Raw genomic sequence first — 57,671 nt, 5'->3', positions numbered from 1 at the left:
ATTTCACAACCATGATCTTCATCAATCATGCTTTGTAATTCTTCTTTACCTACTGTTGAAAGTGCATTTAACATTTTGTCTTTTGAACAATCACAAGTAAAGAATAAATCTTGATGATCTGTAATTTCTACATCTTCAAATAACATCTTTAATATTTCTTCTGGTGTTTTTCCTTCATTAATAAGTGAAGATACTGCTGGGAAATCTTTCATTCTTTCTTCAATATAAGTAATATCTTCTTCAGTTGCTTCTGGAAGTAATTGAATAATAAATCCTCCTGAAGCAAGAATTTCATTTGTTTCTTCCACTAAAACACCGACAGATACAACCGATGGCGTTTGTTCACTTGCCATAAAGTAATAGGAAAAATCATCACCAATTTCACCTGTTTGAAGTGGGACTGTACCACAGAACGGTTCTTTTAAGCCCATATCTCTAATAACTTGTAAGCTTCCTTGTGTCCCTACTGCAACGCCAACAGCTAAATGACCTGTATCATTATATGTATAATGAACATGTGGATCTCCGACAAATCCTTTAATATGACCATCCCCACAAGTAACTGCCATCATGGTACCAATAGGTCCTCCACCATTAATTGTGACTGTCATTTTTTCATTATTTTTATTCATAGCAGCCATCATCAAAGTTGCTGACATCATTCTTCCAAGTGCCGCCGAAGCCGTAGGCCATAAGTCATGATCTTTTCTTGCTTCTTCTAATAAATTTGTTGTTTGACAAGCAAAAACACGGCAATTTTTACTGTTTACTAATCCTCTTACTAAATAATCTTTCATCTTTCTTTTCTATAAAAAGAACACGGAAGAAAATATAGGAATAATCATACTTAACGCGATTAAAATGATTACAATTCTCTTTGTACGTGTACTCATATTTACCCCTTTCTAAATGAAAAAAAGCGAAAACCGCTTTATTTCATTTCATCTAATAAATCATCTTGATCATCAATAGATGGTTTTTCTACTGTTGGTTCTACTACTTCTTGAACAGGTTCTTGATTTAATGAACCATCATGATGTTCTAACATTTTACCTGTATTATATAAAGATTCAATATCTTCACCTGATAATGTTTCATGTTCAAGTAAAGCTTCTGCAATACAGATTAATTTTTCTTTATGTTGTTCAACAATATTTGTTGCTTCTTGATAACATTCATCAATGATCTTACGCACTTGAACATCAATTTCATAAGCAATTTGTCCAGAGTGTGTATTACTTCTTTGTGTATAATCTCTACCTAAGAAAACTTGTCCATTTTCAGAATCATATTGAATTGGTCCAAGTTCAGACATACCTAATTCAGTAACCATCATACGTGCAATACGTGTTGCTTGTTCGATATCATTATGAGCACCTGAACTTACATCTCCAAAGAATACTTCTTCGGCAACACGTCCACCCATATATCCTGAAATTGTCGCTTTTAATTGACTCTTTGTTTGGAAATACGTTTCTTCTTTAGGTGTCATTAAGTTATAACCACCAGCTTGTCCACGAGGAACAATTGTGACTTTTTGTACTTTATTGGCATCTTCTAATGTTAAACCAATTAAAGCATGTCCTGCTTCATGGTAAGCAACTAAACGTCTTTCTTTTTCAGTATACTTACGAGATTTTTTCGCAGGTCCACCCATAACACGGTCAACAGCTTCATCAATATCAGCCATTGTGATTAAATCATGACCTTGTCTTACTGCAAGTAATGCAGCTTCGTTTAATACATTTGATAATTCTGCCCCAGAGAATCCAGGTGTACGTTGTGCGATATTATCAAAGTTAACATCAGGTGTAAAACGCTTGTTACGTGCGTGTACTTTTAAGATTTGACTACGTGCACGTTTACCTGGATTTGCGACTTGAATTTGACGGTCAAAACGTCCTGGTCTTAATAATGCTGGGTCTAAGACGTCGGCACGGTTTGTTGCAGCTAAAACGATAATTCCTTCATTTCCAGAGAAACCATCCATTTCTACTAATAATTGGTTAAGGGTTTGTTCACGTTCATCATGTCCTCCACCCATACCAGTACCTCTTTGACGACCAACCGCATCGATTTCGTCAATGAAGATAATACATGGTGCTGTTTGTTTTGCTTTTTTGAACATGTCTCTGACACGTCCAGCCCCAACACCAACAAACATTTCTACGAATTCAGAACCTGAAATTGAATAGAAAGGTACATTCGCTTCACCGGCAACAGCTCTTGCAAGTAATGTTTTCCCAGTACCTGGTGGTCCTACTAATAAGACACCACGAGGAATTTTAGCTCCCATATCCGCAAATTTCTTTGGTGTTTTTAAGAAATCAACAAGTTCTTTGACTTCTTCTTTTTCTTCATCCATTCCTGCAACATCACTAAAATGTGTTTTTGAATTTTTTTCTAATTTAGCTCTTGAATTACCAAATTCAAAGGCTTTGTTGTTTCCTCCTGCAGTATTTGACATCATTCTAAATAAGAAGAACATACCTGCAATAAGAAGAACATAAGGTAAAATTCCTAAAATGATATTTAAGAATTGATTTCTTTGTGCTTCATTAACAACTGTAATTTGTGTTCCATTTTCATCTAATAAACTCACTAAAGAATCTAATTCTGTTTCTGTTCTAGGAATAACAACAGAGAATTTTGTTGTTTCTTCTTTTCCCTTTACTGTTTGTGTATATGTCCCATTAACATCAATAACTAAAGATTGTGGAACAATTTCTACTTCTTTTACTTTTTCATCTTGAACTATCTTTATAAACTTATCATAACGAATTTCTGAGGATTCACTTTGATTAAAGAAAGGAATAGCCACAGATAATGCCGCTAAAACGATAAGCCATGGAAGGATAGACTTCAACAATCCTTTTTTGTTACCCATAAAATCTCCTTACTATTTTTTATAACAATCTTCTTTTAAAATACCTATATAAGGTAATTGACGATAACGTTCATTAAAATCTAAACCATATCCTACAACGAAAGCATTAGGAATCTTAAATCCCGAATAATCTGCTTTCATATCAAAAACACGACCTTCTTCTTTATCTAATAAAGTAACGATCTTCACACTTTTCGCATGTCTTTTTTCTAACATTTCTTTAACGTTATAAAGTGTTTTTCCTGTATCTAAAATATCTTCAACAATTAAAACATTTTTTCCACGGATATCTTCTTTAATATCTTGTCTTACAACAAGTGTTTTAGATTCGACACCACTATAACTGCTTACAGACATAAAGTCGAATTTAACATCACTTTTTAGATGTTTGGCAAGTTCTGCCATAAAAGGAACAGATCCTTTTAATAAACCAACTAATAAAATTTCTTGACCCGCATAATCTCTATCAATTTCTTGAGCGAGTTCATCACATTTTGCTTTAATTTCTTCTTCTGTATATAATATTTCTTTTATATCTTTGTGCATACTTTACACCTCACTTACATGTGTCATATTTTATCACAAAAACATTTGGTTTTGTATATAAATACTTGATATTTTTAGCGATATGAGGGATCAAAATGATTTCTCCTTGGCTATTTTCTACAATTGGCCAAACTTTTCGATCCTCTTTAGGTATTTTTTGATCAATAAAGAGTCTTGAAACCTTTTTGGTACCTCCAGATGTTATGATTTTATCTCCGTTTTGAAAGCTTCTAATGGTAATTGGAAAATCTTCTTTTTGAAGATAAACGCCATCATGAATATGTCCTGTATCGCTTAGAAGAAAGTATTTTTGTTGATCTTTATAAAATGATTTATATTTTATAGAATACGTATCGTCAGATTCTTTTTTTCTAACGGCTATATTATTATATACTTTTGTGAACACAAAATTAACGGGTAGTGTTATTTCAATGTTTGGTTTTGTTGATTGGGTTTGTTTTTTGATTTCTTGAATCAATGATTGTGAAATATAAGGAGGATAGATTTCTTTTTTCAGCATCTCATAAAGAACATCTTCTAAATCATCTTGTTTGATTTGATTTAAATTTAAGAAATGTTGTTGCTTATAAACTTCCATCATTTGTTTTAAATATTCTTGTTTTTTCAAATAGCTTTCATTATGCTTCTTAGCATAAGCAAGTAACTCTTTTTCATCGTAATTTTTTAAATCAATATGACGAATATAATTTCGTAGATAACTTGTATCATAATTGGTATAATCTTCATGATATTCAACTTGATTTTCTTGACAATAACGATAAAGTTCTTCCTTTTTGACTTTTAATAAAGGACGTAATATCGTCATTTCCTGTACATAAGAAACTTCTTGTATACCAAGATATCCTTTGGTTTTATTTTGTTTTATTTGCATGATTATATTTTCTAAATAATCATTTAAATGATGTCCTAAAATAACCTCATTTATACCTTCTTGAATCCCTATTTCATGATAAAAAGCATATCTTTTTTCACGTGCAATTTTTTCAAAATTTCCTTGATATTCATCAATACAACCTTGTTTTACATAAAAAGGTATTTGATGTTTTTGGCAATAAGAAAAAACCAGTTTTTCATCAAGATCACTATCATTTCTTAAATGATAGTTATAATGAACAACTCTTACTTGATATCCTTTTTTGACTAACATATCTAATAATGCCATGGAATCAACACCACCAGAAACACCCACCAAATAACGCTTCTTTTTATCTAACAAACTTTCATTCAACATACCATCACCCATGCCATTATAACACATTAATCTCGACAAATAACTTTAACTACAATAATTGTCATATCATCTAAATCCTTTTTAGAAAAAGCCTTTTGATAAAGAAATGATGCCATTTCATGAATATTCATTTCTTCCAAATCTTCTTTATAAGTTTCTAAAATACTTAAAAAATGTTCTCCTACGCCATCACTTACAATAACAAATAAATCATTTTCTTGTATTTTCATATCATAAGAAAGCATTTTTAAACGCGAAGACATACCAATTGGAAGTGAATGTGATTTTAAAGTATCAATTCTCTGATTTCTTATTAAATAACTTTCGTACGCACCATATTTAATGACTTTTAAACGAGAACTCATTAAATTAAAATCAAATAAATCTAATGTTGTATACATATCTCCTTGATTTTTAATCTTTAATAATGCATTAACTGTATTAATTGTATCTTTTAAAGAAATTCCATTTTTTACCAATTGACTTAATACATCCAATGTGAGTTTACTTTCTTTATAAGCTACATATCCTTGTCCCATCCCATCAGACAACGCCACATAATGATGTTCATCATAACCAAAGGATAAAAAACTATCCCCACAGTTTTGACTTTCTAGGGCATATTGTTTCTTAGATATTTGTAAAGCATATTTAAGTTCATGTTTTAAAAGTAAAGAAACATAACCTAAGTGATGATATTGTTTCTTTAAAGATACAATATCAAGTGTTGTATTTAAATAAGTTTCTAAGATAGGAATGAGTTCTTCTTCTATCGTTTTTTGATCGATATCTTCTAAGCCTATTTCCAATAAATAGTTTTGATAATCTTTTTTTATTTTCTTTAGATAATAAACTTCAAAACGATAAGCTCTTAAATGTTCAAGCAATCTTTTTTCATCATTTTCATCCTCTAGTCTTTCCGAAAAGTTTTGAAAAACATGTCCCATAATAGAAAACTCTTGTAAAAGATCTTTCTTTAAATGAAATTGTGCATGATCAAGTTTCATCATCTTATAATAACCTTTTTGATGATTATTCAAACTTCTTAAATATTCATCTGGTTTTAAACAATGTTGATAAACATAATCAAAATCTAAAGCATCTAAATCTCTTTGAATTCCTTTAGAAATCAATTTACCTAACCGACTCATCCCTTCTTGTTTATAAAAACAATAATTCTTTGAGGAACAGTTATAACAAACATCTTCATATACATATCCTACATATTCTGATAAATGGGTTGTTTGTGATTCTTCTTTAAAGACTTGTGTTAATTGATTGAATAAAGAAGAAAAAGCTTCTGCTTTACTTTTTAGTTGTTCCTGATATGTTTTTTCTTTATAGTTTTTATCAATTGATAAAGCTTGTGTTTTTAATTGTGGAGAAAGTATAAATAAAAAGACAGGTACTAAGATAACAAATGCATAGTAATAATAATCATAGGTAATAAAGAATGGTAATATAATATGACATAGCATAAAAAATGATATAAAAAGATATTTATTTTTTGGTTGGATCATAAAGAAACAACCCATAGGAAGAATAAGAGATAATACTTCATCTTTGAGTGTTGGTGATATAAAAACAAAGATGATGGAAAGATATAAGATAATAGGCATGACTTTCTCTATTGATAAATAGTAAATAGAAAGCAATAAAAAATAACGAATAAATATCATGGTATAAGTTGTATTATATGGTATAAAGGCGATAAAGAGTGTACAGATTATAAGAATAAGTGATTGTAGTCTTTGGATTGTGATTACATTTTTATTTTGGTGAATAAGTAAAGGAATGATATTTTGATCTATGATTCCATTAAAAAATGTAAGTAATGTTAGAAAACTTATTTGAATAAGATTGTAATGATTTGCATAAAGAAACGGTAATAAAATCAAACTGATAACGATTGGTAAATATTTGGTTTTTAAAAGATGCGTAACATTAAGAAGTAAAAAAGTTAAAGTAACTGTTATAAAAACAGTTACTGTAAAGAAATCTTGTTGAAGAATGCTTAAGAAACTTATAATTGATAAATAGCCTATAAAATAAAAGGTTCCACTTCCAAAGGCAACAATGAATAAAGGAAGGGTAAAAGGCAATGATGTTCCTTGTATTTTTGAATAATAAAAAATCATAGTTGTCATCAACAAGGTCAATGGTAAAATATAATGCATACGTTTTTGTTTGTTTTGTATAACTAAATCCATTTTATTTCCACCTCATAGACATTATATAGACTTCTTTTTAAATATTTTGTCACTAAAAAAAGACATCTTAAAATTGATGACTATTTGTTTTATACATATTCTTTTTTAATTGCACTTTAATTTAAAAGAGCACTTCATAAAGCGCTCTTTTGTTGATTGGGACTCCTCATGAAAGCCAAATATCACATTATTTTCCTAGCCCGTGCCAGGCTTGGGGGCCAATCACCTTCCCTTGGTTTGCCTATCTCAGACACATTGCTGAGGCAAGGCAATAGAATCACCTAATTACAGCTACCTACCACACCCTAGAACTAATAAGCTAGTTCAACTCTATTTTTGGATATTTTATCCATTAATATTACCATTTTGAAAGAATACTCTTTCCTCACTATTACGTTAACATTAATGATATTCGTTTTCAATGTGAATAACTTATATTCTCTCTTTTATTTTACGCACATTTTTTATTTATTTAACATTTTTCGATATAAGACATCTTGATAAAACCATGATTTATGTATTCTATCAAAACCATGTCTTGTAAGTAGTTTAATTGAGCGATCATTATCTTCATAGACATGACATAAACAAATCTTAAAATGATATTCTTCATACATATATTGAAGAATTGCTTCTAAGGCTTCACTGGCATATCCTTTAGACCAATAAAGACTATCTAAAGTATACCCAAGGGTAAAAGTTGTATGTCCATCTATTTCTATAAAAAGATCACCAATAAGATAATTCTCATCTTTTAAATAGATTCCTAATTGATAATTACCTCTTTTTCCATGAAAAGGATGCTTTATACAATAAGTAATACGTTGTTTTGCTTTTTCTATTGGATATTCATCCCATGATTGATACTCAGCTACTTCTTCTTTATCACGATATTCGCTAAAGCGTGCTATATCTTGTAAAGATATAGCTTGTATCTTTATTCTATCTGCTTCTATCATCATTTTAAATTATAATAGATAAACAACATTCTATCTTTTCCATTAATATCTTTTATGATTTCAAAAGGATAATCTCCAAAGAATTCTTTGATTGCAGTTTCCATAAGCTCTCTTTGATCAAATCCCATTTCAAAAGCTAATAAAGCTTTATCATTTAATAAAGGTTTTACTTCTTTAAAAATCTTACGATAGAAATAAAGACCATCATTTCCTCCAAATAAAGCAACATGAGGTTCATTATCTTTTACCATTGCTTCAATATCTTGATCATTAGGAATATAAGGCGGATTAGAAACAAAGATATCTACTTTTTCATGTGTGTCTAATAAAGGTTGTAACATATCTCCATTTCTAAATTCTACATTTGCGCCTAATGTTTTCGCATTATCTTGAGCGACAACTAAAGCTTCTTTAGAGATATCTGTCGCAATGACTTTTAAACGTGGTTCTTCTAAGGCAAGAGTAATCGCAATAGCCCCACTTCCTGTACCGACATCACATAAATGAATGTCTTTATAATCATTAAAGTAATCATCTATACGATATAAAATATTTTCTACTAATTCTTCTGTTTCATAACGAGGAATGAGGACATCTTCATTCACTTTAAAATCTCTACCAAAGAAACTCTCGCAACCTTTAATATATTGAATAGGTTTTCCTTGATAATATTCTTCCATTCCTACTAGAAAAGCTTTTTCTAATTCAGGTTCTACTTCTTCATTCATCATTAAATAAAGTTCATGAGGTTCTTTCTTCGCAAGATGATAAAATAAGACTTTGGCAACATTGACATCTTTATGTTCATCATCTAATTTACTTTCGGCTTCCCTAATTAATTCTCTAACTGTTTTCATTATTTTTGTCCTTCTAATTTAAGACGTTGATCTTCATTGATTAAAGCAGTAATAATATCATCTAATTTACCTTCAATAATACGATCTAATTGTTGAATTGTAAGTCCAATACGATGATCTGTTACACGGTTTTGTGGATAATTATAAGTTCTGATTTTTTCAGCACGATCTCCAGTACCAACCTTCGATTTTCTTTCACTATCAATGGCTTCTGTTTGTTGAGATTGGAAGTAGTCATAAACACGCGCTACTAAAGCTTTCATTGCTTTATCACGGTTATCATGTTGAGAACGCCCATCTTGGCTTGTTGCCACAATTCCTGTAGGTAAGTGAGTGATACGAACAGCTGAATCTGTTTTGTTGATATGTTGTCCTCCCGCACCACTTGCACGATAAGTATCAATTCTTAAATCACTTTTATTGATTTGTACATCAACTTCTTCCATTTCTGGCATAACTAAAACTGTCGCAGTTGAAGTATGCACACGTCCTTGCGTTTCAGTCTTAGGCACACGTTGAACACGGTGTGATCCAGATTCATATTTTAATTTACCATAAACACCATCGCCAATAACGTTGAATGAAATAAGTGAGAAGCCTCCAGCTTCTGATTCTTCAGCTTCCATAACTTCTACTTTCCATCCTTGGCTTTCTGCATATTTTACATACATTCTATATAAGTCACCTGCAAAGATATTTCCTTCATCTCCACCAGCAGCTCCACGGATTTCCATAATAACGTTTTTATTATCATTTGGATCTTTTGGAATTAATTCTAATTCTAATTTTTTGATGATTTCAGGCATTCTTTCTTCTAATTCATCTAATTCCATTTTTGCCATTTCTTTAATTTCAGGATCATTTTCCTTCATTAATTCTTTAGCACCATCAATGCCGTCTTTTACTTCTTTATATTCTTGAAACAAATCATAAGCTGCTTGTAAAGAAGCTTGTTCTTTTGTAACATCTGTCATTTTTTTAATGTCAGTTCCAATATCTGGATCCATTAACATATGACCTAATTCTTCATATCTATTTTCCATAGATACTAATCTATCTAACATACTTTCATTCATAGCTTCTACCTCCGTTAAATTTTTATACTCATAGCACAATAATAATACATGAAACAAATGATTTAAACAAGGAAAAATGGGCATTAATGCCCATTTGGAACTTGATCTAATAATTCTTTTTCTTTAACTAAATCTGCATATAATAAGTCACCCTGTAAAATGATCAAGAAAATAAGAGCACCCCAAATAGCACGATCTTTAAAATAAGCACATAAAACAGTTGAGAAAATAGCTCCTCCAATAAAACATAAAATCATACATAAATGTCTTAAAGAACGATTTAAATATTTCCTTTCATGTCTTTTTCTTAACCAACGTACAAAGAAACTTCCTGTTTGTCTAATATGATTTGTAACAAAAGTTGTTGCCATTCCTACCTTTTCTGCTTGTCTAAAAGTATTAAACTGCATTGCACAAATAAAGTTGATAGTTACTTGGAAGACCTGATCTGGAACACTGTTAGGAAGTAGTCCTAAAATAATAACAGTAATAATTTCAACGCCAATTAAAATAGTATCCCATCTTAGCTTTTTATACTTCTTTATTTTTAAAGCTAAATATTCTGAAACCATGGTTCCAATAAAATAAGAACTAATAGGAATCAATAAATAGGCCGCTCTTGACCAATCCATATTTCCCAAAGCCATCCCAAATAAAACAATATTCGCTGTTTGGGCATTACAAAAAACACCACCTTTAACAGAAAAAGTATAAGCGCCAAAGAACCCACCTACGGTAATCAACAACAAGAAACAACGCCAACGCTCACATTCTAGAAAGCCTTCTTCTTTTTGTTCAAGTTCTTCTTCAACTTCTTCTAATTCATTTTCTAATTGTTCAACATTCTGTTCAACTTCGTCATAATTTTCCATATTTCTCACCGCGAATATTATAGTCCTACGATAAATTGTTATCAAGATAGAATTTCTTATTTATCGCCAATATATTTCGTAATAATTCTATTTTTCAAAACTTTAATTTCATACATCCCATTATCATATGTATTTCCTTTTTTATTAAAGGACTGAATTGCTTTTTCATAATGATAATAATGTGTTTTATTACTGTCCCATGAAATATTTGATTTTGTTTTTACTACTTTTTCATAATTTAAATTATCTCTTGTGTCATGTTCGGTTTTAATAATGACATATTTTAAAATTTCATCTTTATATTGTGGCTTTTTAATAAAAACATTCAATTGTGGATAATCACTGGTTGTATAGTCTACTTTCTTTTCATAATTTGTGATTTTTGTCTTAACAGTCCAGCTTTCAAAAAACGACTCATTATTTTGCATATTATTAGCTGGAAAAATCAATCCACAAAGAGCTATCGCTACAAATGCGGCAATAGCACTATTATATTTACTGTCCACAAAACGTGATAAAAACACACCAACGATACATACAAGTATCATATAAACAATAAATTTCAAATTAAAATGAAATACAGAATAACATAAATAAACGATTCCACTTATTAAAGTTATAACACTAAAAATAATTGTTAGATTATCTTTTAGTTTATTTATTTTCTTTAATCTATTTAAATCTTTATCCACCTTTAAAGCATAAAGAATAGAAAAATTTAAAATGGTAATAAAGAGTAATATGACTGCTAAAAAGATAAAAACGATCCCAAATCCAAAAGAACTTAAGCCCTCATAATAAAAAGCTGGTTCCCCAATCTCAATAAAGTCTTTAATAAATAATTTACCTAACCAAAATAAGAAAATCGCTAATATTGGGTAAATTAAATATCTTTTCTTTTTAAATTGATTAATTTTATTATTTTTATCAAAGACAAATTCAGTATTTAAATCAGGTGCTTCAACATTTTCATTTTCTAATACTTTAAACCCTTCAAATGAATTATCAACCTCATGATACCCTATTTCTTCCAATAAATCGTCATACTCATTAGATGCAGGTGTGTAATCTATTTGATACTTATAAGTATGTTCATCTTTTATAAAACGATAATAATAACCCACAAAATCTAAACGCCAACCATTTTTTGACATCTCATTAAAATAATCTTGTAATTCTTCATCTAAATACAAACTATTTCTTAAGACATATTTGTATTTCATAAGCTTATCCTCCTATTTGATCTAATAATGAAATTTGTTTAAGCATCCTTTCTTTTTCTTTTTGTAATTTCTTTTTCCCTAAATTTGTAATTTGATAAATCTTTTTATTATTTTCAACTTTAACAAGTTGGATATAACATTCTTTTTCAAATTTTGGTAATAAAGTATATAAAGTTCCAGCTCCTACAGTGATTTCCCCATTTGTTATTTTGGTAATTTCATTCATGATTTCATAACCATGCATCGGTTGATGTAAAACAAGTAATACATAATACATTTGTGGGGTTAATACTTCCATTTCTCTTTTTGGCATTTGTTTCATCTCCTATATCGTTTAACGATATATAGCAATAAAAAAAAACACATACCGAAGTATGTGCCTTTTCTTTGTTTATATTAAGGGGAGGTTTTCTTTTACACCCTTATAATAATATGTTAATGTTAATTTATTGTGAACTTTTTAGTCTTTTTTTAATTTTTATTGGTTTGTTGACCACTTCATGACAATGACGACATCTTGGTTCATAATGATCCACTGCTCCTACTAAAACAACAGGATCATCGAAAGATGCTGGTTTACCATCAACAAGTCTTTGTGTACGTGTTGCTGGTGAACCACATTTTGCACAAACAGCTGTAAGCTTTGTAACAAATTCTCCTCGTGTAAGAAGTTCTGGCATCACACCAAATGCTTCTCCTCTAAAGTCTTTATCAAGTCCTGCAACCATGACACGAACACCTTTATCTGCAAGATATTCACACACATCCACAATTTTTGAATCAAAGAATTGAACTTCATCGATGGCAACAACTTGTACATCATCTGTGACTTTATCTAAGATTTCTTCAGGATCATCAATTGCATAACAAGGAACTTTTCTTCCTGAATGAGAAGCAATTTCTATTTCTGAATAGCGATCATCTATTTTTGGTTTGAAAACAAGTATTTTTTGTTTAGCATAGGATAAAACATTAATACGACGAATTAATTCTTCTGTTTTACCCGCAAACATACATCCACATATAACTTCTATATATCCTTCACGATATTGGTGATACATTTTATTCTCTCCTAACCTCTTACATCTCTTACCCCTTGGCCACCACCATCTGGACCAATAGGCGCTAAATCACTAAAACGGCTGAAATTCTTTTCAAAGGCAAGATTGACTTCTCCTGTTGCCCCATTTCTGTGTTTAGCGATAATAATTTCTGTTAAACCATTATCTTCTTCCTCTTTACCTTCACTAGCTTTATAGTAGCCTTCACGATAAATAAAAGTAACGATATCGGCATCTTGTTCGATAGCTCCTGATTCACGTAAGTCGGACATCATCGGGCGTTTATTAGGTCTTTGTTCAACAGAACGTGATAATTGTGATAAAGCAATAACAGGAACGTCTAATTCTCTGGCTAGCATTTTTAATTGTCTTGAAATATCTGAAACTTCTTGTTGTCTTGATTCACGATTATTGGAACTTCCAGTAATTAATTGAAGATAATCAATAACAATCAAACGTAAACCATGTTCTTGTTTTAATTTTCTACACTTTGCGACAATTTCATTGATTTTTACACCAGGTGTATCATCTATGTATAAATTACATTTACTGACTCTTTCAGCCGCTGCATAATATTTATTCGCATTTGTACGTAAAATTTCACCTGTTCGCATAGTAGAACCTTCAATTCCTCCCATGGAACAGATAATTCTTTGTACTAACTGACTAGCAGGCATTTCTAATGAAAAGATAGCAACTGGTTCTTCGGCTTGATAAGCCACATTATGAGCAATATTTAAAGCAAAGGCAGTTTTTCCCATGGCAGGACGAGCCGCTAAAATAATTAAATCACCCTTTTGTAAACCAGAGGTAATCTTATCAAGATCTCTAAATTTCGTACGTATACCCGAAATATTTCCATCAATACTTTGTAGCTTATTTAAACGATCTGTTACTTCACGAATAACATGTTTAACATCTACGAATTCACCTGCATTACGATCTCGCGTAATGGCAAGCATGGTTTTTTCACTATCATCGATAAAACCATCAATATCTTCAATATCACCATAAGCCCCTTCCGCAATACGCGTTGTTTCATTAATGATTTTTCTTAAGATTGCTTTATTATGAATAATTTTTAAATAATATTCACTATGTGCTAAAGTAGGCACCGAATCACTTAAAACACGTAAGTACTCAACACCACCTACTTTATCCAATTGATTATGATCTAAAAGATAAGATGTGACGGTTGTCACATCAACAGGAATCATTTGTCTTGAAAGCTCACTCATCGCTGTAAATAAAAACTTATGCGATTCTTCATAAAAATCACTTTCCACACACTTATTTAAGATATCTTGGCAAACATCTTTAGAAATAAGCATAGCTCCTAAAAGTGAACGTTCTGCTTCTAAATCATGTGGGAAAACTCTAGGCATCTCTATCCCTCCTATTTTTCAGATAAGTGAACTCTAATTGTTGCAATAACTCCCTTATATAGTTCCACTTTTAAATTTGAATAACCTAACGCTCCAATTGGATGAGCATTGATGAATTTTCTTTTATCTACTCTAATATCATATTTTTCTCTTAATTGTTCAACAATATGTTTTGTTGAAACACTCCCAAATGTTTTTCCATCTTTACCAGATTTTAAAACAAATTCTAAAGTAATACCTTCAATTTTTTCTTTTAATGCTTCGGCATTCTTTTTATTTTCAATATCTTGTAATCTTGCTTCTTCTTTTTGTTGTTCTAAGATTTTTTTAGATGCAGGTGTTTCTTTTACTGCAAGTTTATTTTTAATTAAGAAGTTTTGTCCATATCCATCAGATACTGTCACAACATCTCCTTTTTTACCTACTTTTCTAACATCTTCTAATAAAACTACTTTCATCCTTTTTACCCTCTTTCATCCAAATATTGATCAATCGCTTCTTCAAGCTTATTGATTGTTTCTTTTATACTCTTTTCTTCAACTTGACAAGCGGCCATTGAAAAATGACCTCCGCCCCCTAATTTTTCCATAATAAGTTGAACATTAATACCCGTTTTTGATCTTGCTGAAATCGCAATCTTATCTTTATCAATACGTCCTACAACGAATACCGCCTTAATTTCTGAAATATTTAATAACTCATTTCCAACTTTTGCAAGAAGTGGTCGTGTATGAATATCTTCTTCATTTCCATAAGCAATAAGTGCATCATTACCAAAACGATAAGCATTGGCAGATATATTCATCTTTTCTAAAGTTGTCTTATAATCATCTTGTAAGATTTCATAAGCTTTAGAAACATTTGCTTGCATTTCTTTTAACTTAGAAGCCACTTGGAATGTTCTTGAACCCACATGGGTTCTAAAATAGTTTGTATCAATTAACATTCCCGCATACATGACAGTTGCTTCCATTGGTAAAACTTCTATTTCTACTCTTTGATATTCAAAAAGTTCAACAATAAGTTCTACTGTCGATGAAGCAGCTGGTTCTAGATATGTTAAAATCGGTGAATCCATAAAATCTTCCCCTCGACGATGGTGATCGATAACCACGACTTTATCTGCTTTGTCAATAACTTCTTCACTAATCGCAAGAGTTGGTTTATGATTATCCACACAAATCAAAAGTGTTTCTTCATTTATTAAATCCATTGCTTTCATTGGTGGAATAATAGATCCTTTATACATATCTTCTTTCATCAACTTACGTGCAATATTTCCTGTTTTTTCTTCCAAGGAGCTTTCATCTAAAATAACATAAGCTTTTTTTTCAAAAGCATCCACAAACTTTTTAATGGCAAGTGATGCTCCAAATGAATCTAAATCAGATTGTTTATGTCCCATTACAAGCACATTTTCACTTTGTTTAATTAAACTCGCAAGTGTTTGCGAAATAACACGTGCTCTTACACGATTCGCTTTTTCACTATTTTCACTATTACCACCAAAATAACGAATTTCTTCATCTAATGTTTTAACTGCAACTTGGTCTCCACCTCTTGAATAAGATAAAGAAATGGCACTAAAAGCAAGTTCATCGAGTTCTCTTAAAACCTTTGAGCCTCTACCAATCCCTATAGATAAAGACATTACGGCACCAATTTCTTCCATTTTCGTTTTAAATTCATCTAAAATACTAAAATGAACTTCAACTTGTTTACGATAAATTCTTTCATTGAAAATAGCTAAATAACCATCTTCTTTATATCTTTTTAAAATAATTCCATTATCTTTTGCCCAATCAAAAATCATTTGTCTTGATGTTGTTTCAATCATAACTGATTTTTGTTCATCGGCATACTCAATTGAATCATCATAATTATCAATTGTAAGATAAGCTACGCAAAGTTGTTGATCTGTATATTCTTTTTGAATTGTCGTAAGATCTGTGACATCTTTCAAATAAAGTAAACGTGTTGCTTTTGAATTATAAACTTCATATCTTCTTGAATTGATATCAATTGTACGTACGTCATCATCTTCAAATAATGTAGCAAGCAAGGGTTGCCATTCGAGTAATTTCTTGCCTACAACACGTAAACCAAGTTCATAAAGTAAATCACTGACCCATTCAATATTTCTATTTTCATCATATTTAATAAGCCCAATACCACCAAAAATCAAAGCATTTTTAGCTTCAGCGTGTAAAGCATCTTGAACACTATAATTACTTTCAACAATGGTTTGATGAATATAGTATATTGCTATACTACATAAAATATTCTTTATAAATATATAAACCATTAATGCAAAAGCAATGGTACTTGGAAAAAACATATAGACTAATAAAGAGATTACAACTTCAACGATCAATAAAACAATGACCATATTTCTAAATTGCATCAACTTTTTGATCATACAACAACCTCCTCTTTATTACTTTATATTATACACGAATCAAATATTATTTCATCCTGTTATTTTTATTCATTCTTAAAATAAAGATATTTGTATATACTTTAATAATATAAACTTCTGAAAAAGATAATACGAGCCATAAAATAATAAACGTACTATTCATTAAAAAATCACTCTTTAAAAAAGGTAAAACACTCACAATACTTTGATAAATTTCTTTTGTATCTTGAAATGTATTAAGTCCGAGTAACGAACCTAATAAAAATAAAATAATAAAATTTTTAAAAGCACTGTATCCTCTTAAAACCCACTTTGTTTGTTTAACATCATGTCTTTGACAATAAATATATAAAATACCCAAAGGTAATGTAAAAAACGAGTACAAAGTAAAAAAGAGTTCTCCCGTCATAAATAAAACGACCGTACTTGTAAGCCATACTAAAAACGCCATCTTTTCATTAAAACGAAATGTATAATAGGCAAGTGCTACCGTCATCAAATATATAAACAAGATATCAAACATTGTTCCTGTATAGACATTGATAACCGATAAAACACCAAAGACAGCAGCCATCAAAGCTCCTGTAACCATTTGTTTTGTCTTTTCTCTATTCATTTTATCACCTTGTTTATCATACAACTTTATTTCATTTATGTCACTTATATAGATAAAAAGAGATTCCTAGGAATCTCTAATCTTCAAATAAGCAAGAACCATTTGTTTCAATAACATGTTTATACCAATCAAATGATTTTTTCTTATATCTTTTATAAGTACCATTACCTAAATCATCAGCATCGACATAAATAAATCCATAACGTTTAGACATTTGTTTCGTACTTTCAGAAACTAAGTCAATACATCCCCAAGATGTATAACCCATTAAATCAACTCCATCTTCATAGATTGCATTATACATTTCTCTAAAATGAGCATCAAAATAATCAATACGATATTGATCATCAACTGTACCATTAACAAGTTCATCTTTTGCCCCCAAACCATTTTCAACAATAAATAATGGTTTTCTATAACGATCATAAAGATCAACTAAAGAAACTCTTAAACCAATAGGATCAATTTGCCATCCCCAATCAGAGCTTGGAATATATGGATTTTTAATCGCAATATTTGTATTAGCTGCTGTTTTCTTTAATCCCGCATCATCTTTAGCCACACAACTTGATGAATAATAACTGAATGATACGAAATCTACTGGATATTTTTTCATGATTTCTAAATCATGTTCTTCCATTTTAATATTTAAACCTTCATTTTTAAATTTAGTTAATAAATAAGCTGGATATTCTCCAAAGACTTGTGTATCGCTATAACAATACGTACTTCTCATATCTTGTTGTGCTTGTAAAACATCTTCTGGTTTACATGTATATGGATAATACGTTAACTTAGTAAGCATACATCCGACTTTACAATCAGGATTTTTTTCATGAGCAATCTTTGTTGCAAGAGCACTCGCCACAAATTGATGATGCATTGCTTGGAAAATAACTTCAGTAAAGTTCTTTCCTTCAAAACGGTCTCTTACTAGTCCTCCTGTTGTATAAGGATGTCTAATCATGGAATCCACTTCATTGAAAGTCAACCAATATTTAACTTTATCTTTATAACGATCAGTAATGACATCAACATATTTAATGAACATATCAATAACTTCTCTGTCATACCATCCATCATAATTTAAAACAAGATTGATTGGTGGTTCATAATGGGACATTGTAACTAATGGTTCAATACCATATTTATGACATTCATCAAAAACATCATCATAGAATTTTAAACCTTCTTCATTTGGTTCTTTGTCATCCCCATTTGGAAAAATTCGTGACCATGCAATTGAAAGTCTAAATACTTTAAATCCCATTTCTGCGAATAATTTGATATCTTCTTTATAATGATGATAACCATCTGAACCATGTCTTTTCGGATAAAGACTTGTATCATCACTTTTCATAGCTTTTAAAATTTCTTCTGTTGAAATTTCATTTTGTTTAGCATAATCTTGAACATCTACATCTAAATGATGGCGAGCACAATCGGAAACAGAAACTCCTTTTCCTCCTTCATTCCATCCACCTTCATATTGGTTAGCGGCAACAGCGCCTCCCCATAAAAATCCCTTTGGAAACTTTTTCATCTTTATATCCTCCGCTTTTCTCTAACATCATCTTAACACCTTATATAAAAAAAGCATGATTATTTCATTTAATGAAAATAATCATACTTACTCATTAATCATGTATTTTTTTAGCTAAACACATTTCCACAAATTCAACATCAAAATGTTTAGCTCTTGATCCTGAATAACCCATATTTAATGATGAGATTTGTTTCATTTCTTCTTCATTTAATTCAAAATCAAAGATATCTATATTTTCTTTAATTCTTTCTACATGTGTTGATTTTGGAACAACAACAACACCTCTTTGTACATTCCATCTAAGTAAGCCTTGTCCTACTGATTTATTATATTTAGCTGCAATTCCTTTTAACATCTCATCTTCAAATGGCTTATATCTTCCTCCACCTAGTGGTGCCCATGCTTCAGGAATAACATCATAATATTTCATTGTTTCTATTGCTTTTTCTTGTGTATAGTATGGATGAAGTTCTACTTGATTGACCATTGGTTTGATTTCTACTGTATTTACAAAATTGACAAGAACATGTGCATAGAAGTTAGAAACACCGATTGCTTTTAATTTTCCTTCTTTATACGCATCTTCCATAGCTCTCCATGCACTAAAGTAATCACCCATCGCTTGATGTAAAAGATATAAATCCAAATAACCTAAACCGCTTTTTTCAATCGATGCATCAATTGCTTTCTTTGCAGTTTCATAGTTTTTCATATCTTGTACCCACATCTTAGAAGTAATAAATAAATCTTTTCTAGTACAAACACCTTCTTCAATAGCACGTTTAACACCTGCACCAACCGCATCTTCATTGGTATAAGAAGCTGCTGTATCAATTAAACGATATCCTGCTTTAATTGCTTGATATACTGATTCTTCACATTCTTTTTTATCTGGTACTCTAAAGACACCAAAACCTACTATAGGCATTTTTAACCCATTATTTAATGTTTGATATTCCATTGTATTTCCCTCTTTTCTTACTTTTATTTTGAGATAAAAGTAAGAAAATGTACAATATTGATTTTGCATTCTACTATGTTTTTTTCGCATAGAAAAAACTTGGTTTTACCCAAGTTTTAACTTTCTTCAATGACACCCATTAATTCTAATAAACGATTTAAATCTTGAGTATCTGTATATTTAATAGTAATTGATTTATCATCCACTTTAATACGTGTACGATATTTTTTTCTAAGTAAACCTTCTACATATTGATATTCTTTAGGTTTTTCTACTTTTGGTTTATTTTTTCTTGCTTCTTGTAGTTCAAAACCTTTTACAATATTTTCAACATCTCTTACTGAAAGTTTTTCATCAATGACTCTTTTCGCAATTCTTAATGCCTTTTCTTTGTCTAAAGTAATAAGTGCACGCGCATGTCCCATTGATAAGGAACCATCTAAAACATATTCTTGAATTTTTTCTGGTAAGTTTAAAAGTCTTAATGTATTCGTAATATGTGTTCTCGATTTACCTATTCTATTAGCGAGTTCATTTTGTGTTAAATGAAGCTTTTCCATCATTGTGTAATAAGCTTGTGCTTCTTCAATTGCATTTAAATCTTCTCTTTGAATATTTTCAAGCAAGGCAATTTCCATCATTTGTTGATCAGTAAAATCAACAATGATTGCTGGGACTTCATCAAGTTCCGCAATTTTTGCCGCACGACATCTTCTTTCACCAGCAACAATTTCATAACCTTGAACTGATTTCTTTAAGATAACTGGTTGGAAAATACCATGTTCTTTAATTGATAAAGCCAGTTCATTTAAAGCTTGTTCATCAAATACTTTTCTTGGTTGATAAGGGTTTGGACGAATTTCATCAAGATGGATTTTTTCTTGACTACTTTCAGGTGTATTGTTTTCAATATCATCAATAAGTGAAGAAATATCTCCACCAAAGATAGCATCTAATCCCTTATTTAACTTTTTCTTTTTCTCAGCCATTTCTACTTAACACTTCCTTTGCCAGTTCTTTATAGGCTTGTGCTCCTACGGAAGAACTATCATAATCAAAAATACAAATTCCTGCACTTGGTGCTTCTGATAATTTAATATTTCTTGGAATTACTGTTTTATACACTTTTTCTTTGAAGTATTTTCTAACTTCTTGAGAAACTTCTAAACCTAAGTTTGTTCTTTGATCTAACATTGTAAGTAATAAACCTTCAATAGAAAGTTTTTTATTAAAATGATTTTGAGTTAATTTGATTGTATTTAATAATTGTGTTAACCCTTCAAGTGCATAATATTCACATTGTACTGGAATAAGTACCGTATCACATGAAGTTAAAGCATTGGTATTTAATAAACCAAGTGCTGGTGGACAATCAATAAATACATAATCATAATAATCTTTTACTTTATCTAACGCTTGTTTTAGTCGAACTTCTCTTCCTTGTTTTACATGCGCTAATTCTAAATCGATTCCTGCAAGATCAATTTCCCCCGGCGCAACATCTAAATTTTCAATATAAGAATGTTGAATTACTTTTTCTAAACCTACTTCTCCTGTTAAAACATGATAAGTTGATAATTCGATATAATCTCTATTGATTCCTATTCCTTGTGTTGCATTGGCTTGAGGATCCATATCTATTAATAAGATTTTGTACTTCATCTTCGCAAGTGCAGCAGCTAAATTAACGCTTGTTGTTGTTTTACCTACACCACCTTTTTGGTTGGTAATTGCGATAACCTTTGTCATCTTTACACCCCTTTACACCCAATTTTTTGTCCTAATAAAACTCTCGTTTCTACATTTTCACGAGAATTGTTTATAATATCATCATCTACTTTGACAGTATCTTTCTTAAAAATCAAGACAACTGTTGATCCACCAAATTCAAAATAACCTTTTTCTTTTCCTTTAGAAGCAATTTGATGATTATAATTGACAATCTTACCAACCATCATTGCCCCCACTTCCATTTGAATCATTTTTCCAAAGTTCTTTGAATCAATCACAGTATACTCTCTACTATTCATTTTATAAATAGGGTAGTAATCATTTGCAATCGGATTTACCGTATGAAAAATTCCTTTAATTTTTTTATGTCCTACAATTTGACCATCATCTACATAACTGTAACGATGATAATCATCAACCGCCAAACGAAAAACCAAACATACTCCACCATCATATTCGTTTGCAAGCTGTTGATCTTGTAATAAATCTTTTAATTGATATTTGGTATCTTTGATTTCTAAAATTGTTTCTTCATTTATTGGATAATAAGTAAGCTTACTATCCGCTGGTGCCATTAAAATAGAATCACTTTTATCAAATGGTCTTTTTCCTTCTTTAATTCTTCTTGTAAAGAAATCATTGTAGCTTTTATATTTCTTTTCTTCATATTGTCTCATATCAATGGAATTATTTTTAATAAAAGAAGAAATGCTTGTTTTTGATAAAGGAGATGACATATAAAATCCACCTAAATGTGTAATAAATGGTGAAACTAAGATTTTTAAAGCACATCTACCAATAGATGTGCTATAGAGTTTTTTTAATAATTGATTTTGTCCTTCTAATTCTCTAACAACTTGTCCTTGACGATCTTTAATCATGAAAAACACACAATTTGCACAAGTTCAACGACAACTAAAATGCCGAGTGCAATAAGTCCTTTCCCTTTTAATTTTGGAACTTTAAAATCAACGATAAATAAAATTCCCGTAATTAACATCAAAGTACCATATAAATAATCCAACCCAAAAATAACATACCTTAAAGCAAATGCAAAAGGTAAAATAAAGGCAGAAGTTGTGACTGGTAACCCTTGATAATATTTTCTTTTCTCTGTTGTTTGTTGCTGTCTAGTTTCTTCAGTTACATTAAAATAAGCTAAACGGATAACAGCTGCAAGTACATAAAGTATTTCAATTGCAAGCCATCCAACTGAAGATAGTCCTAAATTATATCCTAGTATCGCAGGGAAAACACCAAAAGAAATTAAATCACATAAAGAATCGATTTGAATCCCAAATTTCTTTTCTTCTTCTGTACGATTTTTTTTACTTCTAGCAACCATTCCATCAAATGTATCACAAACACCACACATCATTAAACAGATAAATGACCATTGGTATGCACCTATCACCGATAGATGGATTCCTACCATCGCAAACACTAAAGATAAGTATGTAAGAATGACAGTATAACTATAAAATCCTATCATATTCTACTCCCTCTATAATTAACGAACCTATTATAGCATAATTTTAGCTAATAATGTAGTTTATTTCGTTTATATCGTATTATTCATGTTTTTGAAATTCTCGATTCACATTTAAATCTTTATATAAAACCACTTCATGTCTTTTTAAACTTTCTGGTACATCAATAATTCTTTGATTTGAAGAACCTCTAAATTTCAAACTTAAATCTTTTAATTCTTCAACAAACTTTCCATCAACAAGAACATCGATATAAGATAAAAGCTCATCGGTTACTTCACATCTTGCTCTACTTTCTTGTAAAAGTTCTCGGTCAAAAAGATAGCCTGTATAACACCAAATATCTTTTTGAGGATATGTTTCTTTGACTCTTCTAACAAAAGAAACAAGCGCTCTTTGATTACTTGGTTCCATTGGTTCTCCTCCTAAAAGAGATAATCCTGTAATATGTTCTGGTTTTAAATAATCAATAATTAAATCTTCTACTTCCTTCGTAAATTCTTTTCCATATTTAAAATCCCATGTCATTTGATTAAAACAATTCTTACAATGATGTGTACATCCTGAAACAAACAAAGACACGCGGACTCCTAATCCATTGGCAATATCAAAATTCTTAATCTCTGCATAATTCATATCTTTTCCTCTTTTCTTAAGAATCTTATCATATTTCTTTCATTATAAAAAGGAAACTAACTGATTCCTCGACTTTGTACTAAATCATGAATGTTTCCTTTATAAAGACATTCTAATTCTTCAAACAATAAATAATCTGAAGGTTTCATTAAACTTGGCATTTTAGGTAATTCAAGAATTTGGCTATGTGCTAAAATTTCACTGACAAATTCTGAACAAAAATAATAATGATGACGTCGATAAGCTAATTCAAAATGACATAAAACAAGACCCATCAAATTATATTTATAATCTCCTTCATCTTCTAATATTTTTTTCAAAAGAGCTTTAGCTTTATTATATTTATCTTCTGTTACTTTTATACGATATAAAGCACACGGAATAGAACTATTTTTAAGATAAAAACCACTAATCAAAGATTCATTTTTAATTCCTGCTGGTAAAGGCGTATAAGTATACTTACGAGCACAGCTATACATAGGTTGTAAACTTTCTTCAAAAGAAATCGAAATATGCGTGTAGTCATCCTGTGTCATATAATAGATAGCTTTTGAAACAAATGAATTTGATTTAGTGAGTAATAGATAAATTGTTTTCATAGTCTCTCCTTTATTAAACCAACTTTCATTATGGCACAAATACTCTAAATTATCGACAAATTTATATAAATTTATTATTCTATCATTTTTTTATTTATCTTTTCTTGTAATGTTTCTAATGGACAAATGATAATTATAATTGAACTATCAATAGAATACATATAAAAAGACCATCTCTGGTCTTTTTATAGCTTCATTATTTTTTCCATAATCCATGAAGATTACAGTAAGCATACACTTCTTCTACTTCTTCACCTTCTAAGATTTTAAAATCAACACTTGGTTTTTCTCCTGGTTTTAGATATTTTCTTTGAATACCTTTATCTGTTTTTAAAGAAACCCATTCAATCCAATGTTCTGCTGTCATTGGATGTTCAACTTCTCCAATAAATACATGAACGGTATCACCTTCCACTGTATAAACAGGAATATGTTTTTCAAATGCAGCATCTTCAATCCCTACTTGAAGCTCTTTCATAACTTCGCCACAACATACCACAGGGACTCCTTTATCTTCTACTTTTTCAATCACATTTCCACAGTGTTTACAAATATAAAATTTTTGATTCATAGCCTTTTCCTCTCTTCTATAAGTAGTAATTATTCCTATTTATAATATAAACTATTTTTCTCTATTAAGCAAACAATATGCATCTAATAACAATCCCAATTATAGCGAACATGACTAAAATCTTTATTTTTTAAATCTTCTTTTGAAATAAAGAAATTACCGACACCTGAATCTCCCCATAAGATATGATCTTGTGAATCAAGTTGAAATAACAATACTTCATTATTATCTTCTTGACGAGGATCATATTGTGTGAAGAAAGGATAGCCTCCTATTTGACAAGGAATCAAGGTAAATAAATCATTTAATTCATCCATTACCTCATCATCTTGCATGACTTCTTTTAAGTTTTCATCTAAATAAGTATCAACAACTTCATCAAAGTGAATATCATTCATTGTGATAACTTGTTTATCTAAATGATCCTTTAATAAAAAAGTTGTATCTTTTTCTAACGGAAGTTCTGTATCTTCGCTATATTGAAACTTATAAACACATGATTCATCTACTAATTTTGGTACTTCTTCTAAATAACGTAAACACCACCCTGATTGACTATATTCATTATCAAAGTCTAATCCATAAACGCCATCATCTCCACTAATAAAGATTTGAAGCAATCCTTTTTCTGGAAAATCTTTTATATGAGGTATTTGTTCAAAATTTATTTGTGCTAATAAATATAAAGGTGCTCCCGTTTTTTGATTTACTGGAAGATTTTGATCTCTAGGCACATAATAAGCACCACCTACTTTACTATCAAAGATATGTGTTTCTTTTTCTTCTAATTCAAAGCGTATATAGTCTACTTCACTTACTTTTTTTAATCTTTGATAGATTCTTTTGGCAGGTTTTTCTTCTTTATATTCTTCTTGTTTATTATTTTCTTTTTTTAATAGTTTGTCTAAAAATCCCACAACAATCCCTCCTTTATACTATTGTATCAATTAATTAATATTTAAAAAGAAAAAACTTATTTTCTAGTGAATATATATGTCGAAGGAGATTCAACATATATACTATATAAAAATAATATTAGGAGGACTTTTATGAAATGTCCTCTATTCAAAAAAATTTCTTTATTATTCGATAAAAGAAAACAAAATCTTTTCGTTGATGATTTAACATATCAAAGAATACGATCTCAAGTCTTTAAATTATCCTAAGAAATATTAAAATGGATATACTTTTTATATTGACTTAGATAATGATTTATATGAAGTTTATATTAAAAATCATGAACCTATCATCCATAATAAAATCAGTAATTATGAAAAATGGTTAGATAGATTGGGGAATGAATTAGGAGGCAAAAAAACATAAAAAACAAATGAAACTCAACGAAAAATAATTCATTTATTGAATGATCTTGGCATTGATCGTATCTGCATGGCTGGAATTATGGGAACATTAGAGCAAGAAAACTTAAACGAAAATACTTTTTTAAATTTCATTGAAAATAAAGTTTCTCTTACTATCGAAGATTGTGCAGACCAAATATGGTATATGCGAGGATGTTAAAAACAAATACGAAAAAAGCTCATAAACACTATGTTTTCTAGCATTTATGAGCTTTATTTTTTATAAGTAATTATACTCTTTAAAATTATTCACCAACGTATGGTAATAATCCCATTTGTCTAGCGCGTTTGATAGCTACTGCTAATTGTCTTTGATATTTAGCAGAAGTTCCAGTTACACGTCTAGGAATGATTTTACCGTTAGCTGAAACAAATCTTTTTAATAAATCAACATCTTTGTAATCGATGTAAGTAATTTTGTTTTTTGTAAAATAACAAACTTTTCTTCTACCCATTCTTTGTCTTTTAAAAGCCATGTTCTTATACTCCTTTTCTAAAATTGAATATCGTCTTCCATGATATTATATGAATTATCAAAATCACTTTCTAATTCAACTGTTTGCATATCTTGGAAATTATTTGTTTGTGGTTGAGCTGGTTGAGAATATTGATCCATTGGTTTTTGATTCATCATACCTTGATTCATCGAACTTTGGTTTCTTTCTCTTTGTGCTCTTGTTTCTAAAAATTGAACAGAATCACAAACAACTTCAGTAACATAAACACGTTGACCTTGTGCATTGTCATAAGTTCTTGAGCGAAGTCTACCTTCAACCCCTACTAAAGAACCTTTTGAACAATATTGTGCAACGTTTTCAGCAACTTTGTTCCAAACCACACATGAAATGTAGTCTGCTTGTTGTCCATCTGCAGAGTTATAGTTACGATTTAACGCTAACGTAAAACTTGTTACTGCAGCCCCGCTTCCAGTTCTTCTAAGTTCTGGATCACGAGTCATTCTACCAACCATAACAACTCTATTAATCATCGTTAAACGCCTCCTAATTATTTACGAAGAGTTAAGTGACGTAATACTGATGCGTTGATTCTTGATAAACGTTCGAATTCTGCGATTTCAGCTGGTGCACAAGTTGCATCTACTACAACATAGTAACCTTTTGTGTAATCTTTAATTTCATAAGCGAAATCACGTAATCCCCATTCATTGACATTATCAACTGAACCACCGTTAACAGTTAAGATTGATTTGAAGTTTTCAATTAAAGTATTTCTAGCTTCTTCTTCAACATCAGGTTTTACAATAAACATAATTTCATATTTATTCATCTCTTTTACCTCCTATGGTCTTTTGGCTTACTTCTTGGTAAGCAGGCAGTAAAATAATTTACTTGCTCGTCTATTATAGACTATTGTTTCTATTTATGCAATAAAAATCAAACATTTTTGTATGATTTATCCCCTTTATAAGCCTCTTTTTTACATATTCTATAAAGAGGTGATTATTGTGGATTATATTCTGTTTATCATATGGCTTATTTTTATGATTTTAGCTCATTATCTTTTTAAAAATGAAATCAATTATCTAAAAAGAAAACTCACTCTTTTATTTAAGTATTCCCCTTATTTCAAAGATTCCATCAAGAAAATGATTAAAACCTTTTTATATACTTCTTTTACTTTAATTGTTGGAAATACTTTTGAACATCTTGATTTATGGGTTGATTTCTTTTTTGTATCTATTTGGTTTATCTTTGATGAAAAAGAAAATATAACAATTGAAAATAAAAAAGAAACAATACCTTCTCTAATTGGTATTGTCCTTGGTATCTTAATCCAATACTTTATATGACCTTACTTTCACATTTTGAATATCTTTATTCTTAACATCCAATTTCCCTTCATAATAAATATAAATACGATTTCCCTTTTTTAATCCTTTATTAGAATCTATGACTCCCGCAATCGAAATTAAATATTGTTGATGTTCATTATTTTCAATAAGCAATGTTTCATCACCTACATTTTTAATCGTTCCTACCATTGTTTCATATTGACTTAAATCAATTTCTTGATCATCACAAAAATGAAAATAACAAAATATTCCTAAACCAACAACAAGTATACCTATTACGAATCTTAAAATATGTTTTTTTCTTCTAATATGTTTTCCTGTCATTTTAAATCTTCCTGAGTAGTAATCTTTAAATTACCATAATCTCCTAACACTACTTTAATTTCTTTATCAATATATCTTTCAAAAAGCTGACTGTCATCTGTTGCTACAAAACCTTCATCTTTTGCTTTTTGATAAGCTATTTTAATATCTTCACTTTTAAAGACTTGTGGTGTTTGTGCTTGCATTAAAGTTTCTCTTTTTAATGTTTTGACCACAATTCCATCTTTTACCTCTTTGATCGTATCTTTACAAGGAACCATCAATAATCCTGCTGAATAGTCTTTTAGACATTCTACTAAATCATCAATACTTTCTTTGTTTACATAAGGTCTTGCCCCATCATGAATAAAAACATAATCTTCTTTAACCTTTTGTAATCCTTCATATACACTATCTTGTCTTTCTTGTCCACCAAAAACATATTCAATTCTTGAATCACTGACTAATTTTTTAATATCCTCTATTTCATTTTCTTTAGTAACAACAATAATTTGTTTACATTTAGTATCCTCTAAAAAATGAGAAATATTCATTTCATAAACTGTTTGATAATTGATTTTATAAAAGATCTTATTATATTTTAAACCTGTTCTTTTGCCACTTCCTGCACATAAAAGAATTAAACTATAGTTCATGCTTTTCACCTCATGATTATTTTATCACACTGTGATAAAATAATAAAATTTACAAGGATATTTATAAAAATATGATATAATCATGTTTAGACAAAGGAGAATTATATGAATACAACACTTATTATTATGGCGGCTGGAATTGGTTCACGCTATGGAAAAGGAATTAAACAACTAGCGAAAATCGGTCCTCATGATGAAATCATTATGGATTATTCCATTTATGATGCTCTTGAAGCTGGTTTTAATAAAGTCGTTTTTATTATTAGAAAAGACATCGAAAAAGAATTTAAAGAAATTATTGGTAATCGCATTGAAAAACACATTCAAGTTGAATATGTTTTCCAAGAAATTAACAATATTCCTGAAGGGTGTACAGTACCCGAAGGTAGAATCAAACCTTGGGGAACTGGACAAGCTATTTTATCTTGTAAAGGGATCGTTAATGAACCATTTGTCATTATCAATGCTGATGATTATTATGGAAAAGTTGCTTTTAAAAAGCTTCATGATTTTTTAATTGAAGATAGTCATAGAAATAGTGAGTTTACCATGGCCATGGCTGGTTTTATCTTAAAAAATACTTTAAGTGATAATGGAACAGTTACTCGTGGTATTTGTGTAGAAGATGAAGCGGGTTATTTACATAGAGTGATTGAAACTAAAGGGATTATTAGAAACAATCAAGGAACAATTGATTGTGATACAGAAGAAAGCAAAGGCATCATTCAAGAAAATAACCGCGTTTCGATGAATATGTGGGCTGGTTATCCTTGTTTTATTGATTATCTTGAAAATGGTTTTAAAGAATTCTTATTAGATGATAGTGGAGATGAACTTACTAAAGAATATTTATTACCTATTATTGTTGATCAATTAATTAAAACAAACAGAGCTTCAGTAAAAGTATTAGAAACAACTGATAAATGGTTTGGTGTTACTTATCCAGAAGATAAGCAGATAGTCCAAGATTCTATTAATGAACTTATTGAACAAGGTATTTATCCAGAAAAATTATGGAAATAAAAAGTCTAGCTTAAAGTTAGACTTTTTCATTACCATAAATCATCGGTACAACACGATTATTACCTAAAAAAACAGAAAGTACATCTTCTTTCATATCCAATCCACTATAAATAAAATCCACAAGTTTCTCAATATCTACTTGTAAAACAGCAATCTTTTGATTTTGATGATAATCAAATTCTATAACCGCACATTGTCTTATAATTCCCCATTTTGTATCCTTTGTATCTCCTAGATAATCAGGTAACACAAGAAAATTATAAACACCTACATTCGTCTCATTTTCCTTTTCATAAATACGCTGAAATTGTTCCTGATAGAAAAATTGTTTATAAATATCTAGGTTTCTTGGTAAATAGTAAGCTTCTTTTTCATAATCCCATCCATAATATTTAGCATCAAGTATACAACAACTTTTTTGTGGTCTTTCATATTTAGGATTTTCTAGGATTCTTTCACAAACAATATCTGGGATATTCTTTTTATTTTGATTGATAAAAACACTTTCTCTTTCTTTGACAATTTGTTTTTGTTTATGATCTCTTTTTTGTTTGCCTATCGCATTCCAATGATAAGTATTATATTTTGTATCATTAATATTTATTTCTTTATCTAATAATTGACTATTAAAAAGAACATCGCCTTTTTGAATACTTATTTGATTATGAAAGAATTCTCCTATCATCCATTCAAAAACCATTTCAAATTTAAAAGTGATGATTTCTTGAGTCATTGTTGTTGTTTTATTTTCTTTGATTGCTTGATTACACCAATATTCAATAAACCCATTCTTATCTATAAAATCACATTTTTTTTCATTAGCCATAAAATATAAATCAAATAATCTTGCATATTTATAAAGTAACGTTTCTTTATCAACATCCTCTTTAATAATAACTGATTTTGGTAAAGATAAAATCAAACGATTTTTATCAAAAAGAATACCTACAAAATTACTTATATATATCCATTCCTTTGTTTCTTTACCCATATTTCTTCTAAAAAGAGATTCTTTCACATTCTCTATTACATCTCGATACTTATTATAATTAACGCCTTTACCATCTTGTATTAATTCTATTTCCATTTTTTTACCCTCTACTTAACATAAGCATATCTCTATTAAAGAAAAGATGTCAAACAAAAAAGCTTTTGCTTGCGCAAAAACTTTTAACAAAGATTTAAAACATCATCAATTAAACCAAAGTGAACAAATGCTTTGTAGATACCATCTTTATCCACATCATCTGTCACATAATCTGCCATTGCTTTGATTTCATCGCCACCACTATTAACAGCAACACCAACATTACAATATTCAAGCATTGGAATATCTACTTTAGCATCACCAAAAGCAAAGGTATCTTCTAATGAAGCTCCTAAATATTTTAATAATTCATCAATAGCATGGGCTTTATCAATACCTTTAACACCTAAATCACCAAATAAAGCAATTTCATCAGCACCACCCCAAGTACCAGGTTTTAAATCAGGAAATTCTTTAATTGAATCCAAATGGTCTTGATAACTATTTAAAATAAAGCTAACTTTATTACAATCATCACGATATAATTCTCCTCCATAAATCATTTCAGAAAAGACTGTACACACTGTTTGTTCACTTGCGTTTTCTTTTCCTTTTCTTTGACAATAAACTTTAATTACTGGATTTCCTTTTTCTTCAAAATTTTTAGAAGTAAATAAACCATTATTACTTTCTAAATAAAATTCTAAGTTTCTCGAATGACACCAATCTACAATATGTTTACATTGTTCAAGTGTAATTAATTGATACATGACAACAGTATCTTTATCTTTAACATAAGAACCATTTCCACCAATCATCCCATCTAAACCAATATTCCAAATATATACATGATGTCCATTTTTTCTTGCTTCTTTGATTGCTATATCAGCTGAAGCAGGTAATTTGTTTTCATAATCTAATAATGTTCCATCGACATCAATAAAAATAATTTTACCCATTATTGTTTTCCTAAAATAAATTTTTCAATATAATTTCCAATATCATCATGATCATTATCATCGGTAATATAATCCGCCACACTTTTTGTTTTATCACTACCATTCACCATAACAACACCAATACCAGCATTTAAGGTCATATCATAGTCATTATCAGCATCCCCAAAAGTCACAATTTCTTTTAGATCTATATGATGAAGTTTTAAGATTTCAATCAATCCTGCCGTTTTAGATACTCTTGGATCCATATATTCATGGCAGTTTTAAGGAATGATGATTTAAATTCATCACTATGGAATGTTTTTGATCTTTCAATGATTTTATCCATATCCTCTAGTTTACAAATAATAATTATTTTAGGTTTTGGATTTTGTAATAATTCATTATAATCAACAACTTGATAAGGAACTTTATCTGCTTTTGCGAGCATTTGAATATATTCATCATCTTTAGGCGCAAATAAAATTCCGTCTTCAGGAATTGCAAAGTTACAATCCATATCTTCATAATGTTTAATAATACTTTTAATCAATCTTCCATCTAATGGATATTGTGCTTTAGCAAGATCTAACGTATAGTCGTAGATTTCCGCACCTCCTGTACCTACAATCATATCAACTAAACCATCAATACCCCATGTTTTAAGCAAAGTTTGAATACTATTGACATCTCTTCCTGTAGATAAGCCAAATAATATTCCTTTTTCTCTTGCTTTTTTATCATTTCTACAGTTTTAGGCGTAACCACTCCTTCACTTGAAAGAAGAGTTCCATCTATATCACACATAATTGCTTTTACATTCATAAAAATACCTCCTACAAATATCATAAAAAACTCATCTTTTAAAACAATTTAGAGATAAAAAAATTTTTTCTCAAAAATTCTCTTTTTCTATTTATTATTTAGAATTCTTTTCTCATTTAATATTTTTACAAAATTAACTCATAAATTATCATTTTTTATAAAATAAATATCTTTTGTTTAAGTTTTTATATTATCATTTACTTAATACTTCATTACCTTTTCTAATTTTCTTTCCCTTATTCCTTTGATTGATATTTTTTCTTTAAATAACTTTTTATTTTTCTTATAAATTAGTACAGATCCAAAAATCACAGTTGAAAAGTAAGTGCCAAATACACTATTTTATTTGGTGCTTACGATTATTCAAAAGATTATAAAGAAAATCCATTATTTTAATGGGCTTTTCTTATAGAAAAAAATAAAAGTGCCTACACTTGGTAGACACCTTATGACTATTCAAATTCGTTTGTTCTAGCAACTTCTCTAATCCATGAAGCCGATTTCTTTTCTTTACGTTTATAACCATCATCTAAGCATACACGAATAAATCCATATCTGTTTTTAAAAGCATTACACCATGACCAGTTATCAATAACACCCCAATAATGATATCCTAAACAGTTTGCTCCATCTTCAATTGCTTTTGCAATCCATTCTAAGTGATCTCTTACAAATTCAATACGATAATCATCTTGAACTGTTCCATTTTCATCCATATATTTTTCTTCACCTTCTACACCCATTCCATTTTCAGAAATAAAGAAAGGTAAATCTGGACATTCTTTTTTAATTTTCATACCAAAGTCATAAATTCCCTTTGGATAAATTTCCCATCCACGATAAACATTCATTTTTCTTTCAGGCCAAATATAAGGTTTAGAAATACATGGTAAACCATTTTCATCAAATTTACTATCCGGTGCTTGTACGCGCGTTGGTTGATAATAGTTAAATCCTAACCAATCTACTTTTCCTTGAGCTAAGATAGCTTCATCTCCTGGACGACGGTTGATTTCTACTTTCCAATCGTTTTCTACAGTATCTAAAACGTCTTGTGGTAAGTGTCCATGAGCAACAACATCTAACCACCATCTATTGTGTAATCCATCTGTCATACGTACAGCTTCTAAATCTTCAGGAGATGGATTTTCTTTTGTATAAGGTGGCGCAAAACAGTTGATCATACCGATTTTTGCACCTTCACAAAGTTTTCCTTCTGCTTTTAATTTTCTAAAGTTTGCGACAGCTAAACAATGCGCTAAAGTAATATTATATTGTACATTGATTGATTGTTTGAAATCTTTTTGATAAGGATACCAAACACCATGTAAGAATTGTTGTTCTGGTTCTACAATTGGTTCATTGAAAGTAAACCAATATTTTACTTTATCTCCAAATTCTTCCATCGCAACTTTCACAAAGTTGGCATAAGCTTCAACCACTTCTCTATTTTGCCATCCGCCACGTTTTACTAAGTATTCTGGCATATCAAAGTGATACATGTTCATAAAAATATCAATACCATTTTCATTTGCACAATCAATTAATTTATGATACCAAGCGGCACCTTCTGGATTTAATTTACCATCTTGATCTAATAAACGTGTCCATTGCATTGATGTTCTAAATGATTTAAAATTTAAACTTTTTAATAATTTAATATCTTCTTCATATTTATGATACATGTCATTTCCCACATAAGATCCGACATTATTGAAGAAAGCATTAATTTCTTGATCAGAATACATATCCCAATAAGAACGTAATCTTCCTCCTACATTCCAAGCCCCTTCTGTTTGAGGACCTGACATTGCTGCTCCAAAAAAGAAATCTTTAGGTAATTTAATCGTCATCTTCTTTTCCTCCGTTATCTTTCGCGATTATTATACGTTCATTATAACATGAAGTCTTATTTCCTTTATGAAATGTATTTTATTTACATACTTATTTATATAATTCTTTTTCTTTGTAAACAAAATACATTAGTTCGTCATGAAATCAAGAACTTGTTCTTGATTAACATCACTAGACATAGCTAAATAATATGTTGAAGTATAGAGAGGTAATACAAGATATTCATCTAAAATATAATTATCAAATTCTTTTAAAACATTTAAACAATTCTTTTGATAAGTATCTTTTAATTGTTTTTGATAATCTTTCTTTAAATAAGAATCATTAATTTTATCTTCTATTTCATAGCGATCCGTTGAATATGTTTCTTGAATACTCGCAAAAGATGAACCTTGTGATAATTCTAAGTTTGCTTTTTTAAGAGTTTTCTTTAAAGCATCATATCTTAAAAGTGAAGAAACATCTCCACTTACTTCAAAGTCAATCTTTGATTTATTAGCATCACTTTGAGCACTTTTTGCTTTATTAAGATCATAAACATCTTGATTATCCATAAGAGTTGTAGAAAGATAATGTCCTACATAAACATCTTGAGCATCCATATCATTTTTAAGAACTTTTTTATTAATTCCATAGTAAACCGCTTTTCTTAAATTCTTATTTTTACCTGATGCTTTTGTAAGATCAAAAGCAACATAATGTAAATCATCACTATTTAATTGATAAACATTATGATAACCTATCTTTTTAAGTGTTTTAAAATGACTTTTACTTACTTCTAAAACATCTAGATTATAAGCTTTCATTTGTTTTTCCATAACAACCGTATTAACATTTTTAATCAATACTTTTTGATAAGATAAATCATCATTTTTATCCTTTTGCTTTAATTGTAAATAATCTTGAAAACGGAATTGATCGACAACATAAGAACCACTACCAGCATCATTTTTTACATTAACAATTGGTAAAGTAAAAGCATACATGTTTTCACTTCGACAATTATTAAAATCAAACTCTAATGTTTGATTATCAATAACTTTAATTCCTTTAATATCCTTTGTTTTACCTAATTGATAATCTAACATACCAACAATATTTTCTGTATAAGACTTATTAAAATATTCACTATCACTTTTATTTAAAGCCTTATAGCTTGCTTTTACTGCTTTACTATTTAACTTACTTCCATCACTAAAAGTCTTATCATTCAACTTAATTGTTGCTTTTTTACCACTTTTAGAAAATGTAATTTTAGAGGCTACTTGTTTATCTATCGTTAAATCATTATTAATTCTTACTAATGATTCATAAACTAACTTTGTAGCAAGCATAGAGCCTTTATCATATCCTAGATAGATTTTAGAATGTTCCAAAGGATCATACATACCTATAACAAGTCGTTCTTTTTGTTTCTCTGTTTTTTCTATCTTGCTTTTATCCCCTTTGACAACTAACTGATCCGAGTTGGAACTTCTAGGAATAAAAAGCAAAAGCAAACCTAAACAAATAATTCCTACTAAAATATATTTTTTATATTTCTTTACTATTTCCATAACAAACTCCTTTAAAGAAAAACCATGAAGATAACTTCATGGTTTATTCATTGTCTTTACGTTTTTTAAATACAATCAATACAATAATTCCACAAGAAATCAATCCAAGAAGAACATATCCCATAATAGAAACATTATCTCCTGTTTTAATTCTTTGTAATAATTGAATGATTGGATTACCAGTCATAACTGGTTTATCTGGATCATAGAATCCTGCGTTCATATTTTTAATATCAATTGCTTTAATTGCGTTGTATCCTTCATAATTAGAGCTTTGATTATTGATATTGTCTTCATCAAAACGATCAGCTACGATAAGATATCCATCTTTTTCATATTGAGTATAAATCAAACGTAAATCTTCATCTTTAAGCTTACTATCATCTTTACCATTATTCTTTAGATATTCAGTAATTTTCTTATCTTTAGGAAGTGCATCAAGTGATACTTGATATCCTGTTAAATAAGTTTGTTCATCTTTAGTAATTGTAGTTGCTAAATGACTGAAGTTATACTTACCATTTTCATCTGTTTCTACTTCACTATCTAATGAACTTTCTTCTATCCATTGATTGTATTTATAATAGTAACCTTTTAATATCATCTTTTGATGACTTAGATAAGATTCATTTTTATCAATGATTCCGTTTCTATTAGCATCGATCCATAATGTACCTTCAATTGTACCTTGATTATAAGAAGTAAGACCACCATCTAAGTATTTAATATCCTTAGCAGTAATAATATCATAACCATTTACAATACTTTGTACATTATCTTTATCAGCTTTATCAACTAAAACCATATATTGATCTTTCCCTAATAATTCACCAGATTCACTTAATAAATCACTATCTTTTGTATCATCTTTACCAACATGATATTTCGTTATTGCATAACCACTAGGTAAAGTGTCTATCTTAACAAAGGCTTTATAGTAGTAAATAACATGTTCATCATTTTCAATTCCATTTGTAGGTAATTGATCGAATTTATATGAACCATCACTTGTTGTTTTACAAGTAAATTCTTTATCAGTTAAAACATATTCATTATCTTTTAGATAATATTGTTTTAAGCTAATTTCAATACCTTCAAATCCTTTATCATCTTTAGTAGATAATCCATCATAATCATCATCATTAAAGATCTTACCAGAAATAGAACCTGTTTGAATTCTTGTAATACCACCATTTAAGTGTTTAATAGAGTTATTACCAACAATATCATAACCTTCAATGTTGTATGGTATAGAATCATCATCTGTCTTTTCAGCCATGATGATATATGGTTCTGTACTATCTTTAAATTGATTTTCTTTATTAGTAATCAATTCATAGTCTTTAGAAGAAAGCTTACTACTTTCATCTTTATCATTAACACGATATCTTGTGACACCATAACCTTCAGGAAGTGAATCTTCATCAAGAGTTACACGATATGCATAAAGAACTCTTTCGCCTTCTTCATTTGTACCATAAGTAGCTATATTACTAAATGTATACTTACCATTTTCATCAGTTTCAACTGAATCAATCATACCAGTTAGGAAGTATTCATCTCCAACTTTTTGATATTGACTCAAGATAACATTGATACCTTGATATCCTTTATCATCTTTTCCTAATAATCCATTGTAATCTTTATCATCAAAGATTGTACCGCTAATTATTCCACTGTGATATTTCGTAATACCACCATCATAATTATCTTTATTTTTATTTTCAATTAAATCATATCCATCAAGATATTGAGCTAATTTATCATCATCTGATTTCTTAGCCAAGATAATATATGGATTACCGGATTTATCTTTTAAAGTATATTGTGAATCTTGTGGGTCAATATTGCTATCGCGAGCATCATCTTTACCTTTATGATATTTTGTTACAACATAATCACTAGGAAGGCCTTTGACTGAAACTGCATAAGCATAGATTACTTGTGTACGTTTAGTTGGATCATTTGGATCTGTAACATATCCATTTGTAGGTAAATCATCAAATGAGTAATCTCCTTTTGCATTTGTTGGAGTTGTTTGTTCTTTGAAGCTTTGATCTTCGTTATAAACAAATTTTCCATCACTATCTTTTGTAACAAGATAACGATTTAAATTAACTTCAACATTTTCTTTACCTTCATCATCTTTAGTATTTAAACCATCATAATCTTTATCATCAAAGATATTACCTAAAATCTTAGCGTTTTGATATGGTGTTGCACCTGCATTGACATCTTCATAGGCTTTACCTTTAACAATATCATATCCTAAAACATTGTTTTCATCTGGAGTATTATCATTAGCTTTATTTAATAAGATCAAGTATTTACCGCTATTATCTATTAATGTTCCATCATTAGACCAATCACTATCTTTCTTATCATTATCACCTTGATGATATTTTGTAATACCTAAACGAGTATTTTCATCTTCTAAGATAGTTTTATTATCGGCATCATTAGGATCAATAACAACTTGATAAGCATATAATTCTGAATCATTATTTGGAGAATCTTCCAAGTTATCAAATCTATATCTTCCTTTATCACTTGTCGTAACTATTGGTTCAGTATAAGTATTATCTTTTACATAATTAAGTTTTCCGTCAACTTTTGTTACAAGATAACGAACTAATTTAACCTTGATACCTTTTAATGATTTTTCATAAGTATTTTGAATACCATCATAGTTTTGATCAATCCATACTTGACCACTAATAGCACTAGTTTCAATACCTGTTAATCCAGCATCATAATTATTTATATTTTGATGTTGTAATAAATCATAAGTATTGTCACCTACTGTTTTAAGCGTACCTTTATGTTTATCATCTGTATCTGATAATTTTTTAGCTGTAATAACATAATCATCTTTTTTCATTAATGCATAGTTACCACTTCGTTTAACCAAATCACTATCTTGATCAGAAGTTGTTTGATAGCTTAATGTTGGTTTTAATGTTTTATCAATTGATTTTTCATCTAATGTCACTTTATAACCCATTAAGTATGTATTACCATTATTGTCTTGTAATTCAGTTGGTAAATTTTTAAATGTGTAGTGATAATATCCATCGTCCGCTAATTTTAATTTAACATCATCTACAGTCCATTGAACTTTTGCACCACTAGCACTTGCATCATGCCATTTACCTTCATCATAATAGTAACCTTTGATTTGAGCTTTAATTTTTTCAAGTAATTTTTCATTGTCAGTTAAATTATCTTTATCTGCAATCTTTTCATTAGTATCACGAATACCATCATAATTAGTATCTAACCAAACAATACCGTCAATCTTACCAGATTCATAATCTTTAAATCCAGCATCGAAGTTCTTAGTTTCAGCATTACCTAAATCGTAATTTATTCCACCACATTCAACCGAATTTCCAACTTGTGTTGTATCACCTACTTCACTAGCAATAACAACGACATCATCTGTAAGATAATAAGAATTATTGTTTTTAGATGTTTCATCTAAATCACTTTGTTTACCATTTGTTTCTTTATCTTTAAATGTTGGTGCATATTTCTTGAATAAGTCTTTATTCTTATCACGATCAATACGAACTTTATAGCCAGCCAAATAACTGTTATTTCCATCTCCATAATAAGTACTTACTGTAAATTTATAAGCACCTGCAGCATTTGTTTGAACATCTTTCGTATCAGATAACTTATGCCATTTACTATCTTTGTAATAATATTGTTCAAGAGTTACTGTTACATCTTTTAATGGATCTTCGTCAGGATTTTGAATACCATCGTAGTCTTTATCATCCCATACAAGTTCTCCAATGAATCCTCTTGCCGCATTAACAAATCCTAAATCAATAGTATGCTCATCAGAATAATTTTCCCAACCAGCAATCTTATCACCAACGATATAAGGAACATCAAATTGATTTGTGATAAGTTTACCACCTCGTAATAATAAATCGTTATATCCCGTATCCTTTGTAGGATCTTGTGAATAAATTGGTGCTGTTGCTTTTAATGGTGTCGCATTTTCGTTTGTTGCCTTGATAATATACGTCTTACCAGGAACTAATCTGAATTGATATTCACCAGCTTTTAAGTCACCACCATCTTTAACATTTGTTACAGAGCTTGCTTTATTTCCATCAGCATCAGTAGCAGGTTCATCACTTATTGGTTTAGATGTTTTAGGATCAACTTCATAAGCCTCAACCTTAATCTTTCCTAAACGTTTTTCTGCTTTTGGATAATCCATTTGACCTTCAATAATATATTCACCATTTTCTTCCGTTTCATCTAACCAAGTTGTACCTTTATAAAGATTAGTACGTCCAACACCTAAGTTATAACCCATTGCTTTTTCGTCATAAGCTTGATGACCTTCATCTTCAACAACAGCATCTACTTGAATACTTTGACCAGTTTGAGCAACAAGTGTTCCTTCTTTAACTGCATAAGCTTTTTGTTGTGCTGATGCTTGATTTTGTTTATCATAAACAACTTTACCATCACGATAGATAACAACTGGAGTTAAAGCATTATCTGTATTCAATTCTTTTGTCGTAATTGAATAATCTTTATATTCATCAGGTAACGTATAACGTAAATTATATTTACCTGGTTTTAAGTTAGAGAATACGAAGTAACCTTTATTACCATAGTAATCTTTTTCAGTTGTATAAGTAGCTGGACCAGATGTTGAATAACGAGGACGTTCCGTAGAAGAACCTTCATCAGCTAATAAATCTTTACCTGTTTCATCATCAACAAGGACATATCTTCCCTTGTCATCAATTCTAATAGCGTCTCCTTCTTTATTCGCTGGTCGCCCATGTTCAGTTAATAATTCAACTTTAACACCATCAATACCTGGATCATCTTTTTTACCATCACCATCTAAATCATATTTAGCTGTACCATCTTTTAGAAGTTTTCTTCCAATACCATGAGTATCTTCATAAGTACCTTCATTAACTTTTCCATCATAATTGACATCTTGCCAAACATAACTTCCAATATAACCTCTTTCACTTGGGGCATCAATATAAACACCTGCAATAGCTGATTCATCATTTTCATATTTACTATTAGCAAGAGAATATGCTCTTGAAAGGAATGAATTCCATCCAACAATATCTTTTACAGCTGCACTAATTTGTGCATTCGTTGAAGTATTGGATGAACTATCAACTTTCACATTACCAACATATTTTTTTACATTTTGTGGTGCATGCATTGTATAAGACATTTCCAAACGTCCTGCTGGTTGAATTGTATATTCATCTTTCATTTGAAGCCAAATAGCACGTATACCTTTTGTCAATTTTTCTTGTTCATCTTCATCGACAGATTGAAGATATGCTTTTAAATCAGATAATTTAACAAAATATTTTTGTTTTTCTGTATCATCATTACTAGCAATTATTTGCGCATATTGTTCATTCTTTAAATCATTTGGATTAGGAAGACATGGTGAACCATCATCATTTGTTTTTAAAACACACTTGTCATTTTCATTAACAATTGGTCCAACCCAAATATCATATTGATCATTTTCAACAGTTGTTTCATTTCCATTTGTTACATCTTTAAGTTTTATTGAATCTAAATTCAACCATCCATTCCATTTAGAATTTCTTTTTACTTTATTGTCGTCATTAATTTGATATGCATAATAGTCATTATCATATGGCAATACGTCATAAATCACATTATTTGTGTACTTATATGCACTTGTATCAGACAAACTTGTTGATGATACTTTAAATGTATAATCTCCCCCTTCATTTACAGCTGCTGGTCGAGAAGTAACATTAGGTTCAAGTTCCGTATCAACAAGTTTACTTTGTCCTAAAGCTTCAGTTTGAGAGAATCCTATAGCTGCTGTCATTTTTGTAAGAGCAGCATCATTATATCTCTTATTTTCATTAACATCTTGAGAGTCATATTCATATGCAGAGGCATTACTATTACCTTGATCAGGCATATATGTTCTAAAAGCACCTTTTTTAAAGATATATCCTTTACATCTTAATAACTCTGCAGAAATCGCATTTGAATTCATTCGTTCAACTGGTACCATAATTTCTACTTTCAAACTTTGTCCTGGTTTAAGTTGCCCTGTGAAATAGAAGTTTAGTATTTTATTCTTTTCTTTTCTACTTGCGGCTATTGATTTCATTTTCACTAATGGTGTTTCATCCGTAGCTTGTATAGGTTTAACAGGACTTGGATCAGCTATTGATCCATCTTCATTAACTATATACCATGTCCATAATGGTGCCTTACTATCGAGACCTTCATCGATAGAAGTATAATAATCATTTAAATAATCACTAGGTTGAACTGAACTACTAGCATTTCTATCAAATGAAACATATTTTAATTTATTTGTATCTAAATTTTCATCGTAAGGTAATGCAACTGTAATATTTGGATTAGTGGCATTATCTTCATCAGTGATACCTTGGTCCTTATTCTTCTTTTTATTATTCATTGAAACACGATATTTCAAAACCTTACTTGTTGTATCATCAATTAAAGTATTGTTATAGTCCCAACTATAATAACTTTTGTGTTTTCCGGATGCATCTTTTTTCAAAGTAGCTCTATAATATGCTTGATCTAATTCAATTTCTAATGTTGGCAATTCAGGATCAATATAGAATCCAGCACGGCATCTTGTTGAAATAGAACTATATTTATAATCATCATATTTTCCATAAGTTGTAGCAAAATAATTCACATGTTTAGCAATACCATCTGATGAATTCTTTGGTCCAGTAATTACAGAGACATACGCACAATTATTGACAACACCATCATCATGCATAATATCTTTTGAAATGTTTTCTCTATCTGGATCCAACTGATCAACACCTTTGTTGTCTTTGCCTGTTGTATTTAATCTTAAACCTACTGGAACTGGATAATTAATAGCAGCATTTGATTCACTATATCTTTTTCCAGTATCATCGGTAAATCCTTCCATTTTTACAACCCAATTTAATTGGTAAATATATTTACCAGCAGGTACATCTGTTTGTGAAATTTTTGCATTTTCTTCTAAAGCATATCCATCTTTATTTCCAATAAGAACCCAATTTTGTAGATTTTCATTTGGATTTATAACACCGCTTTCTTTCCATGGATCATCTACCAAATAAGCGTACATATAAACTTTTAAGTATGATTTATATAAATCATAATTTTCTATATCTTTTGGAATTTCCCAAGATCCTGTCCTTATTTCTTGGATTTCGGTTTCCATTTCAGTATCATTCATTGTCGCTGGTTTTGAAGTAGCTGTATCTGTTCCACGATAAGGAATTGACATACTTGTAACAAATTGATTTAGTTTTGCACTATTATTAACAGCTTCTGTCAAACGCATATACATTAAATCAGATGATTTTACATGAGCATCATCAATAACTGCAACTTCAGCATCCAAATCATTAACTTGCTTGCGCAATTGACTCGTGTCAATTCTTGTTGTTGCCTTTGGTTTTAGAATACTAATTGAAGCACTTGAACTATAAGCAAAATCTTCATTAAGATCACCGTCTTGATCATAATCATTTCCTTTAGTTATCGATCCATCTTCTTCAGTCTTATCATTTGAATCTGATACTTCCTTATCTAACCAAGTCATATTTAATTGTTTAGTAAATGATTTTTCATGTGATATTATTGAAGCTTCATTAAAGCTGTAACCATCATAATTAATATCACTGTTAGAAATATTTACTTTTTTACCTTGTGAATCATAGATGTTTCCATCTTTTTTATCATAGATATTTCCATCATTTGTTACGATGTATTCACCATTTGAAGTATGTAAAGTGCTGTATACTTCACTATAGTAACCAGTCCATACATCTACACTATTTTTATCACTTGGATCTATGCCAGTTTCTTCCTTGTTATCAATACGTGTACGAATTTTTAATATCAATGTATCCCCTGATGCAAGGTAACCTGCCGGTTTTTCACCATTAACAAATGAAGAGTAATCACTAAATTCATCCGTTTTTGGTGTTGTCACTTCATACGTTACAATTTGACCCGTATGATTTTTAGTTGGACTTGTAGGTCTATATTGTTTATTAATAATACGAATTCCAAATCCACTATCTTTTAATTGACTAGGTGTAACAGATGTTTTACTTCCATCTGCATGTTCAATTTCAATAACAAAATCATCACCTCTAAATTGATCCCAATGATCACTTGCTGTATTAAAATCAGGCAAGTCTGTTACTGAAACAGCTTTTGGTAAATGGAAACTAAATACGAAACGTGAATGAGCAACACTTCCTTGATGAGCATAATCTGTCGAATCGGCTTTATTAGCAAGTTTTGCGGAATACCACACATCATCACCATAATCAAATTTCTTATCTGTATACTCAACTGAACCAGCTTGAACGTCATTTCCATCACTATCTTTACATGGTGTATTCTTTCCTTCATCATCACTTGTTGAAGATACAAAATTTTCTACCGTTAAGTTAGGTTGACGAGTTCTTATCTTAATCGTATTAACATAAGCTCTATCAGGTATATTGCTATTTACGTGAGTATAATCATCTTTTGTATAATCCTCGTGAACATTGGAATTATTCATATTGAAGTCTCTTTGTTTTTCACTAAGCATCAAATTATCACGAATTACTTGATCAATACCATCTATCTTTTGTTTTGTATAATCTTCCAAATTGTAAGTATCTTCATTTTCAAAGACTTCTTTCATACCTTGTCCAATAACATAATGAGTTTCATCGGTTACTTTGTCTTTGATAGTTCTATTTGGTATCTTACCATATACTCTCTTTTGCTTATTTATAACATCTGTTATTTGAATAGCATCATGGCGATCATCTAATGAAACATATTCACCATTTGAATTCTTGTTTGTATCAAAATAAAGATTATGCGCATTTGAACCAACTGTATAAGGATTTTCTTCAATACTTTCATCGGTTAAAGCTTTAAAACCATGTATCGTACTTGATAAGTATGTATAATTTGTTTCATACGTATCTTGTAAATCTTTATTATCACCAAATTTTGTATTAACTTTTGGTGATGAATAAACAAATGTATCAAATGAGAATGTTCTTCCTTCACCAGATACTATCTTAGTATCTGCACCTTTCTTTGGATAGAAACGAACAACGTATCTTCCCTCAGTAACTGCCTTTCCATTTTCATCTCTTACAACTTCTCCAGCTGAAGTTTTACGAACTATTTTTTCATATGTTACTTTTACATCATATGAATTTTGTTCATTTGTAAGTTCATTTCCATCAAGATCTAATAATTTCCAATTTAAAGTTCTTGAATCATTTTGAGAATTATTTGTTGAATAAATATCTGATTTATTCGCTGAATCAGTTCCAACAGGCGCTATTCCGTATGGAAGAATATTTGTGATAACCGGTAAACTATATGTTCCGCGTCCGCCACCATCAGTAGCATAACTGTGTTTTTCTTTTGTACATTCTGCATAGTTTACACCATCATTGTAATATCTTTCATAATTTGTACCTAAGCTATCCCAATAGTATTTATTTTCAACATGAATATTTAATTTAGACGTTGTACCTTCTGTGTCTAAATAATAATCAGATAAGCTTTGACCTGTTGTATCGTCTTTGCCAGTTGTTGTCCATTGCCTTAATAATGGTTTCCTCATAACTGCTCTTGTACCGGTTTGACTATAACGCTCTATACAATTAGCATCCCCGTAATCTGCATCATTATTTGTTGCTTTGGCAGTTTTAATACCATTTTTTTCAGATATTGTTACTTCTTGGTTTTGAATGTTATAACCATCTACATATGGTGTATTTGGTGAACCATTATAGTAATAATAATTTGGATTTGTGAAGAAATTACCATTCCAACCATATCCATCACCTCTATACCACATATAATCCATACCAAATCTTTGGTTATTTTTCATATTTTCTTTTGTAGTACCTTCAAAATGATCATAATCAAGAATTTGATAATAGTAGTAATCTTCATTATCTGCACATGGTTTTGTTTGTAATCTATCAAACCATTCTTCATCTTCGTTAGTACATACTACTTTTGATGGAATATAAACGTTTAATTTATACCCGCTTTCACTATGTCTGTTAAACCATTTTTGTAAATTTTTCTTAACAGTAATCTTTAATACCCAAGGGGAAGTATCATTACCTGTTTCATAATCTGATTTTTTAGAATCTTTAAACTGTGGATCTTGACACGTACTTGGAGCCTGATAACTATAAGAGCCACTATCTGGTTTTTGTAGAACTTCTATATCTATATCATCTACTGATATAGTATCATAGCTTTCATTTACCTCTTCTGTTCTGATATTATTGTTATTTTGTACATTAACACCATTAACAGACTTCAAAATTTCTGCTTTTAATTTATTTTTATCAATTGTTGTTCCATCTTTTGCAAATATTAATGGTTCAATACCTCTAGGCATTGTATAAGTAAATTCAACACCTCTACTTAAATCCCAGTCACCATAGTTAAGTGCTTGTAACTTAGTAGTAAATTCTTCATTATACTCTAAACCGACTTCATAATTATCATCTACTAATGAGTGTACTTCATTTCTTGTATGACTATAAGTATAATAATTATCATATACATAATAATTAGGATTAGATGCTCTATCCGTACCTAAACCATCACCAGTTGTCGCTTCATATGTACGATGTTCCTTATTTGGATCGTTATCTTTTAATGTACCGTCAGCTTGTAATGTTGCATCCATAAATTCACTTGCAGATACAAGCCACGCTTTTTGAAGATGCAAACGGTTTTCACCCCAAACAATCGGTGCGCTGCTACCCCAGTTTTCATTTTCTGAACTATTGTATTTCTTATTAGCAATTGTTCTTTTCTTAACAACTTTTTCATACCAATCACGTTCAATTTTGTCAGATCCCTTTAAACTTGTTGCTTTTGTTTTATCATCACCATAATTTGGTAACGTATCATCTGGGTCCCCTTGAACTGGCACATATGATGTCTTTTGAGAATAATATGCTGAGGAAATATCATAGTCAGCTAAAGTATTATTACCTCCACCATACCGTTGATTTTCATATTCACCAATATGTGAACCATCACCAGGAATGTAAACTATACTGTCTTTTAAGAATTCCCAATTATCAATGTTATCACGTTTTATTGATTCATCATTAGGATCATTATTAGGTTTTCCACTTACCCCAACATCATGGAGTAAATAATCCATGTCCATTTGAATATTGCTATTTTGAATTGCGCGATAATGTGTATCATCTGCAATACTACCAGATTGATAACTAAATGGATAAGCATATCCATAATATCCCCAATATCCATCTTCACTATATTGATAATATTCACCGACTCTAGGGAAATAAGCTGGATGTTGATCATTTTTTGTTGTTACATCTCTATCTTCATCAACATATACCATTGGTAAATTGTCTTCTTTAGCCTTTAATTTATAATAGATAGTTAGCCTATCACCTAATTCCATCGTTATTGGCTTGTTATTTTCATCAAGAATTCGATATGTTTTTACTGTATAATTTGTCTTTAAAGTATAATCTTCACTTGTATCAAGATCATCAAATGCTTTCATTCCATCTGTTCCATATATACGTTTCCAACTTTTCTTAACAGAAGTTGATTTTCTATAAATCATCTTTCCGCCATAATCATATTGATTAGCATTTTTTTCTACAACAGCAGGAACAATATGGTAATTTCCTTGTATATCATTACCATTTTTATCAGTCCATTTGAAATTAAGACTGTCTTCTTCAACAGTTACATAATCTTCTGGAATTTTATCATAAATAGTTGGATCAATAAGTCTTCCTTGTCTATTATTCTGAGTGCCACTTGAATCTAACATTTCTTGGTTAACAAGAGAAATCTTTTGCCAATATGTTTCATTAGGACGATATCCGATTTTTTGTTGATCATCATGTGTATTTGTTGGGTCATATGCTTCTGTAGCAATGCCACTATTTGATTCATCAAATACTTGTGGATGTAAAATTACTTGTGGCGATTCACGATAAACCCCTTTTGTTGCTTCTTTTACTTCATTTAAAGTAACATCACGATTTACCACATAATCCTTTTCTTCACTATCACCTATCATAACATCTTTAGTTTCACTATGATCTTTGTAATGAGAAATCGTTGCAGTATCATGAGAATTATAAATATCGTTTCTTTGTTTTTTATTTTGTTTATCTGTATTTGTTCTTATATCTTCATAATGCGCTTGTCCTTTTAAAGTAACATCAGCAAACTTGATTTCTTCGCTATAAACGTTTGTATCGCTATGGTATCCAGATGGAACATTGAAATACGTCCAACGAATACCTTTTATTTCATGAATATCAGAAATGCTTTCTTTATAAGAAGCTGTAGTCCACTTTGCATCTGAAGTATTTGGATCGTCTTTTGTATATTCAACAAGAATATTATCTACCTTATCTTCGCCACCCACTTGAGTAATGAATTGATCAGGATAATAAATATCACCTTTTCCTGCAAAAGTTTTAGAAACTGTAGGTATTTTATCAAGAATAAAACCTTGATATGTTGTATTGTTCTTATATTCCAAGAAATTAACTGTAACAGTTTGTTTATCAATAAAATGCATTGTATCATTTTTGATATTGCTTATATTTAACGTAGCACCTTGGCTATCAAATTCTCTATCATTATGATCAAAATTATAAGTAATTCCTAATGCAGTATTATTATAGAATTTAACATTACTATCCACACGAGAAGTATAATTGTCGCTGTCATGATATCTATAATAATAAATAGGGCCTTCTATTTTTTGATCATCAGCGCTGTTGCTGCAATAATAATGTGGATATGTTGAACCTGTTGTACCAGTAACATACTTTGTTTGATCATAGCCATCTATTGCATATTGACCATAACTATGCTTATTTTCTGCATAAATATAAGCATGTGCATTAACAGTTTTTCCTTCAAAAGTATCATCATCTTTTGAATTAGTAAAATCATCTACTAATTGAGTAATAATACGAATCTTAATGCTTTGTCCAGGTTTCATTTGTGTGCCTTCATCACCTACAACAAATTTAATGGTACGATAACGACTATCCTCTTTAGTTCCATCAGAATTTTTCTTAATTGAATAATCCTTTTTCGCTTTTACATTGTCTAAAGTTTCACTACTATCATCGCCTGTTAATTTTGCTGAAATATCTTTATCTGTAATGGTATCTTGTGTATTGCCATTTTTAATACCCTCAGCACTAATTAATTCCCATCCAACAATTTGTTGACCTTCGCCTACTGTAAACGTCATATGATTACGTTCTAGTGGTAACTCAGCTGCACTATGGTTACCTGAAGTTAATGTATATTCAACATAGTCATAAGGCATTAAATGATTTTGATCAACTTCAAGTTGTTTTGGATTAAAGTTCTTATTTGTTTCCTCATTACTATCTTTATCATAAGCAAATACTTTATTTCCATCTGCTAATGTACGTTCTTTTGTAAGATTTGGTGTTAATATAGCAACTGCATTTCTTAGACGATAATAATCTGTCGCTTTTGAGTTATTTGTTACGTGGAAAGTATCTGCGTTATTATCAACCGAACTAATAGAATTGAAATCTATTCTATTAGATACATCTCTATTAGACGTATCCGTATAATTACTTGATGGTGAATAATCATTACCTTTTTTACCAAAAGTTGGTACTGAATCATTCGTCCATTCATCATCTTCAAAATCTTTCAAAGTACGATCAACATATGTACCATCATAGAAATAAGAATACTCATCATTATTCGCTTTTGTCGATGTTAAATATTGCCCATTATCCATAACACTTTTACCATCTTTAAAGTTTGGATTAGTTGCTGCAAAAGTTAAATTAAAGTTATTAATTTTGACTTGTGCTAAACCATTTGTTTCATGAATTAAATAACTCGTTCCAGCCTTTTTATTTTGTCTAACAAAATCTTCAATATTTATAACATAACATTCTTGCCCATTAACCGTTTTCTTTGTGTTTAACTTAATTTCTTGAACTTGTAAAGCAGAACCTGGCGCAAGTTTTAATACCATTTCTCCATCTACATTTTCTGGAGTAAAGGTTACTTTATTACCATTAATATTAAATGTTAATTTTGATAATTTGAACCATTGACCGTTATCTGTGCCCTTAGTTCCTGAAGTACCATTTTCCTTATAAATCCATTGTGTAGGAATATAGAGATTTCGCATACGATAATATGTATTCATCGTATCTGTTGTTGTTAATTTCTTAATTCTCGCTGGTCTATTTTCAAGATTGCTCGTATCAGCAACATATTGGTTAAAAATCTTAACACCAAATTGTGCATTTGTTGGTGTTTTATTTTGTGTTACTTTATGCTTTTTATTGTTAATCATATCATAGGTATTACCATTTGTATCAGTAATATATTCTGTAATATTTCGCTTATTAGTATCTGGGTCTTCACTAACTGCAGCTTTTGTGTCAATTGGCGAAGCTCCTAAAGAATCAATTGCATATCCAGCATAGAATCTAATACGATAACCCATAATATACGCTGAATCTTTGCGAGGTTTTCTACTACTACCATCCATTATATTTTCATTTGCATTATCTGGTCTTGGATCTAAATATGTTTGTGTAGTTGCTGTATTGGTAGCTTGATCAATTTTTGTTTGATTATTTTCATAAACCATATATGGAACAACTTTTACAACAATGTCCTTATCAGTTAAGTTAAATTGGTCTACACCTTTTTGAACTTGACCATTTGCATCTTTATAATGATAATATTCATCTTTAACTTCTGAGTTATATTCTCCGTTACCTTGAATATCATATAATTTTGCTTTAAATTTTAGTACATATTGATATTTTTCTAAATGTAAAATACCATTTTTTAACTCTAGCTTAGTGCCATCATCTGATGCCTTATCGTTAGAATTATCAAAATCAATAGTATAATAATCACCATCTTGTTTTAAATCAGATTTTTTTAAAGTGATTATAGTTTGATTACTTGCTTGATGTTGTTCAGTACTTGTTTTTCCTTTTCCAAGTGTAAGCTCTATAGCATCATTATCTTTAAAGTAATTGACAATTTCTTTATGGAACTTCAATCCTGTTGTTAATGTACCTTCATACTCATAAGTTGGATCGTTTTGAATTAATCCTAAAGTATCTACAATATCAACATGATCTGAATAACTTACTTTATTATCCCAGTCATCAGGATCTTGATAATACCATGGTCCGCTACCTGATTCGTACATATCTTCATTTCTGTATCTACCGTCATATACATCACATCTCGTTTTTCTAAAGAAGTTAATATAATATTGGTTATCACTGCCAATTTCTGCTTTTATATTGTAATCATTTGTAGCATTAGTTGTTGCACCTTTACTAATACGATCATAATCTCTAACAACGATGACATAGTTTTCACTGTATAAATGGTCAGCTTTATAATAATCTGTGCCCCAACCACCGCTATATGTCCAATATTCATATCTATTTTTATAAGACCAGTCATTAGTCCCGCGATTTGCACTAGAGCTTCCTTCAGAAGTTCTTATCTTACTTGAAGTATTTCCACCGTTTTCTTCTCCACCAATTGTTACTGTCGAAGAAACAGAGGCTTTTGCATTACCAGTATCATAGAAACGACCAGCAAATTCAAACATATATTTTGTATCATCAACTGAATCATCCCACCATGTTCCATAATCTGGGATATTTGCTACTGTTTCACCATTTTCCTCTTTAGTAGCACTTTGGTTAATTTTTAGTTCAATTGTTGCTTTAACAATTGGATTATTTGCTGTATAGGATGATTTTGGAGATTTATAATAATCTGTTTTTTCATCACTAAGCATGTTATCATCTTTGGTAAAGTTTTCGCCACTTTGTAATAAATTAATTCGACCATAATCAGTACTTGAAGCATTAAAACGTTTTTCTAAATCTTTACTGTTTATTATATATTGGTCACCATTTTGTCTAGTAACAACAATTTGTTTAATGTAATTTTTTACTCGATTATTAATTCTTAAATAGTAAGCATCAAATTTATCACTAGGTAAATCTACATCCATTTTAATATTTGCAGCCGTATTAAATGATGTTGGTTTAATATAACTCATTCCACCGTGATCTTGACTATACATTCCCGAATCAATCTTTTCACTTCCAACTTGAAGATATTGCCTAAAGTCTACTGAATAAGATCCTAATCCTTTATATCCTATTTCTAGTTCAGAATTATCTCGAGTTTCAGGTCCATAATTTCTAACATGTTCTCTAGGAGTTGATACTCTAGTAAAACGTTCTGTCGAATCATTGTCATTATACCCTGCAACGATTGTTGTATCATAATATAATTTTGAATGATATGCATTTGCAGTATCATTTGATGTAATGCGATAATCTGCATTAGCATCTTCTTCCATACCATCTAAATAATTTGTTGCTGTTGTTGTAATGATGTTGTCTTTACCGATATCAATATCGCTCCATCCATTGATTTCAACGTATGGTTTTACATTTTCTTTATCTTTACTAAGAATAAAATTTCTACCATAAAGTGTAATTGATTCTAATTGATTTCCATTTTCTGTAACATCATCAACAGATAAAGTGAACTTACCATTTTTAGCAGTATATTTTTGATCCCCGCAAATTAATTGATGTTTATCATCATCATATGTCATGGTAATTTCTGGTTTTACAAATATTGCTGTTACTAATGGAGATTTTTGCGTAAACACAACTTTATCAAATGTATTATCACCATTAAAGTTCTTATATTGTTGTAATAAATTTTCATAAATTACAACCGATTTTGTATGATATCCGCCATTATCACTGTCATATGGTGGAAGTGTAATTTCTGTTTTTACATCATCTAAAACTGATTTTCCATCATTCCATGAAGTAACACGATATGTAAAATCTCTACTGTATGGAATACCTAATGTTTGTTTACCTTTATCTGTATTTGTTTTATCATCTATTTTTTCACTTGTTACATTTTCTTGGTAAACATCATTATGAATATCTAAATAGCGTGATTCTACACTGAATGCAGCACTTTCTTTAAGAGTATCTTCTTTATTATAGAATTCACCTATTGGTTCAAAGAATAAACTTGCTTCTAATCTCTTATCTTTATAATAGTTATTATAAGCATCTGTATTACCATATATTTTTACCACTGCAAGCTTGTCATCTTTAATGTTATTTTTAAATTCATCAGCAACAATACGAATATATCTTATACGTTTTAGTTTTAAATTTTCATATGCATCCTTAGTTATAACAATATTTCCATCATCATCTATATATTGACTTAATTTGTTTGCTGAAACACTCCATTTTGCAGTATCATCTGTTGTTTGACCGTACTCAAAGAACTCAATTTTCTTAATTGTCATTGATTCAGTATAATTTTTTTCAATAACAAGCTTTTCTGTATCAAATCCTTTAATTTTTGGTTTTGATTTATCTTTGCTAACATCAGTAACACTCATCAAATCGAATGTTAAGTTAACATTTTTTGCAATTGAATCCGAAGCATTTCCTATTTTAAATTGATAGTATGTTGGATTTTGAATATCTACTTTACTACTTTTATTTGGTGCATCTTGTGGATCGTTTACATCATTTTTTTGATTATTACCATAATGTGCACTTGCTTCAATTGTTGGGTTTATACGTTGTACCACTAAAATCGCTGCACTTGTAACTTCATTTTCTGATACTTTACCAGTAAGTCCAGGATAATCACCATATTTTGTAGTAAATCTTCCGTCAAATCTATATTCTCCAGTAGAATTAGGAGTACCATTAATTTCCACATATGCTCTGTCATTTTTATTATCCACTTTGCCAGAGAACTCTTCAAAATTAATTTTAATCCCAGATAAACGTGTTATTGGTTTCTTACTGTCATAATTTTCCCATAATGATTCAGGAACTTTTATCGACTTGTCAGGTTTTATATAACTAGCAATCTCATCATAACCAACTATAATTTCAGTTCCATCTACATCTGTAAAAGTTATTGATTTTATTTTACTATTTGATACTAAATCAGGGCTTAAATAAACACTTGATGCTTTTAAACCAACAAATACTTTATTTGTGTCATCTTTTGCCTTCAATAATTCAGAAACAGTAAATTCAGCAGGAATCATATATGACTCATTGTTATTTCCTAAACTATATCTAATCGCTGTGTTTGTATCAGCAAGCGAAACTGGTTGATAATATTCTCCAGCATCATTTTTAGATGAATTGATATCATCAGTATTATTATCTTTATGTAGAACACCATACCCTGTTATTTGAGGATCAGCACGTTCACTTTTGGCAACGGCAGTTGCTTCTGTATCAACATTTTTGTTTGTTTTTACGTAATGTGGTCCTTCACTATCAGCTGTGGTATAGGGACTCCAACTCCATTGAACGAAGGTTGTATTTAACTTATTTGTGTAATCTAATAAGTATTTACCTGTACCAGTTACTACAATACGCCCATTGAAAGATTCATTAATTTCTATCCTATGTTTGAATTCAAATTTAATATTTCTCGCAAATTCTAAGTCGTTATGTTTTTCTAAATAATCTTCTAATTTTTTATCAATATTTTCTAATTTGTACTTATTTCCCTCTTTTATTACAGAAATACCTAGTTCATTTAAAGTAATCCATTTTTCAGAATTATCTTTTTTATTAGTAAATTTGAGCACAATAATTGATGAAAGATCAACATTTTTTGTAGTTTCATCTGCTTTAAACCAATTTTCTAACATTTCTCCATCATTTAATTCTATAGCCAAAGAAGTTACATTAAATTCATCAGGCAAACTATCTATTGTATAAGCATCAAATACAGGTGTATTACTAGTATTTCTAAAACCGCCTAAGTAATATGAAAATTCTTTTCCAATTGCCACATTTTTCTCTTGAACTTGATTATCTTTATTATCTATCAAATATTTCTTATGTGTAAAACTTGTATTTTGTTTTTTTAATTCAAATGTAGCATCCTCTTTCTTTGACCACGCCAAATCTCTACCACCAAAATAAATAGTTTGCGTAAGAATTACTTTTTGAGTTAGAGCATTACCAAAATTATTAGCGTACGGAACCGCAATATAATATTTGCGAGATTCTCCACTTGTTAAACTTCCATTAGAATCATTGCTCGTTCCAACTCGAACACCTATTTCCCCTGATTGAACATATGAATATTTAAACTCTGATTCATTTGCACTTGCAAAAGTATCTAAATCAAAATTATCCATATTCTTATTGGTAACATCCCAGATAAGTGCGCCACCTTCATTATATTTTCCACCAAATTCTCCGCTCTTTGCGTTATCACTAATATCGCTATTTGCTTCGAGTTGACCAGAGCTATTATACTTCCAAGCCATCATATCTTGATCTAAAACACCTTTTTGTTCATTAAAAGTGTAACTTGGTACATTAAGTACAAATCCATAGTGATCAATTGAACTTTTACTATCTTTTGAAGTATTGTTAATATCGACTTCATAAACACCATAATTATATTTATCCCAAAGAACTGGCATAGAAACTGGTTTTACTGAAGTTTCCCATTCCAAATTGGAATTAATAATATTAATTGTTCTTACATCTGTTTCGTCTTCTCCATTTTTTGGTTTATTGCCTGGTATAATACTATAACCAGCAGATGTATTACCTGAACTATCAACAAAGTTTTCATAACTTGCGCCAATAGAAACAGGCACAGAAGCATTTTCGGGAATCGAATTATTTTCATCCAATGTAAAAAATTGAAAAGTAATATTAAAAGTCGTTTTAGTATTAAAGTGAACACTTGATGCAGCAGAAACTTCTAATGATGAGCGTCGAAAAGCTCCATCTTGAGTTCCAGCAGGATGATCAGAACCCCACACATAACCGTTATCTGCTGCTGGTGTTTCTGTATACCAGCTTCCAGATTGTTCTGCTTTAGCTTCTATACCACCTATAAATTTTACATTTGGATTTTTTGCATATACTTCCTCTGGTTTAGGAGTACTTACAAGTATTCCTTTTTCATCATAATAAAACCAAGGTAATGTTATTTTTATTTTTGGATTTAGTGCATATCCTTCATTAGTATTCCAGTTTGGATTTAAATTAACATTCATAGTCATAGGATTTCCTGTTGACATTAAATAATTTCCATCACCGGCTGGTTTTAAGTTTGCTCCGGAATTCAAAAAAGAAACAGAAACTGGTTTTGTCCCTGCTGCGAATACATCTTGTAACCAGTTTACTGGTAGATACTGTACTAACATTGCAAGTGTTATTACCATGCTTATCATTTTCTTCATTATTCTTCTCATTTTATTCTTTACAGTATTCATATCCAGTTTCCTCCTGATTTTATGTCTTTCTATCACTACGCATCTTGCGTTTATTTCTTTTTATTTATTGATACTATTTATCATATTACACTATCTCATTAATATTATATCACTTCTAACACAAAATTTGACATATTTTTTCATTATTTTAAACAAAATCTTATGTTTTTTCACATAAACATACCGCTTATAAGCATTATTGTCATATCTTCTATCATTATTTAGTTTTTTATAAACAAAAATGTCCTATTAGGACATCTGTTTGAGGATATGTGAGAGAGTTGGATTTTTCTCTTTTTGGATAAGAGAATCCCGTCTTTAGAAGTTATCACTATATTTTTTAGAACTACATTTAAACCATTTCTTTCAATATGTCGATTTTATCGGCTTTTTTTATACTTTTAATTTTTTTATATTATTTTTTATGTTATAATTTATATAGTGATAGTAGTGATATATTATTGGAGGTGTTTCTATGGCTTTTTTCCTTAAAAAATCTACTCTTAAAGGTCGTACCTATCTTTCCATCGTTGAAAGTTATTACTCCCCTCAAAAGCATGGTGGTGCYCATCGCACCYATAARTCACTTKCTTCTGTTGAAACTTGGAAAGCCAAAGGTATCGATGATCCTATTGCCTATTTTCAAAAAGAAGTRGATGAACTCAACAAAAATAATAAAAACAAGAATTCTCTTAAGATTTCCGATCATTCTCCTGAACTCTATCTTGGATATTTTCCATTCATATCCATGATGAATAAAATGGATATCAAAAAGTATGTCGACTATTTCAATCTGCATAATTCTTTTGAGTTTGACCTTTACGAACTTCTTTCATCTCTTATCTATGCTCGTCTTGTTAATCCATGCAGTAAGCATAGAACTTTTCATGAGGTCCTTCCTCAACTAAGAGACGGCGTTCACTTTTCTTATGATCAGCTTCTTGATGGTCTTGA

39 protein-coding genes and 2 pseudogenes (1 of these 41 running past the window's edge) are annotated in these 57,671 nt (G+C 29.9%); 3 read left to right on the top strand and 38 right to left on the bottom strand.

The annotated features are described in order from the left end of the window. The 29 genes from hslO to rpsF all read right to left on the bottom strand — a co-directional run. Positions 1-797: the 5' portion of an Hsp33 family molecular chaperone HslO gene (gene hslO / locus C7U55_RS08660; RefSeq protein ID WP_106988223.1), read on the bottom strand. Its footprint begins 73 nt before the window's first position; only the first 797 of its 870 coding nucleotides appear in the window; its start codon is at positions 795-797; the stop codon falls past the left edge of the window. 134 nt (positions 798-931) lie between these two features. Next, positions 932-2,887, bottom strand: a complete 1,956-nt coding sequence (gene ftsH, locus C7U55_RS08655) for an ATP-dependent zinc metalloprotease FtsH (RefSeq protein WP_106988222.1) — start codon at positions 2,885-2,887, stop codon at positions 932-934. Positions 2,888-2,899: 12 nt separating this feature from the next. Next, the gene (hpt, locus tag C7U55_RS13680; protein WP_048924243.1) at positions 2,900-3,433 is read right to left on the bottom strand and encodes a hypoxanthine phosphoribosyltransferase; all 534 of its coding nucleotides are present in this window, start codon (positions 3,431-3,433) and stop codon (positions 2,900-2,902) included. Between the two features lie 10 nt (positions 3,434-3,443). Next, positions 3,444-4,685, bottom strand: coding sequence for a tRNA lysidine(34) synthetase TilS (gene tilS, locus C7U55_RS08650; protein ID WP_162297434.1), 1,242 nt, complete (start codon positions 4,683-4,685; stop codon positions 3,444-3,446). Positions 4,686-4,711: 26 nt separating this feature from the next. Next, positions 4,712-6,895 (bottom strand): SpoIIE family protein phosphatase, encoded by a 2,184-nt coding sequence (locus C7U55_RS08645; protein ID WP_106988221.1) that lies wholly within the window; start codon positions 6,893-6,895, stop codon positions 4,712-4,714. A gap of 464 nt (positions 6,896-7,359) precedes the next feature. Then, positions 7,360-7,857: a GNAT family N-acetyltransferase gene (locus C7U55_RS08640; protein WP_048924240.1), complete on the bottom strand. Its 498-nt coding sequence runs from the start codon at positions 7,855-7,857 to the stop codon at positions 7,360-7,362. Continuing rightward, positions 7,854-8,711 (bottom strand): peptide chain release factor N(5)-glutamine methyltransferase, encoded by an 858-nt coding sequence (prmC, locus tag C7U55_RS08635; RefSeq protein WP_106988220.1) that lies wholly within the window; start codon positions 8,709-8,711, stop codon positions 7,854-7,856. The genes C7U55_RS08640 and prmC overlap by 4 nt, the downstream gene beginning before the upstream one ends. Continuing rightward, positions 8,711-9,787 (bottom strand): peptide chain release factor 1, encoded by a 1,077-nt coding sequence (gene prfA / locus C7U55_RS08630; protein ID WP_106988219.1) that lies wholly within the window; start codon positions 9,785-9,787, stop codon positions 8,711-8,713. The genes prmC and prfA overlap by 1 nt, the downstream gene beginning before the upstream one ends. A gap of 83 nt (positions 9,788-9,870) precedes the next feature. Further along, positions 9,871-10,659 carry a YoaK family protein gene (locus C7U55_RS08625; protein ID WP_106988218.1) on the bottom strand — a complete coding sequence of 263 codons (789 nt, stop codon included), beginning with the start codon at positions 10,657-10,659 and terminating at the stop codon, positions 9,871-9,873. 56 nt (positions 10,660-10,715) lie between these two features. Beyond that, positions 10,716-11,882, bottom strand: coding sequence for a DUF2812 domain-containing protein (locus tag C7U55_RS08620; protein ID WP_106988217.1), 1,167 nt, complete (start codon positions 11,880-11,882; stop codon positions 10,716-10,718). Between the two features lie 4 nt (positions 11,883-11,886). Next, positions 11,887-12,195 carry a PadR family transcriptional regulator gene (locus C7U55_RS08615; RefSeq protein WP_106988216.1) on the bottom strand — a complete coding sequence of 103 codons (309 nt, stop codon included), beginning with the start codon at positions 12,193-12,195 and terminating at the stop codon, positions 11,887-11,889. 133 nt (positions 12,196-12,328) lie between these two features. Then, positions 12,329-12,943, bottom strand: a complete 615-nt coding sequence (locus C7U55_RS08610) for a thymidine kinase (protein ID WP_048924234.1) — start codon at positions 12,941-12,943, stop codon at positions 12,329-12,331. Positions 12,944-12,954: 11 nt separating this feature from the next. Next, positions 12,955-14,328 carry a replicative DNA helicase gene (dnaB, locus tag C7U55_RS08605; protein WP_048924233.1) on the bottom strand — a complete coding sequence of 458 codons (1,374 nt, stop codon included), beginning with the start codon at positions 14,326-14,328 and terminating at the stop codon, positions 12,955-12,957. 11 nt (positions 14,329-14,339) lie between these two features. Further along, entirely contained in the window at positions 14,340-14,786 is a 447-nt protein-coding gene (rplI, locus tag C7U55_RS08600; protein WP_048924232.1) for a 50S ribosomal protein L9, read from the bottom strand. Positions 14,787-14,791: 5 nt separating this feature from the next. After that, positions 14,792-16,747 carry a GGDEF domain-containing protein gene (locus C7U55_RS08595; RefSeq protein WP_106988215.1) on the bottom strand — a complete coding sequence of 652 codons (1,956 nt, stop codon included), beginning with the start codon at positions 16,745-16,747 and terminating at the stop codon, positions 14,792-14,794. 46 nt (positions 16,748-16,793) lie between these two features. Next, complete coding sequence (locus C7U55_RS08590; protein WP_106988214.1) at positions 16,794-17,363, bottom strand: YybS family protein; 570 nt, start codon at positions 17,361-17,363, stop codon at positions 16,794-16,796. A gap of 76 nt (positions 17,364-17,439) precedes the next feature. Then, positions 17,440-18,906 carry a family 1 glycosylhydrolase gene (locus tag C7U55_RS08585; protein WP_106988213.1) on the bottom strand — a complete coding sequence of 489 codons (1,467 nt, stop codon included), beginning with the start codon at positions 18,904-18,906 and terminating at the stop codon, positions 17,440-17,442. 94 nt (positions 18,907-19,000) lie between these two features. Beyond that, positions 19,001-19,870: an aldo/keto reductase gene (locus C7U55_RS08580; RefSeq protein WP_106988212.1), complete on the bottom strand. Its 870-nt coding sequence runs from the start codon at positions 19,868-19,870 to the stop codon at positions 19,001-19,003. A 116-nt stretch (positions 19,871-19,986) separates the two neighbouring features. Beyond that, entirely contained in the window at positions 19,987-20,859 is an 873-nt protein-coding gene (locus C7U55_RS08575; RefSeq protein ID WP_106988211.1) for a ParB/RepB/Spo0J family partition protein, read from the bottom strand. Next, positions 20,852-21,619: a ParA family protein gene (locus C7U55_RS08570; protein WP_048924228.1), complete on the bottom strand. Its 768-nt coding sequence runs from the start codon at positions 21,617-21,619 to the stop codon at positions 20,852-20,854. Before C7U55_RS08570 ends, C7U55_RS08575 begins: the two co-directional genes overlap by 8 nt. 2 nt (positions 21,620-21,621) lie before the next feature. Next, the gene (locus C7U55_RS08565) at positions 21,622-22,482 is read right to left on the bottom strand and encodes a phosphatidylserine decarboxylase (protein WP_106988210.1); all 861 of its coding nucleotides are present in this window, start codon (positions 22,480-22,482) and stop codon (positions 21,622-21,624) included. Further along, positions 22,479-23,093: a CDP-alcohol phosphatidyltransferase family protein gene (locus C7U55_RS08560; protein ID WP_106988209.1), complete on the bottom strand. Its 615-nt coding sequence runs from the start codon at positions 23,091-23,093 to the stop codon at positions 22,479-22,481. Before C7U55_RS08560 ends, C7U55_RS08565 begins: the two co-directional genes overlap by 4 nt. Positions 23,094-23,172: 79 nt before the next feature. After that, positions 23,173-23,727 carry an anaerobic ribonucleoside-triphosphate reductase activating protein gene (gene nrdG, locus C7U55_RS08555; protein WP_106988208.1) on the bottom strand — a complete coding sequence of 185 codons (555 nt, stop codon included), beginning with the start codon at positions 23,725-23,727 and terminating at the stop codon, positions 23,173-23,175. 56 nt (positions 23,728-23,783) lie between these two features. Next, positions 23,784-24,326, bottom strand: coding sequence for a hypothetical protein (locus C7U55_RS08550; RefSeq protein ID WP_106988207.1), 543 nt, complete (start codon positions 24,324-24,326; stop codon positions 23,784-23,786). A 196-nt stretch (positions 24,327-24,522) separates the two neighbouring features. Next, positions 24,523-24,897, bottom strand: coding sequence for a desulfoferrodoxin family protein (locus C7U55_RS08545; protein ID WP_106988206.1), 375 nt, complete (start codon positions 24,895-24,897; stop codon positions 24,523-24,525). Positions 24,898-24,980: 83 nt separating this feature from the next. Next, the gene (locus C7U55_RS08540) at positions 24,981-25,814 is read right to left on the bottom strand and encodes a YwqG family protein (RefSeq protein ID WP_162297433.1); all 834 of its coding nucleotides are present in this window, start codon (positions 25,812-25,814) and stop codon (positions 24,981-24,983) included. A 689-nt stretch (positions 25,815-26,503) separates the two neighbouring features. Then, positions 26,504-26,734 (bottom strand): 30S ribosomal protein S18, encoded by a 231-nt coding sequence (gene rpsR, locus C7U55_RS08535; protein ID WP_022001180.1) that lies wholly within the window; start codon positions 26,732-26,734, stop codon positions 26,504-26,506. Positions 26,735-26,751: 17 nt separating this feature from the next. Beyond that, positions 26,752-27,246 (bottom strand): single-stranded DNA-binding protein, encoded by a 495-nt coding sequence (gene ssb, locus C7U55_RS08530; RefSeq protein WP_106988204.1) that lies wholly within the window; start codon positions 27,244-27,246, stop codon positions 26,752-26,754. A gap of 17 nt (positions 27,247-27,263) precedes the next feature. Next, entirely contained in the window at positions 27,264-27,545 is a 282-nt protein-coding gene (gene rpsF, locus C7U55_RS08525) for a 30S ribosomal protein S6 (protein WP_106988203.1), read from the bottom strand. Positions 27,546-27,723: 178 nt separating this feature from the next. Here rpsF and C7U55_RS08520 point away from each other — a divergent pair, with 178 nt between their 5' ends. Beyond that, positions 27,724-28,068: a hypothetical protein gene (locus C7U55_RS08520; RefSeq protein WP_106988202.1), complete on the top strand. Its 345-nt coding sequence runs from the start codon at positions 27,724-27,726 to the stop codon at positions 28,066-28,068. On the opposite strand, the gene C7U55_RS08515 is transcribed toward C7U55_RS08520, so the two are convergent. Both C7U55_RS08515 and ispD read right to left on the bottom strand, forming a co-directional pair. Continuing rightward, positions 28,048-28,395, bottom strand: coding sequence for a hypothetical protein (locus tag C7U55_RS08515; protein WP_106988201.1), 348 nt, complete (start codon positions 28,393-28,395; stop codon positions 28,048-28,050). The two genes, C7U55_RS08520 and C7U55_RS08515, sit on opposite strands and share 21 nt — an antisense overlap. Next, positions 28,392-29,030 (bottom strand): 2-C-methyl-D-erythritol 4-phosphate cytidylyltransferase, encoded by a 639-nt coding sequence (gene ispD, locus C7U55_RS08510; protein WP_106988200.1) that lies wholly within the window; start codon positions 29,028-29,030, stop codon positions 28,392-28,394. Before ispD ends, C7U55_RS08515 begins: the two co-directional genes overlap by 4 nt. A 105-nt stretch (positions 29,031-29,135) precedes the next feature. Between ispD and C7U55_RS08505 the strand changes: the two genes are divergently transcribed. Further along, entirely contained in the window at positions 29,136-30,053 is a 918-nt protein-coding gene (locus tag C7U55_RS08505; RefSeq protein ID WP_106988199.1) for a nucleotidyltransferase family protein, read from the top strand. A gap of 16 nt (positions 30,054-30,069) precedes the next feature. Here C7U55_RS08505 and C7U55_RS08500 read toward each other — a convergent pair whose 3' ends face one another. The 7 genes and pseudogenes from C7U55_RS08500 to C7U55_RS08475 form a co-directional block, all read right to left on the bottom strand. Continuing rightward, entirely contained in the window at positions 30,070-31,140 is a 1,071-nt protein-coding gene (locus C7U55_RS08500) for a hypothetical protein (protein WP_106988198.1), read from the bottom strand. An 83-nt stretch (positions 31,141-31,223) separates the two neighbouring features. Next, complete coding sequence (locus C7U55_RS08495) at positions 31,224-32,039, bottom strand: Cof-type HAD-IIB family hydrolase (RefSeq protein WP_106988197.1); 816 nt, start codon at positions 32,037-32,039, stop codon at positions 31,224-31,226. Beyond that, positions 32,039-32,287, bottom strand: coding sequence for an HAD family hydrolase (locus C7U55_RS14125; protein ID WP_264464656.1), 249 nt, complete (start codon positions 32,285-32,287; stop codon positions 32,039-32,041). The genes C7U55_RS08495 and C7U55_RS14125 overlap by 1 nt, the downstream gene beginning before the upstream one ends. Next, a pseudogene (locus C7U55_RS08490) lies at positions 32,254-32,825 on the bottom strand (HAD hydrolase family protein). Before C7U55_RS08490 ends, C7U55_RS14125 begins: the two are co-directional and overlap by 34 nt. A gap of 470 nt (positions 32,826-33,295) precedes the next feature. Then, a complete protein-coding gene (locus tag C7U55_RS08485) occupies positions 33,296-34,696 on the bottom strand; it encodes a glycoside hydrolase family 1 protein (RefSeq protein ID WP_106988196.1) in 1,401 nt (466 codons plus the stop codon). 129 nt (positions 34,697-34,825) lie between these two features. Continuing rightward, positions 34,826-36,253: an ABC transporter substrate-binding protein gene (locus tag C7U55_RS08480; protein WP_106988195.1), complete on the bottom strand. Its 1,428-nt coding sequence runs from the start codon at positions 36,251-36,253 to the stop codon at positions 34,826-34,828. 43 nt (positions 36,254-36,296) lie between these two features. Then, positions 36,297-56,717 carry an SdrD B-like domain-containing protein gene (locus C7U55_RS08475; protein WP_106988194.1) on the bottom strand — a complete coding sequence of 6,807 codons (20,421 nt, stop codon included), beginning with the start codon at positions 56,715-56,717 and terminating at the stop codon, positions 36,297-36,299. Between the two features lie 475 nt (positions 56,718-57,192). Here C7U55_RS08475 and C7U55_RS08470 point away from each other — a divergent pair. Then, positions 57,193-57,671, top strand: a pseudogene (locus tag C7U55_RS08470) (IS1634 family transposase); the annotation flags it as partial.

The organism is Faecalibacillus faecis, assembly GCF_003024675.1.
GTDB classification, from domain to species: Bacteria; Bacillota_I; Bacilli_A; order Erysipelotrichales; family Coprobacillaceae; genus Faecalibacillus; species Faecalibacillus faecis.
Note: the sequence above shows the minus strand (reverse complement) of the source record. Positions and strands in the feature narration are given on the sequence as shown.

Excerpts from the sequence above, each read along its gene's own strand:
- C7U55_RS08495 (WP_106988197.1), bottom strand. The coding sequence starts at position 32,039 with ATGGGTAAAATTATTTTTATTGATGTCGATGGAACATTATTAGATTAT.
- tilS (WP_162297434.1), bottom strand. The coding sequence starts at position 4,685 with ATGTTGAATGAAAGTTTGTTAGATAAAAAGAAGCGTTATTTGGTGGGT.
- C7U55_RS08480 (WP_106988195.1), bottom strand. The coding sequence starts at position 36,253 with ATGGAAATAGTAAAGAAATATAAAAAATATATTTTAGTAGGAATTATT.
- ssb (WP_106988204.1), bottom strand. The coding sequence starts at position 27,246 with ATGATTAATAGAGTTGTTATGGTTGGTAGAATGACTCGTGATCCAGAA.
- C7U55_RS08595 (WP_106988215.1), bottom strand. The coding sequence starts at position 16,747 with ATGATCAAAAAGTTGATGCAATTTAGAAATATGGTCATTGTTTTATTG.
- C7U55_RS08625 (WP_106988218.1), bottom strand. The coding sequence starts at position 10,659 with ATGGAAAATTATGACGAAGTTGAACAGAATGTTGAACAATTAGAAAAT.
- ispD (WP_106988200.1), bottom strand. The coding sequence starts at position 29,030 with ATGAACTATAGTTTAATTCTTTTATGTGCAGGAAGTGGCAAAAGAACA.
- C7U55_RS08610 (WP_048924234.1), bottom strand. The coding sequence starts at position 12,943 with ATGTATCACCAATATCGTGAAGGATATATAGAAGTTATATGTGGATGT.
- C7U55_RS08580 (WP_106988212.1), bottom strand. The coding sequence starts at position 19,870 with ATGGAATATCAAACATTAAATAATGGGTTAAAAATGCCTATAGTAGGT.
- rpsR (WP_022001180.1), bottom strand. The coding sequence starts at position 26,734 with ATGGCTTTTAAAAGACAAAGAATGGGTAGAAGAAAAGTTTGTTATTTT.
- dnaB (WP_048924233.1), bottom strand. The coding sequence starts at position 14,328 with ATGCCTAGAGTTTTCCCACATGATTTAGAAGCAGAACGTTCACTTTTA.
- ftsH (WP_106988222.1), bottom strand. The coding sequence starts at position 2,887 with ATGGGTAACAAAAAAGGATTGTTGAAGTCTATCCTTCCATGGCTTATC.
- C7U55_RS08545 (WP_106988206.1), bottom strand. The coding sequence starts at position 24,897 with ATGAATCAAAAATTTTATATTTGTAAACACTGTGGAAATGTGATTGAA.
- C7U55_RS08505 (WP_106988199.1), top strand. The coding sequence starts at position 29,136 with ATGAATACAACACTTATTATTATGGCGGCTGGAATTGGTTCACGCTAT.
- hpt (WP_048924243.1), bottom strand. The coding sequence starts at position 3,433 with ATGCACAAAGATATAAAAGAAATATTATATACAGAAGAAGAAATTAAA.
- C7U55_RS08615 (WP_106988216.1), bottom strand. The coding sequence starts at position 12,195 with ATGCCAAAAAGAGAAATGGAAGTATTAACCCCACAAATGTATTATGTA.
- prmC (WP_106988220.1), bottom strand. The coding sequence starts at position 8,711 with ATGAAAACAGTTAGAGAATTAATTAGGGAAGCCGAAAGTAAATTAGAT.
- C7U55_RS08575 (WP_106988211.1), bottom strand. The coding sequence starts at position 20,859 with ATGGCTGAGAAAAAGAAAAAGTTAAATAAGGGATTAGATGCTATCTTT.
- C7U55_RS08550 (WP_106988207.1), bottom strand. The coding sequence starts at position 24,326 with ATGAAAACAATTTATCTATTACTCACTAAATCAAATTCATTTGTTTCA.
- C7U55_RS08485 (WP_106988196.1), bottom strand. The coding sequence starts at position 34,696 with ATGACGATTAAATTACCTAAAGATTTCTTTTTTGGAGCAGCAATGTCA.
- C7U55_RS14125 (WP_264464656.1), bottom strand. The coding sequence starts at position 32,287 with ATGGATCCAAGAGTATCTAAAACGGCAGGATTGATTGAAATCTTAAAA.
- C7U55_RS08590 (WP_106988214.1), bottom strand. The coding sequence starts at position 17,363 with ATGAATAGAGAAAAGACAAAACAAATGGTTACAGGAGCTTTGATGGCT.
- rpsF (WP_106988203.1), bottom strand. The coding sequence starts at position 27,545 with ATGAATAAATATGAAATTATGTTTATTGTAAAACCTGATGTTGAAGAA.
- C7U55_RS08585 (WP_106988213.1), bottom strand. The coding sequence starts at position 18,906 with ATGAAAAAGTTTCCAAAGGGATTTTTATGGGGAGGCGCTGTTGCCGCT.
- C7U55_RS08515 (WP_106988201.1), bottom strand. The coding sequence starts at position 28,395 with ATGACAGGAAAACATATTAGAAGAAAAAAACATATTTTAAGATTCGTA.
- C7U55_RS08640 (WP_048924240.1), bottom strand. The coding sequence starts at position 7,857 with ATGATGATAGAAGCAGATAGAATAAAGATACAAGCTATATCTTTACAA.
- rplI (WP_048924232.1), bottom strand. The coding sequence starts at position 14,786 with ATGAAAGTAGTTTTATTAGAAGATGTTAGAAAAGTAGGTAAAAAAGGA.
- C7U55_RS08620 (WP_106988217.1), bottom strand. The coding sequence starts at position 11,882 with ATGAAATACAAATATGTCTTAAGAAATAGTTTGTATTTAGATGAAGAA.
- nrdG (WP_106988208.1), bottom strand. The coding sequence starts at position 23,727 with ATGAATTATGCAGAGATTAAGAATTTTGATATTGCCAATGGATTAGGA.
- C7U55_RS08560 (WP_106988209.1), bottom strand. The coding sequence starts at position 23,093 with ATGATAGGATTTTATAGTTATACTGTCATTCTTACATACTTATCTTTA.
- prfA (WP_106988219.1), bottom strand. The coding sequence starts at position 9,787 with ATGAATGAAAGTATGTTAGATAGATTAGTATCTATGGAAAATAGATAT.
- C7U55_RS08645 (WP_106988221.1), bottom strand. The coding sequence starts at position 6,895 with ATGGATTTAGTTATACAAAACAAACAAAAACGTATGCATTATATTTTA.
- C7U55_RS08570 (WP_048924228.1), bottom strand. The coding sequence starts at position 21,619 with ATGACAAAGGTTATCGCAATTACCAACCAAAAAGGTGGTGTAGGTAAA.
- C7U55_RS08565 (WP_106988210.1), bottom strand. The coding sequence starts at position 22,482 with ATGATTAAAGATCGTCAAGGACAAGTTGTTAGAGAATTAGAAGGACAA.
- C7U55_RS08475 (WP_106988194.1), bottom strand. The coding sequence starts at position 56,717 with ATGAATACTGTAAAGAATAAAATGAGAAGAATAATGAAGAAAATGATA.
- C7U55_RS08500 (WP_106988198.1), bottom strand. The coding sequence starts at position 31,140 with ATGGAAATAGAATTAATACAAGATGGTAAAGGCGTTAATTATAATAAG.